Source organism: Marinobacter sp. bablab_jr008 (assembly GCF_016464145.1).
GTDB classification, from domain to species: Bacteria; Pseudomonadota; Gammaproteobacteria; order Pseudomonadales; family Oleiphilaceae; genus Marinobacter; species Marinobacter nauticus.
Genome location: NZ_JACDWW010000037.1, coordinates 114,744 through 172,414, shown reverse-complemented (window position 1 = coordinate 172,414; position 57,671 = coordinate 114,744). Strand labels below are relative to the sequence as shown.

Here is a 57,671-nt window from a genome sequence, read left to right as displayed (position 1 = left end):
TCGGTGGCCACGCCCTGATAGAGCTTGATCCACTCATCAGGGCTGATGCTGATGTCCACAATGATCTGCTGCATTGGCGCGCCTGGCTCAGTTGGCCAGTTCAAGCAGCAGTCGGTTCAGGCGGCTTACGTAGGCGCCCGGGTCTTTCAACTGCTCACCACTGGCCAATGTGGCCTGATCGAACAGAACGGCAGACAGCTCCTTGAAGCGCTCTTCGCCCTGTTCGGTTTCCAACCGCTGTACCAGCGGGTGATCCACATTGATCTCAAAGATCGGCTTGCTCTCCGGTACCTTCTGGCCCGCGGCTTCCATGATCTTCTTCATCTGGGCGCCCATATCGAACTGCCCCACCACCAGGCACGCCGGTGAATCGGTCAGGCGATTGGTTACCCGTACTTCCTGCACCTGGTCTTCCAGAGCGGTCTTGATGCGCTCCAGCAGGTCCTTGTGCTCTTTTGCAGCTTCTTCCTGGTGCTTCTTGTCTTCCTCGGTTTCCACTTCACCCAGGTCGAGATCACCACGGGCCACGTCCTGGAACTGCTTGCCGTCGTATTCGTTCAGGTAGCCCATCATCCACTCGTCGATGCGATCGGAGAGGATAAGCACTTCGATGCCTTTCTTGCGGAATACTTCCAGGTGCGGACTACTCTTGGCCGCAGCAAAATTGTCACCGGTGATGTAGTAGATCTTGTTCTGGCCTTCCTTCATCCGGCTGATGTAATCATCCAGAGACACGTTCTGAGTGGCTTCGCCGGTATGGGTGGTGGCAAAGCGCAACAGTCCCGCAATTTTTTCGCGGTTGCTGAAGTCCTCTGCCGGACCTTCTTTCAGCACGGTGCCAAACTCATCCCAGAAGCCCTGGTACTCATCGCCGTCTTTCTTGGCCAGCTTGGACAGCATGTCCAGCACCCGCTTGGTCATGGCGGTGCGGATGCTCTCGACGGTGCTGTCGTTCTGCAGGATTTCCCGCGATACGTTCAGGGACAGATCGTTGGAATCTATCACGCCCTTGGCGAACCGCAGGTACAGCGGCAGGAACTGCTCGGCGTCATCCATGATGAACACGCGCTGCACGTACAGTTTCAGGCCACGGGGCGCTTCCCGGTTGTACAGGTCGAACGGCGCGCGCTTGGGTATGTACAGCAGGCTGGTGTAGTCCAGCTTGCCTTCTACCTTATTGTGGGACCAGGTCAGCGGGTCTTCAAAATCGTGGGCGATGTGTTTGTAGAACTCCTTGTACTCTTCGTCTTTGATCTCAGTACGAGGCAATGTCCACAGGGCGGTGGCATCGTTTACCGTCTCTTCTTCGCCCTTCTTGTCCTCTTCTTCCGATTCGGACTTCATTACCACCGGGAATGAGATGTGGTCAGAGTACTTCTTCACCAGGCTGCGAAGCTTCCAGCCATCGGCAAACTCTTTATCCTCGGATTTCAGGTGCAGCACGATTTCGGTACCACGCTGCTCACGAGTCGCCGGCTCGATGGTGAACTCGCCATCGCCCTTGGATTCCCAGTGCACGCCGTTGTCGGCAGGCTCGCCCGCCTTGCGGGTGAATACTTCCACTTTGTCCGCCACGATGAACGCGGAGTAGAAACCAACACCGAACTGACCGATCAGCTTGCTGTCTTTTTTCTCGTCGCCAGACAGTTGTTTGAGGAACTCGGCGGTGCCGGACTTGGCGATGGTGCCCAGGTTGGCGATCACATCGTCACGGGTCATACCGATGCCGTTGTCGGCGATGGTGATGGTGCCGGCATCTTTATCGTAATCCAGGCGAATCTTGAGATCCGAATCGCCTTCAAACAGCTTGTCGTCTTTCAGGGCAGCGAAGCGCAGTTTGTCTTCGGCGTCTGAGGCGTTAGAGATAAGCTCACGAAGGAAGATCTCTTTGTTCGAGTACAGAGAGTGGATCATCAGGTGAAGCAGTTGCTTCACTTCAGTCTGGAATCCCAGGGTCTCTTTGTTGGCTTCTACCGTCATGGCTGGTTTGGTCTCCTGCTGTGTCACAAATAAAGAAACAGTTTTATGAGCAAGAGAGTGGGGGTTGGCCGGAGTATTTCAACCCCGGCGAGCACCCAAAATCAGTCTTCGAGCAGGAAGTGAGCGCGGGCGGTAGCGATGGGCTGGGAGCGAGACTTCTGCCAGGCGGAGATCATCACATTGGCCACGCGGTTACCCTGGCGGGTAAGCCGGCACTCGGCGTACGTTTCCCGGTTCAGGCCGGCCCGAAGATAGTCGAGGGAGAAATCGACAATTCGGGGCATACGGAAGGTGTCCTGGGACATAATCAGATAAATAGCCGCAGACATTTCCATAAAACCACCAATCACACCGCCATGAATGGCGGGCAGGATCGGATTGCCCAGGTTCTCTTCCTTTGCGGGCAGGCGGAAGATCAGGTCATCACCAAATCGGTCGCACTGCAGGCCAATCCAGCTGGCGTACGGGATACTCTCCATCATCCGCGAGAAGTCGCCGGTTTCCTGGGTGTAGCGCAGAATTTCCGGGTCGGTCATTCCTCACCTCCGGTGATCAGGTCGCGATAGGATTTCGGCGTGGCTTCTTTGCCAATGCGCATGAAGGTGCCCACGCAATTGGCGATGGTTTCACCCCCCTCCTGATAGGCCTCGCAGCGCGTAAAGATGATGTTACGGGTGATCTTGTAGGTCTCTGCCCTGGCGTACACCGGCTTCCGGGGCTCCGCCGGGCGCATGTAATCCACTCTGAGATCCAGGGTCGGACACAGCTCAAATTCATCCAGACCACAGATCATTACCGAACCGGAGGCGGTGTCCATCAGGGTCGTGATAGCGCCACCATGGATAACTCCAGTGTCCGGGTTGCCAATAATCTTGTCGCTGTAAGGCAGCTCCATAACCAGATAGCCTTCACCCGCCTCCGTTGCGTTCAGACCCAGTTCCCTTGCCTGGTTGAGCGTACTGATAAACCGGTTAACCCGGTTTATTCGGGTTTCATCATTCATTCAGGACTGTCCTGCAGATCAGTTCTTGGATTTTACGTCCGCATCGGCACGGGCGGGTATGGCTTCTTCGAAGACCTTGCCGTCGCGCAGGGCGGATAATGCATCTGAGTGGAATTCCCGGCGGTAGAGTACGTACACCACCAGGGTTGAGGCAGCCATAAAGGCCACCGGATGAATGAACCAGGCCACCACAGCCAGGGCATAGTAGTAAGAACGCAAGCCAAGGTTAAACGCGTCGCCGGCCAGGTTACAGATGTTGCCGGCGCTGCGGGCAAAGGCCTCTCGCGCTGCCGGACTGGTCTTGCTGTCGTCTGGTAGCGGCGCACTGCCAATCATGACGGCCACGAAATTGTACATTCTCATGGACCAGGTGAACTTGAAAAACGCGTAAATAAAGACCACCAGCAACACCACCAATCGCAATTCCCAGATTTCACGACTGGGCACAGCGGAAAATGGCATGGTGGCAAAAATTTCCATAGCCTCGCTGGTGTAGCCGAGGGCGGTGATAATACCGGCGAGAATCAGCAGACAGCTGGACGCAAAAAACGCTCCGTTGCGTTCCAGGTTACCGACAACCGAGGCGTCTGAAATACGGTTTTCACGCTTGAGCATGACCCGCATCCAGTCTTCGCGGTATAAATCCAGGGTGTTCGACAGACACGAGCGAGAGTTGGCGCGATTGCGCGAATACCAGGTGTACCCTCCCCAGCAGACAAAAAACCAGATCAGTGCCAGAAATTCCAGATAGTAGCTCATTGGGTGGTTAAAAAGCCTGGATTGGGGAGATAAATAGGGCGAAAACTTCCGTTATGATACGCCAAGGGGAGCGCGCCGACCACTGTCTGTCGGGCGGTGCCGACGTCGGAAACCGGTCTGTGCTATAAACTTACCCCAACGTTAAGGAGACATAAGTGAGACCCGGAATGTTGACCAGATATATCGCGATAGCGGCAATCGCCCTAACACTGACAGGGCTGGGTGGGTGTTCTGTGAACCCGGTAACCGGAGAGAAGCAGCTGTCTCTGATTTCAGAGAACCAGGAGCTGGCACTGGGAGCGGAACAGTACACACCCACACAACAGACCCAGGGCGGCCGCTTCTACATCGACCCGGAACTTTCCATTTATGTGCGTGATGTGGGCCAGAAGCTGGCGCGCGTGAGTGACCGGCCAGACCTTCCTTATGAATTTGTCGTGCTCAATAACAGCGTGCCCAATGCCTGGGCCCTGCCCGGCGGCAAGATCGCCATCAACCGCGGCCTGCTGGTGGAGCTGGAGGATGAAGCCCAGTTGGCATCGGTGCTGGGCCACGAGATTGTTCATGCAGCAGCCCGCCACAGCGTGCAGCGGATGCAGCAGGGCATGTTGATCAGCGCCGGGGTGGCCGGACTGGGCTTCGCCCTTTCCGATAATGAATGGGCCGGGTTGATCATGGGTGGTGCAGCTCTGGGTGCACAGCTGGCGCTGGCTCAGTACAGCCAGGGAGACGAACTGGAATCCGATGCCTACGGTATCCGATACATGAAAGAAGCCGGCTATGATCCACAAGCCGCCGTAGAGCTCCAACAGCTGTTTCTGAAGCTATCGGAAGGCCGTCAGAGCGGATGGCTGGATGGCCTGTTCGCCACTCACCCTCCCTCTGCCAAGCGGGTTCAGGAAAACCAGGAGCTGGTTCAGAAGATCGGTGCCGGCGGTTATCGCGGCCGGGACGTTTACCAGCGCCGTATCGCCAAGCTCAAGGAACTTCAGCCAGCCTACGATGCTCACGATGAAGCCATGAAGCTGGCCTCAGAAGGCAAGTATGAAGCGGCTCTCGATCAGGTAAACAAGGCCATCAAGCTGGAACCGCGAGAAGCCATGTTCTTTGCGCTGCGCGGCCGAATCTATCGGGGCATGGAACAACCGGAGAAGGCCAAAGCCGATTTCGACAAGGCCGTGTCACTCTATCCGGAGATGTTCCAGTATCAGCTGTACAGCGGTTTGAACGAACTGGAGCTGAACAACCTTGGCAAGGCAAAAAGCCATCTGGAGAAAGCCAATCAGGTGGTACCCACTTCCATTGCCTATCTCCGACTAGGTGATATCGCGCGGCAACAGGGCCAACGCAGGGAGGCAGCAGCCTATTACTCCACCGCCGCTGAGGCCGGTGGTGATGTGGGGGCTGAAGCTCAGCGCAAGCTGGCCGAACTCAACGAATAGCTGTTTGCAGTGTCAAAAAAAGCCGGGCGCCAATACGCCCGGTTTTTTTATGGTTGTCACATTTGCTGACCTGACACAAAAACCGCGTCAACGATTGCATTGACTTCTAGAGCAATAACTCTAAAAATCAGATTAACCAACAACAATCGGATGGCGACCATGATCGTAAAACGACTTCAGCCAATGATGTCCCACGCACGACGCAGCTATGTTGAGCTGATGTTCCAGGTGATGGGGCGCGCACTGCAGGCAATCAGCGAGGTGGATGAAGCCACCCGAAACGAAACCTGCGAACTGCCGGAGGGCTTCCTGTTCGAGATGCAGGTTATGCCCAACGGGCCAAAACTCATCGTTGAACACACCGGCAACGGTAAATTGCTCTTCCACGGGGATGAAGCTCCACGCCCCGTTGACCTCTCGATCCAGTTCAAGCATATCGCCCATGCCTTCCTGGTACTGTCGTTTCAGGAGAAGACCTCCGTTGCCTTTGCCAACGACCGCATGCTGGTGGATGGGGATGTGAGTTACGCGGTGCGGATGACCCGGGTTCTCAACCGACTGGAATCATTCATCCTGCCCCGACTAATTGCCGAAAGGGCGGTCAAAGAATATCCGGCAACCATCAAACTGCCTGAAAAACTCATCAGTGCCGCCCGCATTTATCTGAAAGTCGCCACCCAATTCGTCGAGACAGTGAGAGCATAATGACCAACAAATACTACGAGTTCTTCTGCCCGGTAAAAGTGATTGCCGGTAAAGCCGCGCTGGAACACATTCCCTATGAACTGACTGGCCTGGCAGCCAAACGGCCCATGATTGTGACCGATAAAGGGGTGCGCGCGGCCGGCTTGCTCGATCCGGTAATTGCCGCCTGCGAAGAAAGCGGGCTGGAGATTGTATCCATTTACGATGATGTGCCACCGGATTCCTCCACGTCGGTGGTGAAAGACATTGCCAGCGTTTACCGCAAGGAAAAATGCGACTCGATCATTGCGGTGGGCGGCGGCTCCGCCATTGATACCGGCAAGGCGGTCAATATTCTGGTATCCGAAGGCGGCGATAATATCGCCAAATACAGTGGCGCCGGTGTTCTCAAGCACCCGCTCAAGCCGTTCTTTGTTGTGCCCACCACGGCGGGTACCGGTTCCGAGGTAACCTCGGTGGCGGTCATCACCGATGAGAAAAAAGGCGTAAAACTTCCGTTTACCTCATCATTCCTGCTGCCTAACGCCGCCATCATCGACCCGCGCATGACCCTGACCCTGCCGCCCCACATTACGGCGGCCACCGCTATGGACGCGCTCACCCATGCTACGGAAGCGTTCACCTGCATGGCCAAAAACCCCCTGAGCGACGCGTACGCCACGGCAGCAGTCAAGAAGGTGAGCCAATCCCTGCTTTCAGTCATGGATAATCCGAAAGACAGTGATGGCCGACTGGAACTGGCTCAGGCGTCAACCATGGCGGGCATTGCCTTTTCCAACTCCATGGTGGGCCTGGTCCACTCTCTGGGACATGCTACCGGAGCCATCTGCCACCTGCCCCACGGACTGTGCATGAGCCTGTACCTGCCCTATGTGCTTGAGTTCAACCTTGAGAGCATTCGGGAGCCTTTGGGCGAGTTGCTGCTGTACCTGGAAGGTCCGGACGTCTACTCCGCCACCCCTGCGAGCCGACGTGCCGAGGCCAGTATTTCAGCCATTCGAAAACTGCGGGATGCCCTCTACAAGCGCTGCGAACTGCCCCGGACGTTGAAAGAAACCGGCAAAGTACTGGAGAATCAGCTGGAAAGCATTGCCAAGCTGGCCCTGGACGACGGCTCGATCATGTTCAACCCCCGGGAAGTGAGCCACGAAGATGCCATGGCGGTGCTTCGTCGCGCCTGGGCCTGATACCTCGGAGGCATATCTCGCCCCGGCCCTCTCTGGCCGGGGTTAGCCTAAAGTCAGATTCACAATGATTGAAATAAAATAGTAAGAAGGTAATATTTAGCGGGCATTCTGGCAGGGAGTTGGCCGGGTATCGATCTAACCAGCGTATGGGCCTGTCCTATCCAGAGTTCCGCCATGAAGAAACTCCTTTTCAAGCTCTCCTTTACCGCGATCCTGTTGAGCCTGCTAACCACTTTCAGTGGCAATGCCGCTGCCGAAGTGGACAATCAGGAGCGGGTGTTCCGCTTCAACATCTCTCCTAACGGGTACCCACCTTATCTGATCGTTGATGGCAGCAAGCCCTCCGGTATTATGTGGGACGTTGTAAACCTGATTGTCCCTCGCCTGGGCTACGACGTGGAACCGGTAAAAATCCCCAGAAAACGGGTAGACCCTATGCTTGCCGACGGCTACATTGACGGCACGCCAAGGGCCATAGAGCGGACGGAAGAGCCGGAGAAGTTCCTGTTTACCGACCCGGTCGTTCACGTGGAGGAAGTATTCTTCTTCCCGAAGAGCTCTGAGCTTGAATACAAACACCCCGCAGACCTCTACGGCAAGACGATTGTCACGCCACTGGGATACTACTATCCCTTTCTCGAGCCCTATTTCAAAGATCATCGCATTAAGCGATTTGACGTCTCCAGAGATCGGGAGATTTTCACCTTTGTGCTGCATGGCGAGCAGTTTCACGCAGCGCTTGCGGATCGGTTGGTCGGGCAATGGATTCTCAGGAACGAAGGACTGACCGAGCACTTTCGCTCTTCTGTGGAAGGAATCAGCCAGTTCGGCTTCCGGATCATGCTGCGTAAAGACTGGAAAGCGTTTGCCGAGGCCTTCAACCAGGAGCTGGCAAATATCCAGGAGAATGGCGAACTCGACGCCATTCTCTCAAACTATCGCTAAAACCCGATCACTCGAGGCGACGAAGCAGTAGCATCGGCGATACGCTAAGCACTGGTCGTAATTGCCAGCGGCCAAACAGCGCCAACAGAATGGCTGCAATCAGTGGTACTGGCAGCACCACCTGCCAGTGCCAGCGGAAAGTGCCCTCGAACATTCCGGCCTGGAGCGCATATACCGCCCCTTCCGCCGCAATCACACCGAGCGTACCGGCAAAGAACCCCAACAGTGCGAATTCCAGCATAGTACTGCGTGCCAACAACGACTGCTGGCCGCCCAGGGTTCGCAGCAACGCTCCTTCCCTCTGACGATCCCGCAGGGTGGCACTGACAACCGCTGCCATCACCACAAGAGCGGCCGCGAGAATCAGCGCCAGGATTGCCTCAATGGCCTGAGTTACCTGCTGCACAATCTGCTGGATGCGATCAATGATATGGTCTATCTCCAGCACCGAGACCGTCGGGAACTGGCGCGAGAAGTCGTTCAGAGCCAGTTTATTGTCCGGGTTCAGATAGAACGCGGTAATCCAGGTGGCGGGCATGTCAGTCAGACCGCCGTCGGGCGGGAAGGCCATGTAGAAATTGGGTTTCATGCTGTCCCACTGCACAGTACGAATACTCGTTACCGGCTCGGTCACCTTGCTGGAGCCGATGGTGAAGGTCAGCCGATCACCCAGCTGCAAACCGAGTTTCTCCGCCAGCTCAGCTTCTACCGAAACCCCCTCGGTTTCGCCCGGCCCGAACCACTGGCCATCCACAATCCGGTTGTCTTCCGGCAGCTCCGGCATCCAGGTCAGATTCAGCTCCCGGTTCAGCGCACCAACCCGCTCATCCTTGCTGACCGCTTCTTTCACCGGCTCGCCGTTGAGTTCGGTCAGGCGACCGCGAACCATCGGATAAAGCGTCTCCAGGGGCGCGCCGTGAGTGGCCCAGAATTCCTCAACATCATCCACCGCATCCGGGGCAATGTTGATCAGGAAATGGTTTGGCGCGTCGTCCGGCAGTTGGGCCTGCCAGTCGTCCAGCAGCGAGGAACGCACCAACACCAGCGTAGCCGCCAGCATCAGGGTCATGGCAAAGACCGCCATCTGCGCCATACTGGCACGACGGTGCCGATATAAGCCCACCAGGGCCAGGCGCCAGGAGTTGCCGCCACCCTTCACTCTGCGCAACAGGGCGACCATGCCCCACCCCAGCAGACCGAGCACACCCAGCAGCACTACCAGCCCGCCCAAAAGTGCGGCCACCAGCATCAGCTCGCCGGCGTACATCCATACCAACCCAAACACGGCGACCACCGCCAGCAGGATATCCGGAATGGCTTCCCGGCCGGTTTCGCCGGGCTGGGAGCGTAATACCCGCATGGCGGGAACATTACGCAGGCGGCGAATGGGCGGATAGGCAAACGCGAATAGAGAAACCAGTGCCGTCAGCAAGGCGGGCGTTAATGCCGCCGGATCCAGATAAAAATCCACCGGCCGTTCCAGCACGTCACTGAGCAAGCGCACCAGCAGCCAGAACAACGGCAACGCCACCGCCAGACCGCCCAACACACCGACGACACCCCACAGAGTAAGGCGCCGCAGGTAGAGCTCACCAATGCCCCGGCTGGATAATCCAAGGGTTTTCAGCAATGCCACCGTGTCCCTCTGAGACAGAGCGTATTGCCGGCTGGCTACGGCAACGGCTACCGCCGCCAGCAACACCGCAAGACTGCCGCCCAGCAGCAGAAAGCGTTCGGCCCGCTCCAGGGAGCGCGAGAAGGTTTCACCGTCTCTGACCCCTTCCCACTCGTGACTGGGCTCCAGCTGTGGTTCCAGCCACTGGTAGTAGTCATCAAGCACACCTTCGTCACCGGCAAACAGGTAGACGTATTCCACCCGGCTACCTTCCTGGACCACACCGGTGGCGGCAACATCATCCACATGCATCATCACCCGTGGCGCCAATGATGAGAGCCGGAAGCCCCCATCCGGCTCGCGGATCAGCAAGCGAGTAATTTCCAGCTTCAGATTGCCGACTTCCAGAGTATCGCCGATGTCCAGTTCGAGCAGACGCAGCAACCGTGGATTCACCCACACCTGGCCGGGGCCGGGGCCCTGACTGACAATCTGTCTCGGCTCTTCAGCACCGGGCTGGATCTCGATTTCGCCGCGCAACGGATATTCGTCACTCACCGCCTTGACCGAGACCAGCTGAAATCCGCTTTCTCCGAAGACCATGGTGGAGAACTCCACCATGCGCCCGGTTTCCAGGCCTCGGGACTGGGCATTCTCTAACCATTCCTGTGGGATCGGACGGCCGTTCTCGGCTTCCAGTTGCCGGTCTGCCGCCAGAAAAGAACTGGCAGACGATACCAGGGTTCGCTGCAGCTGACTGGCGAACAGCGCAATCGTGGCCACGGTGGCAACAGCAATAATCAGCGCAACCAGCACCACACGAACGTCGCGTTCGCGCCAGTCACGGCTCACAGACATGAGTTTTTTTGAGGCTCCCATCAGTGTGCCGGCTCCCCGGCCAGATCCGGCTCAGTCAGCATGCCCGCCTCGATGTGCAGCTGCCGGCCGCAACGTTCGGCAAGGTGTTCATCATGGGTAACCATCACCAGTGTGGTGCCCTGCTCCCGGTTCAGAACCATCAGCAGGTCAGACACCGCCTGCCCGGTCCGGTTATCCAGATTGCCCGTCGGCTCATCGGCAAACAGAATGGCGGGGTCGGATGCAAAGGCACGCGCAATCGCGACCCGCTGCTGCTCGCCACCGGACAACTGACGAGGGGTATGGTTCAGCCGTTCCCCCAAACCTACCCGATCAAGCAATTCTCTGGCCCGCTGCTCCGGTGCCTCCGTGCCGCCCAGTTCCAGCGGCAGCATCACATTTTCCAGCGCGGTCAACGCCGGCAGCAACTGGAACGACTGGAACACAAACCCGACCCGACGGGCCCGGAGCTTGGCACGCTCATCTTCACTCAGCTTGCTGATGACCGCACCATCCAGTTCAACGGTGCCTTCCGTGGGTGTATCCAGGCCCGCAAGCAAGCCAAGCAAAGTCGTTTTGCCGGAACCGGAGCGACCAACGATGGCTACGGACTCTCCCCGATTGATTTCCAGACTGACCCCCTGCAAGATCGTGAGCGTATCGGTTTCCAGGCTGACCCGATGGGTCAGATCAGTCACCCGCAACATAAGGTTGCTATCGGTATTACTGGGATCCATCATCTGGTTCACGGTAACTCCATTGTCTGTATCGTTGAATCTGTAAAGGGTATATGAATTTACTATGCATACGATATCGCTGTACGTCAGATCAATCGTACTCTCGGCTCTGCTCTTGCTCACCTTGCCTGCGCTGGCCAGCCAGAACACAGTGCTGGTGGTGGGTGACAGCCTGAGTGCCGCCTATGGCGTACCCTCGGAAACCGCGTGGGTAGAGCTGCTGCGGGATCGCATCGAGAGCCAGGATCTGGACTGGACCGTAGTAAACGCCAGCATCAGCGGTGAAACCACCGACGGTGGCCTGCGGCGCCTGCCAGGCCTGCTGGAAGCCCACGACCCAACCATTGTCGTCATTGAGCTGGGCGGCAATGATGGTTTGCGAGGCTTCCCTCCCAACGTAATCGAATCCAACCTGGCCAATATGATCGAACAGGTGCGTGATACCGGCGCCACCCCTTTGCTGGTGGGCATGCAGATCCCGCCTAACTACGGCCAGCGCTACACCACCATGTTCGCCGATATCTTTCCGACCCTGTCTGACCGCTACAATACGGTTTTGGTTCCCTTCTTCCTGGACGGTATCTACGATCAGGACGGGTTGATGCAAGGTGATGGCATTCACCCGACGGAAGAAGCGCAACCCCGGCTGCTGGATAATATCTGGCCCAAGCTGGAACCGCTGCTGAACAACCAGGCCAGCAGCTGATAACTCAGATTACCTGCCGGACAAACCCCAAAGCTCGGCGTTCAGACCAGTAGTAACCGTCCCGGGCATGTTGGACAAACCCCACATGCCCGCCCCACTTCGGGATTTCCATCTGGACGTAATGTCCCAATACCCGGCGACTGTCCGGAAAACAGCGGGCCGAAAGGAACGGGTCATCTGCTGCATTCACTACCAGAGCTGGCACCCGGATATCACTCAACCGAAACAGAGCAGAACACCGGGCCCAATAGTCGGCCGCGTCCTGGAATCCATGCAGTGGTGCCGTATAGCGATTATCGAATTCGTGAAAACTCCGGATATTTTCAAAACCGCTAACGTCTATCAGATCAGGGAACTTTTCAGCTTTTTCCCGCATCTTGACCTGCAGATCGGTTAAAAATCGCTGCATGTAGATACGCCGGCTGGGCAATGCGAGCACGTCCGCACTGCCCGCCAGGTCCAGAGGCACGGAGTAGGTCACCGCACCGCTGATACGGCTGTCCACACGCTCGCCCTGCTCGCCCAGGTACAGCAGCGTGAGGTTGCCGCCCATACTGAAACCTGACAGGAACAGGTTCTGATACCGCCGCCCCAGCGCATGACTGACAACGGCATGCAGATCCGAAGTGGCGCCACTGTGGTAGAAGCGCGGCTGGTGGTTCATCACCCCGCCGCAAGACCGAAAGTTCCATGCCAGCACGTCCCAGCCATCGGCCATCAATGCCCTGGCCAGGCCAAGCACGTATGGCCGGCGGCTGTGACCTTCCAGCCCATGGGAAATCACCGCCAGCCGGTTACTGCCCTGGCGATACCAGTCCAGATGCAGTTCGTCGTCATCGTCGGTGGCGAGTATGTCGGTTTCCGGTTCCGGCAGAGTCACTTTCCGGAACAGGGTCGGCCACACCGACTGGATGTGGCCATTACGCAACCACACCGGCGGACGATAGGGTTCGAGCTTAGCTTTGTGCAAATTTTGACCTTTCATTTCAGGGGGTTGACGAACCTGATCAAAGTACTTAATATGCGCGCCACATTGATGCTGTTCCCCGATAGCTCAGTTGGTAGAGCAACGGACTGTTAATCCGTTTGTCGCTGGTTCGAGCCCAGCTCGGGGAGCCACTTATTCCGAAAGGCCGCTGATCAAACATCAGCGGTCTTTTCTTTTGGGCCTCAGAAAACCTCGGCCCGCTGCATGAACTCCCGCAATACCTGGAACAGTGTATAGCCATCCCGTGTACCGATCATTTCACGAATCGAGTGCATGGCAAACTGAGGCACGCCGATATCCAGCGTGGTCACGCCCAGATTTCCCGCAGTCAACGGCCCGATCGTGCTGCCACACCCCATGTCACTGCGCACCACAAACGTCTGGTGCGGCAACCCCAATTCATCGCTGATGTGGCGATAAAGCGCGGCGGAACGGCTGTTGGTGGCGTAACGCTGATTGTGGTTTACCTTGATGACCGGCCCCTGATTGAGCAGCGGGCCATGATTCTCATCATGACGGTCCATGTAGTTTGGATGGATACCGTGGGCGTTATCCGCGGAAATCATCATGGAACGAGCAATGGCACGGCTTTTCCCGGCGCCACACCAGCGGTCCAGCACCGCCGTGAGAAACGGCCCCTGGGCACCTTCGGCGGACATACTGCCCACTTCCTCATGGTCATTGCAGACCAGTAGTGCCGGCTCGTCACCAGAGGTTTCCAGCAGGGCCTGCAGGCCGATATAACAACTGAGCAGATTATCGAGCCGTGCGGAGGCCAGGAACTCTTCACGCAGCCCCACCAGAGCTGCACCCTGTGCATCGTAAAAACTCAGTTCATAGCCCAGAATCTTGCTGGTCTGCAGCCCGGATTCTTTGGCAATCTGCTGTTTCAGCAACTCGGCAAAGGTGGTGGTATCGGTTTCCGGCACCTGCATAACCACCGGCGGAAGATCGGTCTGGGCATTAACGGTGCGACTGCTGTTCGCCTCCCGGTCCAGATGGATGGCCAGGCTCGGAATGATCGCCACCGGCTTGCGGAAATTCACCAGGGTGTCCCGTACTTTGCCGTTGTCGTCCAATACCGTCACACGGCCGGCCAAAGAAAGATCCCGGTCAAACCAGGGGTTCAGCAATACGCCCCCATACACTTCCACACCCAACTGGAAAAAGCCCTTGCGGCGAATCTCAGGGTTCGGTTTGACCTTCAGGCAGGGGCTGTCGGTATGGGCTCCCACCATCCGGATGCCGGAACTGACCACATCCTTGGTGCCGGTACGGAAGGCAACAATAGACGAGCCATTACGGGTTACGTAGTAGCCCTGCCCTGGCTGCAACGACCATTCTTCGCGCTCGTCCAGCGGTTGAAATCCCGCTGCTTCAAGACGCGTTTTCATGGTATTGACCGCATGCCACGGAGTCGGCGAGGCATTCAAAAACTCAATCAAGTCTTTATTGAATTCAGTGTGTTCCATGATCTTCCTGATTGCATGATAATGGCGGCTACAGTATGGCATGAAGCCGCGCCGGCTCCTACCGGGTACGCTGTGCACCGCCATAAGCACTCACCGAAGATTCCGGAGTTCACTGTGTCGCTACCCCGCTTTCTGGATATCGAATACTGCCAGACCGACGACGCCCTGTTTCCCACGGCCATCGCCTGGTCCCTTGCAGACGGCCAGATGAAAACCGTGGTAATTGCACCGGAGGATGCCTGGTTGCCCGAAGATGGCGACCTGGGCGATGTAGACCTGCTGTATCTGGAAGAACAGGGGGTCCCCCTGCTGGAACTGGCCAGGGAGCTGCACGAGGATCTGCCGGACCAGACCGTATACGTGGATGGACTGGATCCGGACGAAATCCTGATAGACCTGATCTTCAGTGCCGTTCGCCAGGAGGCCCCGTTTGAAATCGCCCCCATTTCCGAGCTGATTACCGGCCTGGACAGCGAAGCACTGGAAGACCGCCGCCGGCAGTTGCTCTTTGATGAAGGGCTTGAACCGCAGCTGCCGGAAAACGGCGTATATTCCCTGCTATTGCTGGCCCATGAGGAAGGCTACCTGGAGGAATGAGGTCCCGCCCCTGATCACGGGGAACTGTGACATGAGTCCGCGTAACATTGCGTTACACAAGGCAGAATCGGGCGTCAGTACCGTTACTGACAGGAAGCCTGATAATAATGAACAAGGTCACACCCCGTTTCCTCACATCCAGCCTGATCGCGCTTGGCCTGTTTTCTTCCGCCGCCTTTGGCCAGGAGACCCCACGCTCGGATAAACACTATGTCGGACTGTTGGCGACAGCCATTGAACACCGTTCCATCGGGCAATCCGACGAGGATGGCTGGGGCCAGGCAGCGACACTGGTGATTGGCGGCCACCTGAGCGACCTGATTCATGCAGAGGTGAGGCTGGGGGGCGGCTTGGCAGACGCCGAGATTTCCCGTGGCGATCTGAGCCTGGCCGTCGACTACTTCGGCAGTTGGTACATGGGCCTGCACTACCCTATTGGTGAGCTTGGCAATGTCTATGCCCAGGCTGGCTTTACCCATGTCAGCGGGGAGGCAACCCTCGACAACCGGGATGCCGATGGCAATGCCCAGTTTCGGGATACCGAGGGGGATTACCCGGGCAGCAGCTTCAGCTTCAGCTGGCTGGCCGGCCTGGACCTGGAACTGATGGATAACACCTACCTGGTTTTCGAGGGCGGCAAACTGTTTGAAGACACGGACACCAGCGCCAATGCCTTCCAGTTCTCCTCTGGTATCCGTTACGAATTCTGATGCCGGATATGCCAGCACCGGTGGATTTTCGAATTGCGCTGAAAATCCTTGTCCAGAGTGCTGGCACTCACCTCTTTCACTTCGAATTCTGACTCCAGCGCCTCATCCAGCCTGAACTTGCGGAAGTTATTGGAGAAAATCAGCAGGCCATCACTGGACAGCCGGGCCATGCACTGTCGTACCAGATCAGCGTGATCCCGCTGAATATCGAGAACGCCCGCCATCCGGGCTGAATTCGAGAAGGTGGGTGGATCCATGAAAATCAGATCAAAGGTCTGGTTAGCGGTTTTTCGGTCTGCCAGCCAGGCAAGGCAGTCTGCCTGTTCGACGACGTGCTTGTGCGGATCCGCCGAGTTGAGAGCCAGGTTATCCCGGGCCCAACTGACATAGGTTTTGGACATATCCAGACTCAGCGAACGGCTGGCTCCGCCAACCGCTGCGTGCACGGTCGCTGCGCCGGTATAACAGAACAGGTTCAGAAAACGCTTGCCCCTGGCATGTTGCTGGATCCAGTAACGTACCGGGCGATGATCCAGGAACAGGCCGGTATCCAGATAGTCTTTCAGGTTCACCTTCAGGGCGCAGCCGTGCTCGTGCACGTTAAAGTACTCGCCGGTCGCCGCCTGTTTTTCATATTGCCGGGTCCCGGTCTGGCGCTGACGTTGCTTGCACACCAGATCCTCCGGCGCGACCTCAAGCACCTCGGGGATCACCGCCATGGCTTCGGCAAGGCGCTCTCTGGCTGCCTTTTCGTCAACGGATTTCGGGGCCAGGTATTCCTGAACATGTACCCGCCCCTCGTAGATATCGATCGCCAGGGCATATTCCGGCATATCGGCATCGTACAGGCGGTAACAGCCAATGTTCTGCTTCCTGGCCCACTGGCCAATCGTTTTCAGATTCTTCTTGAGACGGTTACGCAGCATGTCTGCCCGTTCGGCGTTGGCGATGCGGGGCATAATCTGCCCCGGCGCGGCCGGATCACAGGGCGTGCGGGCATTCTCCGGCTGTACTTCAAACAGCAACAGCTGCGCCGGCAGTTTGCCATTGAACAACTTGTACTGCTTGAAACTTCGCAAACCAAGAGACTTCCCGAACTCCGGCGCACCGGTGAACACGCCCAGGCGCCATCCGGTGAGCTCACGGGCCACAACCTCTCCAAGGCTCTGGTACAGGGCCGCCAGTTCCTTGCGCTCACTCAACCGCTCACCGTAGGGCGGGTTGGTCAGCACCAGGCCAGTATCGCTCCAGTCATTCTCGCGAGTGAATTCGGAGATCGGCCTGGCGTCTACGCGAACGATACCTTCCAGGCCAGCTCGCAGGATGTTCTTCTCCGCGGTTGAAATCACGCGGCCATCCTGATCAAAGCCAGAAAAAATGGGAATGCGCCCCTGCTTGCCCTCATGGGCCCGACGCTCCGCTTCCTGGCGCAGCGACAGCCAAAGCTCGGGCTGGTGTCCTGGCCACTTTTCGAACCCGAACCGCTCCTGCTTCCGCCCCGGCGCAATGTCCAGCGCCATCAACGCAGCTTCAACCACCAGCGTACCGGAACCGCACATCAGGTCCACAAAGTCACCACCGTTAGCGGCAATCTCTGGCCACCCTGCCCGCAGCAGCAAAGCCGCTGCAAGGTTTTCTTTCAAGGGCGCGATACCCTTTTCGGTTCGGTAGCCCCGCATATGAAGGCTGTGACCACTCAGATCAATCCCCAACGACAAGCGGCCCCGGTTCAACCGCGCCGATACCGTGACATCCGGGTCTTTCGGCGCAACCGAGGGCCTGGGTGCACCGGCACCCCGAATGCTGTCAACAATGCCATCTTTCACTTTCTGGGCGCCAAACTGAGTGTTCCGGATGGCTTCGTTCTGGCCAAGAAACGTTACCCGGAAGCTCCCCCCCGCGGGTATATGGGCCTGCCAGTCAAGATCCACGACACCGGCATAAAGTTCGTCGGCGCTCCGGGCATCCACATCCGCCACATTCAGAATCACCCGGTTCGCCAGACGGGACCACAGGCAGGCCCGATAGCCACTCTCCAGCTCGCCCTCAACCCAGACACCAGCGGGTGCATTCCGCACAAGGTTCAGGCCGAATTCTTTCAATTCATCGGCCAGGAGGTACTCGACGCCTTTGGGGCAGGTTACGAAAAAGACATGCTTGGACAAGATCAACTCCTGGTTTTCTGAATAGGGCCGGTAAGTTTCCGGAATGGCAGTAAAAGCCTTTTAGCGACTGTCATCGTTATTTCACAAAAATATAAAAGAAGCGCCATATAGATGAAATAAATAGTGTACACCGGCGCGAGGTTCGTCTTACCTTGTAGTTGACGCGTCGTTCCGGAGGCCGAATAAAAGTCTCCGTTAACAGGATCCTGACTGCTCTGACCGGAGCTGGCAATAGTGGGTTGTCCCGGAGAGGCTCCCGACTGCCAAGGTCACTGCAGATGTGTACACGCTTGTTCTGTTAATCCATCAGTGAGGAACGGCATGAAAAGACAGAAGAGAGACATGTACGCTCGTGCATTCAAGCGGGGTTATCTCGCTGGCGTGTCCGGCAAATCCAAAGACAGCTGCCCGTTAGAACAACCGGAAGTCCGCCAGGAATGGCTGAACGGGTGGCGAGAAGGCCGCACAGATAACTGGGAGGGCATGACCGGCGTCTCCGGCATCCATAAACTGGCCAACGTAACCGCAACATAATGGCCAACCCCGTTTAACCCTGATCTGTTTTTTTCAATTTTTACACACAAATCACAATCAGAGCAGTAACCAGAGCAACCCAAACGGGGCCTCCCGCCCCGTACCATGCGAAGAAGCGCTACGGGGTTTATTCCCCGCAAGGGCCCGCTCAGCGGGCCCACCTTCTTTCTGCCTCAGCTGATTTCTTTCCGGATCGCTTCCACTGCTTCGTTGATCAGTGACGGGCCACGATAAATAAACCCGGTATAGATCTGCACCAGCTTTGCGCCTGCGCGAATCTTCTCTGCCGCACTGTCGCCATCCGTGATGCCGCCCACGCCAATAATCGGCAGCCGATCGCCCAGCTCAGCATACAGCCCCTGAATCACTTTCACAGACGCTTCCCGTACCGGTGCACCGCTGAGACCGCCCGCCTCCTGCTCGTGAGCGTGCCCCTTCACCGCCTCCCGGCTGATCGTGGTGTTGGTGGCAATCACACCATCCAGGCCAGCTTCGAGCAATGCTGCAGCCACAAAGCGAATGCCCTGCTCGTCCATATCCGGGGCGATCTTTACAGCCACCGGCACATAGCGGCCATGCTTTTGCTCACACGCTGCCTGCTCTTCCTTTATGGCGTGCAAAAGCTGCTTGAGCGAATCGCCAAACTGCAGATCCCGGAGGCCCGGCGTATTGGGAGAAGATACATTAACGGTGATGTAGTCGGCATAGGGGTAAACAGCCGCTATTCCTTTACGGTAGTCCTGTTCAGACTGCTCATTCGGGGTGTCTTTGTTCTTGCCGACATTAATGCCCAGTACGCCCCGGTAACGACGGTGGCGGACATTGGTAATGAGGTGTTCCAGGCCTTCATTATTGAACCCCATGCGGTTAATGATGGCCTGGTGCTCCGGCAACCGGAACATTCGGGGTTTTGGATTGCCGGGCTGTGCCAGAGGCGTAACAGTGCCCACTTCGATAAACCCGAAACCAAGAGCACCAAGAGCATCAATGTGGTCGGCGTTTTTGTCCAACCCAGCAGCCAATCCAACCGGATTCGGGAATTCCAGGCCCATCACGTTTACCGGGCAAGGCTCCGGCTGTCGGGTAAATGTATTCAGGATGCCCAGTTTTTGAGCAACATCCAGGCTGCCAAGGGCAACATTATGGGCCCGCTCCGGTGGCAATCGGAACAGCAGGTTTCTCAGAAGGCCGTACATCGTCAAACTCCTTTCTCCGGGTGGCAGGAGTATACCGAAAGTTTTCCACACCATCTTGTGTAAACCCCAATTACTCCCGAAAACCCCGCCCTGTATAGCCTCCCGACGCTTTTCCACGGAATCTGTGGATAACCCTGTTGAAAATTGCCGAGCAAGCGCCCCGACCCCTTGATAACTGCGCCAGCCTACAAATTGATCATTTTTTGATCAGTTATTTTCCCTTTATTTATCAATAGCTTAAATAGATAAAATTAACATTTGACGGCTTTGGTAACAAAATGCTAACGGGTAACCAATTCGTCATGATGTGCATAAATCGATCACAGCCAGGCCATTAATTCCACCCATTTCTACGGTTATTCCCGTTATACTGCCCTCATCGCGAAAAGCCCGGAGTGAATCCAATGGAACAGCCTGATCAACCCAGCCAGCAGCGCCAGAATAATCTCGAATCCGAGAAGCATGCGGCGACCCGGGTCACGATCATTGGCATGATTCTCGATGCCGTTCTGGGCATCATAAAAGTCATTGGCGGCACTCTTTTTAATTCCCAGGCGCTACTGGTGGATGGTATCCATTCATTTACCGATGTGGCATCGGATTGGGTGGTTCTGGCGGTCATGCGTCTGTCCCGTAAGGAGCCAGATGCGGACCATCCATACGGACACCAGCGAATCGAAACCCTCGGCACTCTGGTACTGGGCAGCATTCTTATTGCCGTGGGCGCGGCCCTGGCCTGGGAGAACATTCTCAGGCTCCTGTCCGGTGAAGCGCAGCTGGTTCCGGGCTGGCCAGTGCTGGTAGCGGCCGCAGCCTCGGTAGCAGGCAAGGAATGGATCTACCGTTATACTCGCCATGTTGGCATGAAAATCCGCTCAGACCTGATCATTGCCAACGCCTGGCACAGCCGTACCGATGCATTTTCGTCAGTGGTCGTTCTGGTATCTACCATCGGTGCCATGCTGGGTTTCGTCTGGCTCGACGTGGTAGCCGCCGTCCTCATTGCAGCCATCATTGTGCACATCGGCTGGAAATTCACCTGGGACAGCGTGAAAGAACTGGTCGACACAGGTCTGTCCGAAGATGATACCCGGATGTTGAAAACCATTGCCCTGGAAACGGATGGCGTGCGAAATGTTCATGAACTGCGCAGCCGGCGGATGGGGCACGATATTCTGCTGGACGTACACCTGGTGGTTCGCCCGGAAATCAGCGTTTCCGAAGGGCATCAGATTGGTATGAAGGTGGTCACGGGCATGCGGGATGCCCTGGAGAACATTCGGGACATCAACTTCCATATCGACGCCGAGAACGATGAAAAAGTGCCCCACGCCACCGACCCGGGGCTACCCGATCGCGAAGCACTTCGTCGCCTGCTGACAGAGAAGCTGGGAGAGCTACCACCACAAAGCCGGCTCCGGCTTCATTACCTCAAGAATCGCATCCACCTTGAAATCTTCCTGGATGAAAACCATTCCGGGCCACACCTGACCACGGAACAGGTTCGAGCGGTTCTGGCAGACTACCCCTGGTTTGGCAGCGTCCGGGTCTGGGTCGCTGCCAACTGACGCGCCGGTTTACCGGCGCCGGTTCTCCTCCATGCGCGACAGGAATTCCTGCATCACCAGGGTATACAGCTCTCCGCCCAGGAACTTGTCTTCCACACCCGAGTCGATACTCGGGTTGTCATTCACTTCAATCACCGCCACCCGATTCCCGGCTTGTTTGATGTCGACACCGTAAAGCCCATTACCGATCAACCGGGTCGAATTCAATGCCGCCTGGATGACATTGCGAGGCACCTCGTAGGTGGGCATGGTTTCAAAACCGCCACTTTCCACTGTGGCACCACCGTGCTGGTAAATCTGCCAGTGACCTTTCACCATCAGATATTTACAGGCATAAATGGCCCGACCGCCAAGCACACCAATGCGCCAATCGTAATCCGTGTAGAAGTACTCCTGAGCCAATACCAACGCAGACTGTTTGAACAGGTCTTTCAGCCCTGCCCGAAGTTCCTTTTCGTCCTTGGCTTTGATCACACCACGGGAAAAGGCGCCATCCGGAATTTTGATGACCACAGGAAAGCCCAGTTCATTACTCACCTGCTGTACCGCATCCTTCTGATCCTTTGAAAGGATCAGCGTTTTCGGTGTTGGCACCTTGTTGTTTTTAAGCAGGTCCGCCAGAAACACCTTGTTTGTACAACGCAGAATCGACACCGGGTCGTCAATTACCACCATCCCCTCGGCCTCTGCCTTGCGAGCAAACCGATAAGTGTGGTGATCAATAGCGGTGGTTTCACGAATAAACAGACCATCATATTCCGGCAGGCGCATGTAATCCCGGCGGGTAATGCGCTCCACGTTAATTCCCAGCTTTCTGCCAGCACGCTCAAAACGCTTCAGGGCCATCTCATCGCTCGGAGGCAACTCTTCCTCCGGGTTCACCAGCATAGCCAGATCAAAACGGTAGCGGCGACGGGTGCGGGGTTTGCGCCAGATCATGCTGCTGAAGCGATCCAGGGCGGCCGCGAACAAATCCTGCTCGCGCTCGTCAAGATCCGCCGGTGCCGCCGGCTTCATGGTTTCGATCTGCCATTGTTTGCGGTGACGGAACACCACTTCCAGAATCGGGCACGGAAACCGCTCGAACAGGGCACGGGCCACGGGCTTCAGGTCCGGATGTTCGGCCTGGCCAAAATAGGTTCGGATTCGTACTTCATGGGTAGCGTCCCGGTCATCGGTGGCGGGATCGATTTCGGAGGCTGATTTTTCCAGCCACTGGATGACACTGCTGTCCAGCTCTTCGAGTTCAAGCGAAAACAGTCCCTTCCGGCTCAGGTCGTTGAGCGTCATAACCGATGGCACCACGTGGTGCCCGCGCGCTTCCGCAAGCAACGAACAGTAGTAGCCCCGGCTCAGATACCTGGCACTCTGACACAGGTTTATCACCCGCACGCGGCTGTTAACCGGGGCGGTAAACTGAAGGTATTGATCGAAAGTAAGCACGTCTTCGCTGGGGTAGTACGGTGCCCAGTCTTTGGCGCGATCTACAACGATGAGCAATCGGGACATAAAGCGGCATTCCTCCCTGAAGGTAGAGCCTGATAATTCCGGCAACAATACGCCCCATCCCCTTGCCAGACAATCGCCTGAAGATGCGTGCTTTTACGCATGATCAGCCGCTATGACGGGATGGCATCTGTCTACCATAATAGCGGCAATGAGAGTGCCCGCCAGGCGCTACCTTTTTTTGTTTAACCGGGTTCACCAGACCATGACCGATGTAATGCTCCGCCAAGCCCATGCCAGTGATCTGGATGCCCTCGTTCAGCTGGAGAACCGCTGTTTTACCGAGGACAGGATATCCCGGCGCAGCTTCCGCCGCTTTCTGGAGATGCCCAGGGACCGACTGGTTATCGCCGAATTGAACGGCGAACTGGTGGGCTACTGCCTGGTGCTGATGAATGCAGCCACCCGGCTGGCTCGGATTTACTCGATTGCAGTCTCACCCGTTGCCCGCGGCCGCGGTGTGGGTGAAAGACTGGTCCGTGAGGCGGAGAAGGAAGCGGTTGAGGCTGATCGCATCATCATGCGGCTGGAAGTGCGTGAAGACAACACCGGGGCCATTTCCCTGTATCGTCGGCTGGGATATCGGCAGTTTGGCACCTACCGGGACTACTACGAAGATCACGGCGATGCCTTGCGGTTCGAGCGACGGATTCTCTACTACGAGCCCTCTCGCGAATTTCTTCCGGTGCCCTATTACCCCCAGACCACCGAGTTCACCTGCGGTCCGTCTGCATTAATCATGGCGATGGCGGCCCTTGACGAACAGCAACCAGTAAGCACGCTGGAGGAGCTGAAAATCTGGCGTGAAGCCACCACCATCTTCATGCTGGCCGGGCATGGCGGTTGTGGCCCCCATGGGCTTGCGCTATCTGCCTGGCACCGGGGCTTCGAGGCCAGTGCCTGGATCAGCCAGGAAGGCGCGCTGTTCAAAGATACGGTCCGCAACGAAGATAAAAAGCGGGTACTGGAACTGGTGCACGAGGGGTTCCTGCACGATATCGGGCAGACTGAAATCCAGCTGCATCACGACCCGCTAACCCTGGAGGCAATGGAGAAGGCCCTGCATGACGGGCGCATCCCTGTCATCCTGATCAGCACCTGGCAACTGAACCGGAGCCGGGTGCCGCACTGGGTAACCGTATGTGCCATCGACGAGGATTTCGTGTACCTGCATGACCCGGAAATCGATACCGAGGAAGGGGAAACCGTGGCCGACAAGCAATACCTGCCCATCGACCGACGGGTATTCGACAAGATGTCGCGCTATGGCCGCAACCAGCCCCTGCAGGCGGCAGTGATTGTCGGCCCCAAACGCCACTGATCAGCCGGTCCGCAGGGCCGCTTCCTTCAGTTCCGAAATCTGATCCCGCAGGCGCGCCGCGGTCTCGAAATCCAGATCCGCGGCGGCTTTGTACATCTCGTCTTCCAGTTTCGCCACTTCCTTGAGGACATCTTCCGGCGAGCGATTGCCTACCTTTACGCGATAATCCTCGGCTTCTTCAGCAGCCTTCTGCCCGGGACGCTCCGCTTTGCGCCGGCCACGACCACCGCCGCCCGCGGCACCCTCCATAATATCCGCGATCTTCTTGTTAAGACCGGTGGGGGTAATACCATGCTCCTCGTTGTGTGCCATCTGCTTGGCACGACGACGCTCGGTCTCATCAATGGCCCGCTGCATGGAACCGGTGATCCTGTCGCCATACAGAATGGCCTTGCCGTTCACGTTACGGGCGGCCCGACCAATGGTCTGTATGAGCGAACGCTCTGAGCGCAGGAAGCCTTCTTTATCCGCATCCAGTATTGCCACCAGTGACACTTCCGGCATATCCAGCCCCTCCCGGAGCAGGTTGATGCCCACCAGCACGTCAAACTCGCCCCGCCGCAGATCCCGAATAATCTCAACGCGCTCCACGGTATCGATATCTGAATGCAGATAACGCACTCGGATGTCGTGCTCCATCAGGAAGTCGGTCAGATCCTCTGCCATACGCTTGGTAAGCGTTGTGACCAGCACCCGCTCATTCACCCCGACGCGCTGGTGAATCTCAGACAGCAGATCATCCACCTGGGTAGACGCGGGCCGAACCTCAATCTCCGGGTCCAGCAGCCCGGTCGGTCGCACCACCTGCTCCACCACCTGGCCAGCATGCTCGGCCTCATAATTCCCCGGGGTGGCCGAGACAAAGATCATCTGCGGCGCGATTCGCTCCCACTCCTCAAACCGCATGGGGCGGTTGTCCAGCGCTGATGGCAGACGGAAGCCGTACTCCACCAGGGTTTCCTTACGAGACCGGTCCCCTTTGTACATGGCGCCAATCTGCGGAATGGTCACGTGGGACTCGTCCACTACCAGCAAAGCGTTGGGTGGCAGGTAGTCAAACAGCGTGGGTGGCGCTTCACCGGGGTTACGCCCGGAGAGATAGCGGGAGTAGTTCTCGATACCATTGCAGTAACCGAGCTCCAGCATCATCTCGATGTCGTAGCGGGTACGCTCCTCCAGCCGCTGAGCTTCCACCAGCCGGTTGTTATCCCGCAACTGCTGCAGGCGCACATCCAACTCCTGCTTGATGTGCTCGACCGCATCCAGCACGGTCTGCCGGGGCGTGACATAGTGGGACTTCGGGTAAATGGTCACGCGCGGCACCCGCCTGAGCACCTCTCCGGTAAGCGGGTCAAAATAGCTCAGGTTCTCCACTTCATCATCGAACAGTTCGATGCGAATGGCTTCCTTCTCGGATTCTGCCGGGAAGACATCAATGACATCGCCCCGCACCCGATAATTGGCGCGGTGGAACTCGATGTCATTGCGGGTGTACTGCAGTTCGGCCAGCCGGCGCAGGATATACCGTTGATCCATCTGGTCACCCCGGTCCAGGTGCAACATCATTTTCAGATAGGACTGCGGATCACCCAGACCGTAGATGGAAGAAACCGTCGCGACAATGATGGCATCCGGCCGCTCCAGCAAAGCCTTGGTGGCCGACAGCCGCATCTGCTCAATGTGCTCATTGATGGAGGCGTCTTTTTCGATAAAGGTATCGGAAGACGGTACGTAGGCCTCTGGCTGGTAGTAATCGTAGTAGGAGACAAAGTACTCCACCGCGTTATCGGGGAAGAACTCCTTGAACTCGCCATAGAGCTGTGCCGCCAGGGTCTTGTTGTGGGCCATGATGATGGTTGGCCGCTGGACCTGCTGAACCACATTGGCAATCGTGAAAGTCTTGCCAGAACCGGTTACCCCGAGCAGGGTTTGATGGGCAAGCCCGGATTCAATGCCGTCAACCAGTCCCGCAATCGCTTTGGGCTGGTCACCAGCAGGTTGGTAGGGCGAATCAACGCGAAAGGCCCCTTCCCTTGCACTGGATGCTTTGTTGGCCATATCTGGCGTTTTAACCTCCGGACACCGGAAACGACGGAATATTTGCGTCGCATCCTCAAGAAATTTAGCGTTCTGGCAGCTTCATGATACCATCTGTGCGATCGACGGCTGGGTGAAAAATCAGCCAGTAACTTTGGCTCCAGTTGCCCGGCCGATCGCAGCCCAATAAGACGCAGCTTTAAGGAGCTCAAGTTTGGACCTTCAACTTTCCAGCCGAGTACAGGCGATCAAGCCTTCCCCAACCCTCGCAGTTACCAATAAAGCCGCTGAACTCCGTGCGGCCGGCCAGGACATTATTGGCCTCGGTGCTGGCGAGCCTGACTTCGACACCCCCGATCACATCAAACAGGCGGCTATCGACGCCATCAACAACGGCCAGACCAAGTACACTGCCGTGGATGGTACGCCCGCACTGAAGAAAGCGATTATTGCGAAGTTCAAACGGGACAACGGCCTGGAATACGAAGCCAACCAGATACTGGTAAGCAGTGGTGGCAAACAGAGCTTTTTCAACCTCGCCCTGGCAACATTGAATGAAGGCGACGAGGCCATCATTCCCGCACCCTACTGGGTTTCTTATCCGGACATGGTGCTGGTGGCCGAAGGCAAGCCGGTGATCATCGAGACCACCGCAGAGACTCGCTTCAAGATCACGCCGGAACAGCTGGAAAACGCCATTACTGAGCGCACCCGCCTGTTCGTGATCAACAGCCCGTCCAACCCCAGTGGCATGGCTTACACCATGGAAGAGCTGCAGGCCATCGGTGAGGTGCTTAAAAAGCACCCGAACATCATGGTCGCCACCGATGATATGTACGAGCCGATCCTGTGGACTGGCAAGCCGTTCTGCAACATCCTGAACGCCTGCCCGGAGCTTTATGATCGCACCTTCGTATTGAACGGTGTCTCCAAGGCCTACTCCATGACTGGCTGGCGCATCGGCTATGCCGCTGGCCCGGCAAAAATCATCGGTGCCATGAAGAAGATCCAGTCCCAGAGCACCTCCAACCCCTGCTCTATCTCCCAGGCCGCCGCAACAGCCGCACTGGACGGCGATCAGGCGTGCGTGGGCGAGATGGTCAAGGCTTTCAGGGAACGTCACGACTGGCTGGTAGCGGCCCTGAACAAGCTGCCTGGTGTGGACTGCCTGAACGGTGACGGCACGTTTTATGTCTTCCCGAGCTTCCAGGGTGCCATCGATGCCACTGACGGCGTGAGCACCGATGTCGAATTCGCCGAGAAGCTGCTGACCGAAGCCGGCGTGGCTCTGGTTCCGGGCTCTGCGTTTGGCTGCCCGGGGCACATGCGGCTGAGCTTTGCCACCAGCATGGATAACCTGCAGAAGGCGGTCGAGCGTTTGCAGAAGGCTCTTGGCTAAAATTTTAAGCTGAGGGGTTGACGGGGCGGTATGGCCAACATAATATACGCGCCTCGTCACACGACGACGTTCCCCGATAGCTCAGTTGGTAGAGCAACGGACTGTTAATCCGTTTGTCGCTGGTTCGAGCCCAGCTCGGGGAGCCACTATTTCGAAAGCCCGCTAGTTCTCTGAATTAGCGGGCTTTTTTCGTTAGACCTCGTATTCGTATAATCGCCTGCCGGGCACGGACGGGTGTCGCTCCCGAAAATGTCGGAGGCCATGGATGGCCGGAGAGAAGCGCACATGGATGTGCTTGTAGCGGTTTTCGGGAGCGACACCCGTCCGTGCCCTACCCGCCAAACCGGAAAGCTAGGGACAGGACCCGAAACGGGGGAGAAACTTAGACCGCTACGACCTCAGCGTGAATGGATTCCAATGCAGCCAAGGGATCCGGCGCCTGGGTAATCGGGCGACCAATCACCAGGTAGTCAGATCCAGCCTTAAGGGCATCGGTCGGGGTCATAATGCGTTGCTGGTCGCCTTTGTCGGCGGTTAGTGGCCGGATTCCCGGCGTGATCAGTTGGAAGTCACTGCCCTGCTCCGCTTTCAGACGCGGGGCTTCCTGAGCCGAGCAAACCACGCCGTCCAGGCCGCTGTTTTTGGTCAGGGTTGCCAGACGGGAAACATGGGCTTCTGCCGAACTTGCTATACCGATACCAGCAAGGTCCTCGTCAGACATGCTGGTCAACACGGTAACCGCGATCAGGAGCGGGCGATCATTGCCGAACGATTCCAGGCGCTCTCGGCAGGCTACCATCATCTTCTCGCCCCCTGAGGCATGCACATTCACCATCCACACGCCCAGCTCTGCAGCGGCAGCCACAGCAGCCGAGGTGGTATTGGGAATATCGTGAAACTTCAGATCCAGGAAGATATCAAACCCGCGACTCTGGAGCGCTTTTACCAGATCCGGGCCTGAGCGCGTAAACAGTTCCTTGCCCACTTTCAGGCGGCATTTTGCCGGATCAAGCTGATCTGCCAGGGCCAAGGCGGGATTCTGGGAAGGAAAGTCGAGCGCGACGATGATTTTCGGGTCGTTCAGGTTTTGCACGTTCAGGTTCCTGGGTAGAAAGGTAATCGGGATGGGTCAAAGCGAGGTTATTCCGCCTCTACGCCCTGAATGGGACGCACGGTTTCCCACTGTTTGCAGCTTGGGCACAGCCAGTGTAACTGTTGGCCGGAGAATCCGCAGCTTACGCAACGATAGACCGGGCGGTTGGCGAGAATCAGGTGCCCTATTCTGCTGACAAGGCGCCCTTCATCAGTGGTCATGCCTTTTTCATAGCCCGCCATCTCCACCAACCGCAAAAGCCCTCGCACGGAGGGCCTGGTCTCCAGCTCCATGCGCAGTAGATCAATGGCCGCCGGCCGGCCGGAGGAACGCTCAACTGACTCCACCAGGGCCAGCAGCAGGCTGGTACTGGGATACTGCTCATAGAGCTTGCGAAGCTTTTTATAAAGGCGTGAAACATCACCATGCTCACGCTCCAGCTTCATCAATCGGTCTATCGCTTCCGGACCGAACTCCGGATTCTGATCGAAAATTTTCAGGGACTGGTTTGCCGCCTCCCGAAAATTGCCCTGCCGAATCTGGAGCTTCATCAGCAGCAGGGTTGCCCGCACACAGGAGCGGTCGTAATCCAGCGCTTCTTTCGCCAGCTTCTGCGCTGTCCAGCGGTCGTCGTTACGGCTCAGGGCGCCATCAGACAATTCGCAGGTAATGTAGGCCAGCGCCTTGAAGGTAGCAGGATCCGCATCACCACGAGTGAGGGTTTTTGCGACCTGGGCCGCTTTCTCCCACTCTCTCTCCTGCTGATAGAGCTCGATCAACGCAATGGCTGAGCGGCGCCCGTACTCACGATCGCCCATCAGCTGGTGAAACAGTGCTTCGGCCCGGTCGAGCAATCCGGCATTCAGATAGTCCATTGCCAGTTCCTGGGTAACCTGGGGCGAATAACGGGCCGGCAGCTCAGGCCTGGCAAGAAGATTCTGGTGAATCAGAATGGCGCGGTCTGTCTCTCCCTTGTTCCGGAAATGGCTGCCAATGGAGAGATGCAAGCTGACGGTGTCTTTGTTGACGGCAAGGGATTGAACGAAGTTATCGACGGCCTGATCAGAGTAGTTGGTAAAGAGAAACTGCAGACGGTCCCGAACGGAATCCTCGTCCATAATGGCTCGGGAGGCGCGGCCAGAGCGGTTTCCGTATCGACCTACAGCCCAGCCAGCGGCAACGGCCGCCGTCAGAAGCAGCCACTGAAACAGCATGTCCATCAAAGTGCCCGGTCGTTTTGTGCCCTGGATTTTTCGAGTGCGTGCTCTGTCCGCTCAAGACGCTTCTGCAGATGACGGCGCGATACAGACGTCCGGACGGTAGCCATGGTAGTCACAAGCACCCCAACCAGCGCACCAATCACAAACGCCATGATGATCCAGACAGCAACGCCATGGGGCTGGGTTTCGAACAACAGGAAGTTGAGCGAGACCGCCATCTGATTATTCAGGGAAAACACCAGCGCCAGAAGAATCAGAACCAGAACCAGCAAGGTAATTAGGATCTTCCGCAGTCCTGCCATGTCTTAAGCGCTCCCAACGGGTCAGATGCCCGGTATGTGAGGTTTCGTGTGTTAATTGCCTTCTCGGGGCCTCAGAAACCTTTTTTCATGCTGTCGTTGACCTGCTCTCGCAGCTCTTTGCCGGGCTTGAAGTGCGGCACAAACTTGGCTGGCAGTTGCACGGCGTCTCCGGTTTTCGGGTTACGTCCGGTGCGGGCAGCCCGATGATGCAGGGAAAAACTGCCAAATCCACGGATCTCAATTCGCTGGCCGTCGGCAAGGGACTGAGACATATGCTCGATGATGCTTTTCACCGCGAGCTCAACATCCTTTACGGAGAGCTGAGTCTGCTTCGAAGCGATCAGTTCAACCAGTTCGGACTTCGTCATGAGGCTTTTCCCTCTGTCGTTATTATTCCGCAGCAAATTACCGGGTTCCAATGCCTCTAGTTTAGCCAAACCAGAAAAAAACACAAAAAAAACGGGCTCTTAGAGCCCGTTTTTTTGACACCAACCGGAAACTTAGTCCTTGTTAGCGTTCTGTTGCTGCATCTGCTCCTTGATCAGGTCACCAATGGTGGTGGCACCTGAGGATTCTGCAGCCTTACTGCGTACGTTTTCCAGGGCCTGCTTGTCGTCCTCAACGTCTTTGGACTTGACAGACAGGTTGATCACGCGGTTTTTGCGATCGATGCTGATGATCTTCGCTTCAACTTCTTCGCCTTCCTTCAGAACGTTACGCGCGTCTTCTACGCGGTCACGGCTGATTTCAGAGGCTTTCAGTACCGCTTCAACTTCTTCGTTCAGGGCAATGGTGGCGCCTTTGGCGTCAACCGCAGATACGGTGCCCTTAACGATGGAGCCCTTGTCGTTCAGCTGAACGAACTCGGCAAACGGATCGCTTTCCAGCTGTTTGATGCCCAGGGAGATGCGCTCACGCTCTGGATCAACAGACAGGATAACGGTTTCAACTTCGTCGCCCTTCTTGTATTCGCGAACGGCTTCTTCGCCAGTCTCGTTCCAGCTGATGTCAGACAGGTGAACCAGACCATCGATGCCACCGTCCAGGCCGATGAAGATACCGAAGTCCGTGATGGACTTGATCTTGCCGGAGATACGGTCGCCCTTGTTGAAGTTGCTGGAGAAATCTTCCCACGGGTTGGCAACGCACTGCTTGATGCCCAGAGAGATACGACGACGCTCTTCGTCAATATCCAGGATCATCACTTCTACTTCGTCACCTACCTGAACAACCTTGGACGGATGGATGTTCTTGTTGGTCCAATCCATTTCGGATACGTGGACCAGACCTTCAACACCCTCTTCCAGCTCGGCAAAGCAGCCGTAGTCGGTCAGGTTGGTTACGCGAGCAGTAACCTTGGAACCTTCCGGGTAACGACCTTTGATGTCGACCCAGGGATCTTCGCCCAGCTGCTTCAGACCCAGAGACACACGGTTGCGCTCACGGTCAAACTTCAGGACTTTAACATTGATTTCGTCGCCCACATTCACGATTTCGCTCGGATGCTTGATGCGCTTCCAGGCCATATCAGTGATGTGCAGCAGGCCGTCAACACCGCCCAGGTCTACGAATGCACCGTAGTCGGTCAGGTTCTTGACGATACCCTTGATTTCCAGACCTTCGGTCAGGGTTTCCAGCAGAGCTTCACGCTGCTCGCTGTTTTCAGCTTCCAGAACGGCGCGGCGGGAAACAACCACGTTGTTACGCTTCTGGTCCAGCTTGATAACCTTGAATTCAAGCTCTTTGTTCTCCAGGTGCGCAGTGTCGCGAACCGGACGAACGTCTACCAGGGAACCCGGCAGGAAGGCACGGATGCCGGCCAGATCAACAGTGAAACCACCTTTGACCTTGCCATTGATAATACCCTTGACCACTTCTTCAGCTTCGAAGGACTTCTCGAGAACCTTCCACGCTTCAGCGCGCTTGGCCTTTTCACGGGACAGACGGGTTTCACCGAAACCGTCTTCAACTGCATCGAGAGCCACATCGACAACATCGCCGACAGCTACTTCCAACTCGCCTTTTTCGTTCAGGAACTGGGAGGCGGGGATAACGCCTTCGGACTTCAGTCCGGCGTTAACGGTGACCCAGTCGTTGTCGACGTCAACTACGGTTCCCTGGACGATGGAACCCGGTTGCATGTCAATTTCTTTTAGACTTTCTTCAAAAAGATCCGCAAAGCTCTCGCTCATTATGTGCCCTATATGATCAACGCAAGTGTGCTCCGTGTCACCAGCAACACGGTCTGTTAACGATGTCCGGAATCAGCCAGCGGCTGGCAGAGTACGCTGTTCCGGCATTTCAACGACAAAAAGGTGTAGTCAGGCCTGACCTGCTGCGGCCATACACCTGTCTAACACCTCTTCGATACTCAAACCCGTAGAATCAATGACTTGCGCATCATCTGCAGGCTTGAGGGGGGCCGCAGAACGGTTCATATCCCGCTCGTCACGTACCCGTATCTCCTCTAAAAGGGCGTCAATGTTAACATCGACACCTGCTTCCTTCAACTGATTGTAGCGCCTGCGGGCCCGCTCCTCGGCACTGGCGGTCAGGAAGATTTTGACCGGTGCATCCGGAAAGACCACCGTACCCATATCGCGGCCATCGGCCACCAGCCCGGGCGCCACCCGGAAATCCCGCTGGCGCTGCAATAAGGCATCGCGCACCGGTTGCATGACGGCGACTTTTGACGCGTTATCACCGCAGGTCTCGGTGCGGATTTCGGAGGTAACATCTTCCCCGGCCAACAGAACCTTCGCAGGCTCACCCGGAGGCGTCGGCATGAACGCAACATCGAGCCCTGCGGCAACCCGAACCAGTGCCGGCTCGTCGTCCAGCGCAACCCCCTGGCGGGCAGCCGCCAGGGCCGTCAGCCGATACAAGGCACCACTGTCGAGCAGATGCCAGCCCAGTTTGCGGGCCAACATCTGGGTAACGGTACCCTTGCCAGAACCGCCAGGGCCGTCAACCGTAATTACCGGTGCCTTGCTATCACTCATCAATCACTACCTTCTGCGTTAATTCGAATACCTGTCTGCAATGCCAGATCAACAAAACCCGGGAACGATGTGGCGACGTTGGCGCAATCGTTGATCCGGATAGGTCCGGTTGCGCGTAATGATGCCACCGCAAACGACATGGAAATGCGATGATCACCATGGCTTTCCACGGTACCGCCGCCTATTTCCTGGCCGCCATCTATAATGATGCCGTCGGGTGTCACGGTGGTCTCCACACCCAGAGCCGCGAGACCGTCCGCCATCACCTGGATACGGTCGCTCTCTTTCACCCGAAGTTCCTCGGCGCCGCGCAATACCGTGCGCCCTTCCGCACAGGCAGCGGCGATAAACAGTACCGGGAACTCGTCAATGGCCAGCGGCACCTGCTCTTCCGGAATGTCGATGCCCTTCAAGCGGGCTGACTGTACTCGAAGATCGGCTACCGGCTCTCCACCGATGACCTTCTCATTGAACACTTCAATGTTGGCACCCATCTGTTTCAGGATATTGATTACACCTACACGGGTGGGGTTCATGCCAACGTGGCGAAGCGTCAGGTCAGAATCTTCGGCAATACTGGCCGCCACCAGGAAAAACGCGGCCGAGGAAATATCAGCCGGCACATCAATGGCGCAAGCAGACAGTTTGCCTCCACCGGTGACACTGGCAGTCGCACCATCGCGGTGAACGTGGTAACCGAAACCCTCCAGCATGCGCTCGGTATGATCCCGGGTTGGCGCCGGCTCGGTCACCGAGGTAACACCCTCAGCGTAGAGTCCCGCCAGCAGCAGGCAGGATTTCACCTGGGCACTGGCCACCGGCATTTCGTAATGAATGCCCGTGAGTGCATGTCCACCCCGAATCTTCAACGGCGGCCGACCACCCTCACCGGTGTCGATGACCGCTCCCATGGCACGCAGTGGATCTGCCACGCGCCCCATAGGCCGCTTCGACAAACTGGCATCGCCCGTGAGCTCAGAATCGAAGGGCTGAGCGGCCAGCAATCCGGCAAACAGGCGCATGGCCGTACCCGAGTTACCCAGATACAACGGGCCACGGGGCGCCTGCAGGCCTTTCATACCGACGCCGTGAATGCGCACGAAGCCGTCATCCGGACCTTCGATGGTGACGCCCATATCCCGGAACGCCTGCAGGGTGGCAAGACTGTCCTCCCCCTCCAGGAAGCCCTTCACTTCGGTTGTCCCCTCAGCCAGGGCACCGAGCATGATGGAACGGTGAGACATGGACTTGTCGCCCGGAACCCGGATGTCACCTCTCACGGTGCCGCCCGGCTGCATTTGGAAAGTCACCTGTTTATCGCTGTTGTTAGTCACGTACGCCTGTCCTGAAAGCATTTTGGAAAAATGTTCCCGCGCCGCCTTGGCACGGCTGAAAACCCTGAGCAACGTGGCACCATCGCCACAGGCAATGGCAGCGCGGAGTTGATCCAGATCTTCGGTAAAATGGTCTATGACCCGGAGCACAGCATCCCGATTGGAGAGAAAAATGTCGTGCCACATCACCGGATCGCTTGCGGCAATCCGGGTAAAATCACGGAACCCACCTGCGGCATAGCGGAAGATATCCATATTCTCATCTTCGCCCGCCAGAGTGTCTACCAGCGAAAAAGCGATCAGGTGGGGTAAATGGCTGGTGGCCGCCAGCACCTCATCGTGATACCCCACCGACATGGTAAGCACGGTCGCACCGGCACCTTCCCAGACGGTCCGCAAACGATTCAGGCCATCTTGGTCGGCATTTTGCGACGGCGTCAGGATCACCTTGTGATTGGCAAAGAGATCGGGCCGGGCCGCACGAATACCGCTCTTCTCGGAACCGGCGATGGGATGGCCCGGTATCACCCAGGGTGGCAGTTCTCCGAATACCGCCTCCACATCGGCAACAAAACTGGACTTGGTACTGCCCACATCAGAGAGAATGGCGCCCTCTTCGATGACGGGCCGAATTTGTTCCAGCACCGCACGGGTGGCCCGCACCGGAACGGCCAACACCACCAGATCACTGCCCTTTACGGCCTGCTCGATGGAATCCGCAGCCTCGTCTATTACACCCAGTTCAACGCCGAGAGCCAGTTCATCCTGACGGGTATCAAAACCGGTCACCATTCCCGCAAGCTGTTGCGTGCGTATGGCGCTGGCCAGAGAACCGCCAATCAGCCCCAGGCCGATAACCGCAACCCGACGAAAAGGCGCACTGGGAACTGTCACTTCATGCCCCCAGCCCTGCTGACGCCAATGCCTCAGCCAGCGCATCAAGAAAACGTTCATTTTCTTGCGGAAGGCCGACCGATACACGCAGGTGCCGGGGCATGCCATAACCAGCGACGGGCCGAACAATCACGCCATGGGCCAACAAGGCCTGATAGATACCGGCGGCTGGCTCCCCCACTTCCACGGCAATGAAGTTGCCTGCCGAAGGGATGTAGGAAAGCCCCATGCGATCGAAGCCTTCCGCCAGTTGTTGCAGGCCGGCCTCGTTCACCTCCCGGGATTTCTGCAGATAGGCCTCATCCTCGAGAACTGCTGTGGCCGCCGCCAGGGCAACGGTATCGACATTGAATGGCTGGCGAACCCGGTTCAGGATGTCAGCAATGGCCGGAGAACTGATGCTGTAGCCCACTCGCAACGCTGCAAGCCCCCACGCCTTGGAAAAGGTGCGGCAGACAATCAGGTTCGGGTATTTGTCCAGCAGTCGAATACCATCCGGGTACTCGTCACCAACAAGGTATTCGCAGTAGGCCTCATCCAGAACAACCAAAACCTGTTCAGGGATACGATCCAGAAACGCTTCAATCGCATCGGCGGTGTGCACGGTACCGGTGGGATTATTCGGATTAGCAACAAACACCAGCTTGGTGCGCTCGGTCACCGCGTCGGCCATGGCATCCAGATCATGCCCCCAGTCTTTTGCAGGCACCGCCACACCTCGGGCGCCAATCGCCTGGGTTACCAGCGGGTATACTGCGAAGGCATACTGGGAAAACACCACTTCGCTATCAGAGTCGACGAAACACCGGGCAATGACTTCCAGCACATCGTTGGAACCATTACCGAGGGTGATCTGGCTCATTTCCACGCCAAAGCGACGGGCCAGAGCCTGCTTCAGATCAAAGCCATTGCCGTCCGGGTACAGGCACATTTCATCGAGGGCATTTCGGGCGGCCGATAACGCTTTGTCACTCGGCCCAAGCGGGTTCTCATTGCTGGCCAGCTTGATGATCTCCGACGGATTCAATCCCAGCTCCCGGGCCAGTTCTTCAATCGGCTTGCCGGGCTGGTACGGAGACAGAGCCTGAACACCTTTTACCGCAAGACTCTGGTAATCCACTGACATTGAACTCTCCTCAGGATCGACATTCGAAATCAAAGTACGCCGATGGGATAGGACCCCAGGCGCTTCAGCTCCACGGCTTCTTCATCAATTTCAGCCAGTACCTTGCTGATCCTGTCATCCTGCATGTGACCTTCGAAATCAATGTAGAAAACATAAGCCCAGGTACCACTGGGCGAAGGCCGCGTTTCAATCCGTGTCAGGCTGATGCCGTGACGATGGAACGGCTCAAGCAGCTGGTACAAAGCGCCCGGCTTGTTGCGCATGGAGACCAGAATCGAGGACTTGTCCTGGCCACTGGCCGGCACCTCTTCCCGCCCAATGATCAGGAAGCGGGTGGTATTGTCCGGGCGATCCTCAATGCTGTTAGCCAGCTTTTCCAGACCGTACAGCTCCGCCGCCATATCTCCGGCAATCGCCGCCGCACCCGGCTCTTCAGCCGCACGGCGCGCCGCCTCGGCATTGCTGGAAACGGTAATACGCTCAATACCGTAGCGATGTGTATCCAGCCACTGCCGGCACTGGGCGAACGACTGTTGATGGGAATAGATGCGGGTAATTTCCTCATCCTTGTGCTTCGGCGATACCAGCAGATGATGATGAATGCGAAGCTGCACCTCACCGCAGATTTTCAACGGCGAAGACATGAACATATCCAGGGTGTGATTGATCATACCCTCAGTGGAATTCTCCACCGGCACCACACCGTAATGCGCCGCACCGGACTCCACCTCGCGGAATACCGCATCAATCGCAGGCAGCGGCACGCTGACGACAGAGTGGCCGAAGTGTTTGAGCGCCGCCGCCTGGGTGAAGGTGCCAACCGGGCCCAGGAAGGCAATATGCATGGGCTTTTCCAGCGCCAGGCAAGCCGACATGATCTCACGGAACAGCCGCGCCATTTCTTCAGCGGGCAAAGGCCCCGGGTTCTTTTCCTTGATCCGGCGCAGCACCTGAGCTTCCCGCTCAGGCCGGTAAAAGAACACATCTTCACCGGGATTGGCCGCCATTTTGACATGGGCCACTTCCTGCGCACATTTCGCCCGCGCACTGATCAGCTCCATGATCTGCTGATCGAGGGCGTCGATCTCTTCCCTTAGCTCCCCCAGGCGGGTCTTCTCATCCGTCATGATCAGCCGCGCTCCTTCGCAAATTCCGCCATGTAGTCGATCAGTGCGTCGACACCTTCTTCCGGCATGGCGTTGTAGATGCTGGCACGCATACCACCGACCGAACGGTGGCCCTGCAGGTTGAGCAGATGCCGGGCTTCAGCGCCTTTCAGAAATTCAGCATTAAGCGCATCATCGGCCAGAGTGAACGGTACGTTCATCCAGGAGCGGAAGCGTGGTTCAATGGGGTTGGCGTAGAAATCGTTGCCATCAATGAAACCATACAGCTTCTTTGCTTTCCGGGCGTTCATCTCGCCCATGGCTTGAACACCGCCCTGCTCTTTCAGCCACTTGAACACCAGCCCGGACAGGTACCAGGAATAGGTCGCCGGGGTGTTGTACATGGAGCCGTTATCGGAGATGACCTGATAGTTCATCATGGTCGGCGTCTCTTTCCGGGCCTTACCCAGGAGATCCTTACGGATAATTACCACCACCAGGCCCGAGGGGCCGATGTTCTTCTGGGCGCCGGCATAGATCAGACCGAATTTGCTGATATCCAGCGGCCGGGATAGCATGGTGGAAGACATATCCGCCACCAGCGGCACATTGCCACTGTCCGGAATAAAATCGTATTCCAGACCACCGATGGTTTCGTTCGGCGTGTAATGCAGGTAAGCGGCATCGGCGCTGGTGTTCCAGGCGGACTGATCCGGAATGGTGGTAAACCCGCTATCTTCAGAGCTCGCAACCACATTCACATTACCGTAGCGCTTGGCTTCGGCAATGGCCTTTTTCGACCAGATACCGGTGTTCACATAATCGGCCGAGGTCTTGTCACCAAGCAGATTCAGCGGGATGGTCGAGAACTGGCTGGAAGCTCCACCCTGCATGAAGAGTACGGCGTAATCATCTGAAATACCGGCCAATTCACGGAGATCCTTCTCAGCCGCTTCTGCGATGGCAACAAACTCATCGCTGCGATGGCTCATCTCCATCACTGACATGCCAGTGCCACGCCAATCGAGCATTTCGCTCTGGGCCTGCTTCAGCACAGCTTCCGGCAAGGTGGCCGGACCAGCACAGAAATTGAACGCCCTGCTCATTCTTCTGTTTCCTCGCCTTCCACTTCTTCTTCATCATCGGATTCTGCAATCCGCTCCACACCCACCAGGCGCTCATCTTCCTGGGCCAGACGGATCAGACGCACGCCCTGAGTGTTCCGGCTCAGCACCGACACCTCATCAGTGCGGGTTCGCACCAGGGTGCCCTTGTCGGAGATCAGCATCATCTGATCGCCTTCAAACAGTTGCAGTGCGGTCACCAGATTACCGTTACGCTCGGAGCACTGCATGGCGATAACGCCCTGGCTACCACGGCTGTAGGCCGGGAATTCATCAATGGCCGTGCGCTTGCCGTAACCATGCTCACTGGCGGTCAGAATCACACCGCCTTCCTGCGGAATGATCAGGGACACGACATGGTGGCCTTCCGGCATTTTGATACCGCGGACACCACGAGCCGTCCGGCTCATCGGGCGAACCTGCTCTTCCTGGAAGCGCACCGCTTTACCGGCACTGGAAAACAGCATCACTTCGGCAGAACCATCGGTAATGGCGGCACCAATCAGGGTGTCACCCTCATCGAGATTCAGGGCAATCAGGCCACTGCTGCGCGGGCGCGAGAAGTTCGGCAGCGGTGTCTTCTTGACCACACCGGCCGAGGTGGCCATCAGCACAAACTGGTCTTCCGGGTAGTCACGTACCGGCAGGAAGGTAGTAATGCGCTCTCCTTCGTCCAGCGGCAGGATGTTGACCATGGGCCGGCCACGGGAGCCGCGGCTGCCACGGGGAATCTCGAACACCCGCAGCCAGTACACCTTACCCTTGTTGGAGAAGCACAGAATGGTGTCGTGGGAATTCGCCACCAGCAGCTTCTCGATAAAGTCTTCGTCCTTCATCGACGTTGCCGCTTTACCCCGGCCACCACGGCGCTGGGCCTGGTAATCCTCAACGGCCTGGGTCTTGGCATAGCCACTGTGGGAAATAGTCACCACCAGATCTTCTTCGTCGATCAGGTCTGCAATGGTCAGGTCGCGACGAGAGCTGGTGATCTCAGTGCGGCGCTCATCGCCATACTGGCTGACAATCTCTGCCAGTTCGTCACGAATCACCTGCATCAGACGCTCGGGATCACCCAGGATATCCAGCAGATCGGCAATCTTCTCCAGGATTTCCTTGTACTCGTTCTGGAGCTTTTCGGTTTCCAGACCGGTCAGGCGGTGCAGTCGCAGATCCAGAATCGCCTGGGCCTGCTCCGGCGACAGGTGGTACAGGCCGTCTCGCAGGCCATAGATCTCGGGCAGGTCGTCCGGACGACAAGCATCCTCACCGGCACGCTCCAGCATGGCCAGTACGTCACCAGGTGCCCAGCCCTTGTCCATCAGCTTTTCTTTCGCTTCTGCGGCGGAGGGCGACTGTTTGATCAACTCGATGATTTCATCAATGTTGGCCAGGGCAACGGTGAGACCTTCCAGAATATGGCCCCGCTCACGAGCCTTGCGCAGCTCATAAATGGTGCGGCGGGTGACCACCTCCCGACGATGACGCACAAACGCATCGAGCATTTCTTTCAGGTTCAGGGTCTTGGGCTCGCCGTTGATCAGCGCCACCATGTTAATACCGAACACGGTTTCCAGCTGAGTCTGGGCGAACAGATTGTTGATGATCACATCCGGGTTCTCGCCCCGGCGCAATTCGATCACAACCCGGATACCTTCCTTGTTCGATTCATCACGCAGCTCGGAGATACCCTCCAGGCGCTTTTCCTTCACCAGTTCCGCGATCTTCTCGATCAGACGGGCCTTGTTCAGCTGGTAAGGCAGCTCGGTGATGATGATGGATTCGCGGCCGGTCTTCTTGTCCTGCTCAATCTCGTGGCGGGCACGGATATAAATGCGGCCACGTCCTGTGCGGTATGCTTCCACGATACCGGCACGGCCATTGATGATGCCCTGGGTGGGGAAGTCCGGGCCCGGGATGAATTCCATCAGCTCATCGACCGTGAGATCCGGGTTATCGATCAGTGCCAGGCAGCCGTTCACCACTTCCGTCAGGTTGTGGGGCGGAATATTGGTGGCCATACCCACGGCAATACCGGAGGAACCGTTTACCAGCAAATTGGGCACACGGGTCGGCAGAACTTCCGGGATACGCTCGGTGCCGTCGTAGTTATCAACGTAATCGACGGTTTCCTTGTCGAGATCCGCCAGCAGCGAATGGGCGATCTTCTCCATGCGGATTTCGGTGTAACGCATGGCGGCGGCATTGTCGCCGTCGATGGAACCGAAGTTACCCTGGCCGTCTACCAGCGGATAGCGCAGGGAGAATGGCTGGGCCATTCGAACGATGGTGTCGTATACCGCAGAGTCACCGTGGGGGTGATATTTACCGATAACGTCACCCACCACACGGGCAGACTTCTTGTAGGCCTTGTTCCAGTCGTTACCCAACTCGGACATGGCGAACAGCACCCGGCGGTGTACCGGCTTCAGGCCGTCCCGGACATCGGGTAATGCCCGGCCAACGATAACGCTCATGGCGTAATCGAGGTAGGACTGTTTCAACTCGTCTTCAATATTGACCGGCAGGATCTCTTTGGCTAACTCACCCATCGAGAAAGGTTCCTTTGCGTTATCTGGAAGTCGTTCCGGGGCCGTTTCCGGGCCCCGTCTTTATTCTTCAACAAGCCGCCAAGCATACCACAGACCGCCCCCACCGGGGGCAACTGTGGTAAAGCCTTAATCAAACACCACGGTCTTGTTTTCGTAGGTAATCACGCGGTCTTCAATGTGGGACCGCAGGCCCCGGGCCAGAACATTTTTCTCCACATCCTTACCCAGGCGAACCATGTCTTCGATGGAGTCACTGTGACTGATCCGGATGACGTCCTGCTCGATGATCGGGCCCTCGTCCAGATCCTGGGTGACATAGTGGCAGGTGGCACCAATCAGCTTCACACCCCGGCTGTAGGCCTGATGGTATGGGCGGGCACCCGCAAACGACGGCAGGAAGCTGTGGTGAATATTGATCACCTTGCCGGAGTACTTTCCGCACAGCTCGGCAGGCAGAATCTGCATGTAACGGGCCAGCACCACCACGTCGGTTTCGTATTGCTGGAACAGCTCGTCGATATGGGCGAAGGCCTCAGCCTTGTTCTCTTTGCTCACCGGCACATGGTGGTAAGGAATCTCGTGCCACTCCACCATGCGGCGCAGATCATCGTGGTTGGAAATCACCGCAACGATCTCGCAGTTGAGCTCTTTGCTGTGCCAGCGGTGCAACAGATCGGCGAGGCAGTGTGATTCCTTGCTGCACATCAGGATAACCCGCTTGGGGCGCGCGGAATCAGCAATGTGCCAGTTCATGTTGAACTCGCGGGCAATCGGCTCAAAGGCGGCACGGAACTGATCCAGCCCGAACGGTATCGATTCGGCCTTGATTTCATGCCGCATGAAAAACCAGCCGGCCTGGGTATCGGAGTGGTGGCTCGCCTCGGTAATCCAGCCGTTATAGGTGGACAGAAAATTACTCACCTTGGCAACAATCCCGACCCTGTCCGGGCAGGAAATAACAAGACGATAGGTATGCTCCATGAAGCCTTTCCTTAACTTGAATCCGGGGAAAGCGGGCGCGATAGGAAACCACAAACCGGACATTCACGGCGATGGTCGGTACGCACCGGTAAAAATGACCGGCTATGATAGCCTATCTGACAGCCAGAAACGAGGAATCCAACCATGGACAGAGTGATCTACAGCCCCGCTTCGAAAATCAGCCACAGACCGCTCTGGAGAGCGACAACCGCGCTGATGCTTTTCCTGTTTGCCTTCAACACAAGCGCCAACGAACAGGCCATTCTGGAAGGGGAACGTTTCCATCCGGTACAGGGCTCCCAGGGAATGGTTGCCACCAGCCACACCCTGGCCACAGAGGTTGCCCTGAAGGTATTGCAAAACGGGGGCAACGCCATTGATGCCGCTGTTACCGCCGGCTTCGCCCTGGCCGTCACCCAACCCCGTTCCGGCAATATTGGCGGTGGCGGCTTTCTGGTCTACTCGCCCGGTAACGGCGATGCCCCGGAAGCCATTGATTATCGCGAAACCGCACCGGCTGCAGCCACCGAAACCATGTTTCAGGACCAGGACGGCAATGTCGTGAGCGAACGCAGCCGGTTCAGCCATAAGGCCGCCGGGGTACCCGGCACCGTAGCCGGGCTGGCACTGGCGCTGGAGCGGCACGGCACCCTGAGCCTGAGCCAAGCCCTGGCCCCGGCGATTCGACTGGCCCGGGAGGGCTTTGTGGTGCCCCACCGATTCACCGAAGGCCTGGAGCAGGCCCGGGACCGCCTTGAACGCTGGCCAGCCACCCGCGCTACCTTCTATATAAAAGATGGATCGGCCCCACAACCTGGCGAAGTGTTTCGCCAGCCGGAACTGGCCGACACCCTCCAGCGCATTGCCGAGCAGGGCGTAAAAGGCTTCTATGAAGGTGAAACCGCACAGTTGATTGTGGCGGAAATGCAACGGGGCGAGGGTCTGATTACTCTGGAAGACCTGCGCAACTACGAACCGGCCGTTCGCCAGCCGGTCCACGGCACCTATCGGGGATTTGATATCTACTCCATGTCGCCGCCCTCATCTGGCGGCACTCACATCGTGCAGATCCTCAACATTCTGGAGGACTACCCCATCGGCGAATGGGGGCACAACTCCGCAAACACCATTCACCACATGGCCGAGGCCATGAAACTGGCATACGCAGCTCGCTCGGAATACCTGGGTGATACAGACTTCGTAGCTGTGCCGCTGGAAGGGCTGACCAGCAAGGGCTACGCCGACCAACTTCGCACATCCATCAAGGCAGACAAGGCCCGGCCCGCCAGCGAGATCGCGCCTGGAAAACCTGGGCCCTGGGAAAGCCCGGAGACCACACACTTCTCGGTGGTGGACCGCTGGGGCAACGCGGTATCAAACACCTACACCATCAATTTCAGCTATGGCTCGGGCATTACCGTGGCCGGTGCCGGCTTTCTGCTCAATAACGAGATGGACGATTTCAGCGCCAAGCCGGGGGTTCCCAATGCTTATGGCCTGATCGGCGGCGAAGCCAACAAGGTGGAGCCAGGTAAACGCATGCTCAGCTCCATGTCGCCGACCATCGTACGAAAGGACGACCGCAATTTCCTCGTAACCGGCAGCCCCGGCGGCTCCCGAATCATCACCACCACCTTGCAGGTGATCATGAATGTGATCGACCATAATATGAACATACAGACAGCCGTCAGTGCGCCGCGCATCCACCACCAGTGGTTACCGGACGAGATTCGGGTGGAACAGGGTATCAGCCCGGACACTCTGGATCTGCTCCGGGCGCGAGGGCACACCATCAACACCGGCTCGGCCATGGGCGCCATCCAGAGCATCCTGATTGGCGAAGACGGCACGCTTTACGGCGGAGCCGATCCCCGGCGCAGCACCTCGTCTGCCATGGGATTCTGAGCCATTCAATATTGACCGGGCGCATCCCGGACAGGAGGTAACTGATGTATCTTTCCGTACAACTGAGCTGCTATCCGCTCAAGGACGACTACAAACAACCGATCTGGGATCTGATTGCACGCCTGGAACAGACCAGCCTTGAGGTCCACCCTGGTCGCATGAGTACCGAGATCTTCGGCGAGTATGACGAAGTGATGAAGGTGCTCTCAGACACCATGAAATGGTCTTTCGAGACCTACGGCAAATCGGTGTTTGTAGCAAAAATCATGGAGGGTGACCGGAGGCCGAGATGACACCCAGCAACGAACCCGGAAAGCAGGACCAGACACCGCAGCCGCAACCGACGATACCCAACCAGTACTCGTTTCTGTGGTTGAGCGCGGCCATTTTCCTGATGTTCTTGTGGCTACAGGGGAACAACCAACAGCAACAACAGGAACTGGCCTATTCCGAGTTCAAACAGGCCGTCATAAGCGGCCAGGTTGCCGAAGTTACCCTGCGCACCGAAGAGATCAGCGGACGCTTTACGGATTCCGGTGCCAGCCGGTTTGCCAACGACAGCCGGCCACCGTCGAGCAGTTTCATAACGCTCAGGCCACAGGTGGAAGACCCGGAGCTACTACCACTACTGGAAAGACAGCAAGTCCTGGTTCGGGGCTCCCGCTCCGGCCGCCCCTGGTGGCAGGAGCTGATCCTGGGCTTCCTGCCCTGGATCCTGTTACTGGCGCTGATGTTCTGGTTCTGGGGTGCCGCCCAGAAACGCATGACTCAGGGCGGCGGCCCCTTTGACTATGGCAAGTCCAGGGCCCGCCGCGCCCGCAGGGAAACCTCCACCACGACACTGGACGACGTGGCGGGCATCGAGTCCGCAAAACGGGACATTTCGGAAATTATCGACTTCCTGAAGTCGCCGGATAAGTATCGTCGCCTGGGCGCCGTGATGCCTAAAGGGGTTCTCCTGGTCGGCCCGCCGGGCACCGGCAAGACCCTGTTGGCGCGGGCCATTGCCGGCGAGGCGGAAGTCCCCTTCTTCAGCATCAGCGCCTCCGAGTTCATCGAAATGTTCGTGGGCGTTGGCGCGGCACGGGTTCGGGACATGTTCCAGACGGCTCGCAAAGAAGCACCGGCACTGATCTTTATCGATGAGCTGGACGCCGTCGGACGCTCACGGGGAGCTGGCCTGGGGGGCGGCCACGACGAGCGCGAACAGACCCTGAACCAGATTCTCACGGAAATGGACGGTTTCGAGGCCCATGAGAACGTTCTTGTGCTGGCCGCCACCAACCGCCCGGATGTATTGGACACCGCTCTGCTGCGCCCGGGCCGGTTTGACCGGAAAATCACCCTGGACCGCCCTCACCGGGAGGCCCGGGAAGCTATTCTGAAGGTACATGTGCGCAAGGTGCCGCTGGCTGCGGATGTGGACCTGACGCAGGTGGCCGCACGCACGACCGGCTTCTCCGGCGCCGACCTGAAAAACCTGGTGAACGAAGCGGCCCTTACAGCCGCCCGCGACAACCTCGTTGAGGTAAACAACCACTGTTTTGAAGCGGCCCACGATCGCCTGATTCTGGGAGAGGAACGGGACGCCCAGTTAACACCGGAAGAGCGTGAAGCCGTGGCCTACCACGAATGCGGGCATGCCATTATGGCCTATTACATGCCCAAGGCAGATCCTCTCACCAAGATCACCATTATTCCCCACGGCATGGCCATGGGAGTGACCGAACAGACCCCGAAAGAAGACAAATACAATTACACCGAAAGTTACCTGGAGGACCGCATCAAGGTGATGCTGGGCGGGCGTTCTGCCGAAAAAATCATCTACGGGGAAGTCAGTACCGGTGCCCAGAATGACCTGAAAGAAGCCACCAAACTATTGAGACGAATGGTCGGCCAGTGGGGCATGAGCGAAAAGATCGGCCCGCTGGGCCTGGGCATCGGCGAAGAACATGTGTTCCTTGGCCGGGAAATGGGCGCGCCCCGGGAGTACAGCGAAAAACTCGCGGAAATGATCGACTCGGAAATCCAGTCGCAATTACTGGCCTTTGAAGCCTTTACCGTGAACTTCCTGACCGAACACCGGCAGGAACTGGATGCCCTTGCCAGAGCCGTCATGAAAAGGGAAACCCTGTCAGCCGGGGAAATAACCGAGGTGCTGGAGGAAGCTCGCAGCCGGGAGACCGCCTGAACAACTGCCGGCACAACAGCGGTTTGCTCAGGGCGTGATGGTGACCGGTAGATTCAGCTGGCAAAGCAGGGACTCCGCGCCCTGCTGCTCAAACAGGCTGCACTGACGGCTGATCACCAGCTGTGCGGCTCCCTCCTCCCGCACGGCCCTCGCCATGGCAGCAGCACCGGCTTTGGGCAAACGCCTGACCCGGGCAGAAATGCCCCCGGCTTCAAGCATGGCTGCAAGCTCCTCAAGAAATTCGCGATCATCAGCGGCGTCTGAGCGCACCAGAACCGTCAGCGCCCGCTGCCCACGCCTGGCCAGCTCCACGCCTACCCGCACAGCCCGATGATTCGCGCCCTGATCGTGGTTCAACAACACCACCACCCTGCCCGGTGGTAATGAACGAGATTCCGGCCACAACAGCACATCTCCCGGCGCCTGCCGTAACAGGCTCCGCGCGGTTGAGCCCAGCCTGAAAGATGAAATACCGGACCAGCCAGCCCCGCCGAGCACCAACAAATCATCAGGCTGTACCAGCCCCAATACCTGCTCTACCACTTCACCCCGGCATAATCTCAGTGCCTGGGCCACACCCCAGGGCGCCAGGGTTCGCTCGAGAGTACGGCGAAGCTTCTCTGCAGTTGCCTGCATACGGACTTCCAGAGCGTCGACATCCATGGGCCTCGCCACGCCGGAACTCCGGCCCACTTCCCGGGCAAAACCGTAACCGGCACTACGCAGCAGGCTTACTTCCTCCACAAAGATACCCAGAACTTCGGCTTGCTGCGCACGAGCAATGTCTGCCGCAGCCTCCAGGGCTGCCAGACTCCGCCTGGAACCATCCAGCAACACCAATATCCGCCGGGCTACGGCGGGGTCTGGCTCCGGAGTTTTATGACTGACCGTTGTGTCCGCCATTGCCATTATCCTGACCCGTGTCTTTGTCCTTGCTTTTGCCAACTTCGGCAAATGCGGCCAGCCTGTCTGCCACGCGCCGGTTAAAGCTGCCCTCAGGGAACACGCCATCAGCATCCGGTTGCCCCGGTTCCAGGCCCGTCAACAACTCAATGGCCTGGTCGATATGAGTCACCGGATAGATTGAGAAGGCGCCGTTACGGACGGCTTCCCGCACCGATTCGTTCAACATCAGATGCTCCACATTGCTGGCCGGCAACAAGGCACCCTGGCTGTTTACGCCGCCGTCCTGCCGGCAGACATTGAAGAAGCCTTCAATCTTTTCGTTGACGCCACCCACCGCCTGCACCTCACCATGCTGGTTCATGGAGCCGGTAACCGCCAGGGACTGCTTGAGCGGAACGCCGGCGATGGCGGACAACAACACACAGGTTTCCGCCACCGAGGCAGAATCCCCTTCCACGCCACCGTAGGATTGTTCAAAGGCCAGACTGGTCGACAGTGACAGCTCATTCATCGGCGCATAACGATTGGCCAGGAACCGGGACAGAATCATCACCGCCTTGCTGTGGATCGGCCCACCAAGCTTGGCTTCCCGCTCGATATCCACCACCTGGCCCTTGCCAGGGCGCGCCGTGGCGGTAATTCGGGTGGGCTGACCAAAGCGGGTGGCGCCTAACTGCAGTACCGACAGACCATTCACCTGCCCCACCTGCTCGCCCTGAGTGGCAATCATCACCACACCCCGGCGAATCTGCTCCAGACTGCGCTCACGGACCCGGCTCGCCCGGTAGTCCCGCTCGTCAATGGCCTGCTGAACATGGCTGGCGCACACCTGCGGGCTGTTGGCCACACCAGCCCAGTGGTCCGACTCGGTGAGCAGATCTTTCAGTACTCGATCATGGGCCGTCAGCTTGTTCTGATCGCTGGCCAGACGGCTCGCGTGTTCAATCAACCTGGCAACCGCCTCCCTGTTCAGGGCTCTTACGCCAGCCAACCGGGCCATGGTGGCAATCATCCGGGCGTAGAGTAAGTAGCTGGCCTCATCCCGCTCCATGTCGTCTTCAAAATCCGCTTCCACCTTGAACAGGTCCAGAAAGTCCGGATCGTAGTGGGACAGCAGGTAATACAACATCCGGTCGCCAAGCAGCACCACCTTTACCGAAAGCGGAATCGGCTCCGGTTGCTGGCTTACCGTGGTGGCGAGGCCATACAAGCGCTCCAGGGATTCGATGCGGATCTCGCCGGAAAAGAGTATGCGTTTGAGGCTTTCCCAGGCCATGGGCTGCGACAGTACCCGCCGAGCGTCGAGGATCAGGTAGCCACCGTTGGCCCGATGCAGAGCCCCGGCCCGAATCAGGGTGAAATCCGTGTACAGGTTACCCTGGTGGGCCCGGTGTTCGATCTGGCCCGCCAGGTGCTGGTGGTTGGGAAGATCTTCATAGATGACGGGGGCCCCACGGGTCTCGGCATTATCCACCAGCAGATTCACCCGGTAACGGTTCAACAACCCTGCCGGTGCGCCGTTTTCGGTATCCTGAAAGGCCTCGGCATGCTCCACCACATCCTCTCGAACCGCGTCCAGGTGCGCGACCACGGCCGGCACATGCGCCCACTTCTCGCGCAGCTCACCCATGGGCCCGCCCAGGGTAAGCTGGACCATTTCCTCATTCAGGGCATGGACCCGCTCCCGAACTTCCTTGCGCAGCCGGGGCACCTGCTGTATGGCCTGCTGCAGCTTTTTCTGGAGGTCTTCCACCTTGGATTCCACCAGTTCCTTTTCTTCATCGGAGAAGGTCTTGTATTCCTCAGGCTCGATCACCTCGCCGTTGCGCATGGGCGCAAAGGTGAAACCGGCCGGGGTGGTGAGCATGGCAATATTATTGGCGTTTGCCTCTTCCTGAATCGCAGACAGGCCTTGCTGCTGGCGCCGGGTAACCTCTTCCTGCAGTTCCTGAATACGGGCCTGGTACTCCTCGCTTTCAAAAGTGGCCGGTATGGTGGACTTCAGTTCGTTGGCCAGTTCGCTCATATCGGCCTTGAATATGCGACCTTCCCCCGGCGGCAGCTCGATGGCCCCGGGTTTGTCCGATTGCTGAAAATTGAACACATGACACCAGTCCGACGGCACCGGTTTTTCCGCGGCATGGCTGGCCAATACCCGCCGTACCAGCTCATGCTTGCCGGCACCGGAGGGCCCCAATACGAACAGGTTAAAACCCTGGGCCTTCATGCTAGCCCCGAATTCCAGGGCACGCAGTGCCCGATCCTGACCGAATGGCAGAGCCAGATCTTCCAGGCTTTCCGTGGTTTCAAAATCCAGTTTGTCCAGCGGGCACCGATGGTAGATCCGGTCTTCGGTAAGTGCGTCGGGCAGAGCCATCCGTCCTCCTTATGGCTTAGGCGTTGCCTTCCAGTTTGTCCTGGGTGCGCAAATCAAAATCGCTGGCATCGTGCCGCTCGTGCAGTTGGGAGGCAAGATCGCCCCAGGCCTTGTTCACCATACGGCCACGCTTAACTGCCGGGCGCTTGGCCACCTCGTCGGTCCAGCGAACCACGTTGGTATAGGTGTGGGCTTCCAGGAATTCGGCCGCCTCGTACACCATGTTTTTCACCAGGGCTCCGTACCAGGGCCAGATGGCCATGTCGGCGATGGTGTATTCATCACCGGCAATGTACTGGTTATCCGCCAGCTGACGATCGAGCACGTCCAACTGGCGCTTCACTTCCATAGTGTAGCGGTTGATGGGGTACTCGTACTTTTCTGGCGCGTAGGCATAAAAGTGACCAAAGCCGCCTCCCAGGAAAGGCGCACTGCCCATCTGCCAGAACAGCCAGTTCATGGTTTCGGTGCGTTTGGCCGGGTCCCTGGGCAGAAACGCATCAAACTTTTCCGCCAGGTAGAACAGAATGGAACCAGACTCAAAAACCCGGATGGCCGGGTCCACACTGCGATCCAGCATGGCAGGGATCTTGGAGTTGGGATTCACCTTCACGAACCCGCTGCTGAACTGATCCCCTTCGGTGATTCGAATCAGCCAGGCATCGTATTCCGCCTCCTTTATGCCTTTTTCCAGCAGCTCCTCAAGCATGACCGTTGCTTTCACACCGTTGGGCGTTGCCAGGGAATAAAGCTGGAACGGATGCTCCCCCACCGGCAGCTCTTTTTCATGGGTAGGGCCGGCGATGGGGCGGTTGATGTTAGAGAACTTGCCGCCGTTGTTCGGATCCCATTTCCAGACTTTCGGAGGTGTGTAAGTTGGGTCACTCATTCCGTTTTCTCCCATTGGCTTTACAGGGTTAGTGGCATGACTGTAACCGAATCCGGCACGGGTACGCACGTGGAATACGTCTGCGCGGGATCAATAATCGGTCATCGGTATTGGGCTATACTCGGCTCTGGATCAACTGGACTGCAATGGAACCTGCCATGGCGTGTCACGCCGACCGGACCGCTCCTGTCTTTCAAACGAAAGGCCTGACCAAAACCTACCGTCAGGGCGATGTGGAAGTACATGCCCTGCGGGGGGTCGATATCAGCCTTTATCCTGGGGAGCTGGTAGTGATGCTTGGCGCCTCAGGCTCAGGCAAATCCACGCTTTTGAACATTCTGGGCGGACTGGATGTGCCCACCACCGGCGAAGTTCGTTATCAGGACATCGACCTGGCCGGCGCCTCAGACCGGGAGCTTACCCGCTATCGCAGGGATTATGTCGGGTTCGTGTTTCAGTTCTACAACCTCATCCCCAGCCTGACCGCCCGCGAAAACGTCATCGCCGTGACCGAGATTGCCCGTGACCCCATGGCGCCGGAAGAAGCCCTGGACATGGTGGGCCTGGCCAGTCGCCTGGACCATTTCCCGGCTCAGCTTTCCGGTGGCGAGCAACAAAGAGTGGCCATTGCCAGAGCCATATCCAAGCGACCCCGGGTGCTGCTGTGCGATGAGCCTACCGGAGCACTGGACTCGGCCACCGGTATACTGGTCCTCGCGGCATTGGAACGGGCAAACCGGGAAACCGGCACGACCACGATAATCATCACCCACAATGCTTCAATCGCGAACATGGCGGACAGAGTGATCACCCTTTCAGATGGCGTGATCAGCGGTGAGCACCGCAACTCAGAACGCCAGGACCCGAACACCCTGAGCTGGTGATGCCATGATTTTCGGGCCGAGCGTACTGCACACCAAACTGAGACGGGAAATCTGGCAGATGCGCGGCCAGCTGCTGGCGATCGCGCTGGTGATTGCGGGCGGGATCGCGGTTTGCCTGATGTCTCTGGTCAATTACTCCTCCCTGACAGCCACCCGGGATCAGTACTATCAGGAGCACCAGTTTGCTGATGTTTTCGTTTCGGTAAAACGGGCCCCCCGCCATGTGCTGCAAACGGTTTCCGAGCTACCGGGTGTGACCCGCCTGAGCGGCCGGGTGGAAGGCGCCGCAAAGCTCAATCTCCCCGATTACGATGAACCTGTGTCGGCCCACTTGGTGTCTGTTCCTCCGGCCGGCCAACCCGAGGTAAACCAGCTGTATGTCCGGCAAGGTCGACTGCCAAGCGCCACCCACGCCAATGAAGTCGCAATCATTGGCAGCTTCGCGGATGCGCACCAGCTCACTCTGGACGACAGTTTCAACGCCATCATCAATGGCCGACAACAAACCCTGAAAATCGTGGGCATTGTCGAGTCGCCGGAATTCATCTACGTGATACCTCCGGGGGGCATGCTTCCGGATTATCAGCGCTTTGGCGTGCTCTGGCTGAATCAGGAAGCACTGGCCGCCGCCATGGACATGCGGGGTGCCTTCAACAGTCTGGTGCTGCAGATCGACCCGCGGCATCCTGTGGAAGATGTGATCGACCCACTGGACCGGTTGCTGGCGCGCTACGGCAGTACCGGTGCGTTCGCCCGGGCTGACCAGTTCTCACACCGTTTTCTCAGTGACGAGCTCGAGCAGCTGAAGGCCATGGCGATTATCTTTCCGTCCATTTTTATGGGCGTCGCCATGTTTCTGCTCAATGTGGTGGTGACACGCCTGATCAGTACCCAGAGGGAAATCGTCGCCATTCTCAAAGCCTTCGGCTACAGCAATGGCCAGATCGGCTGGCACTATAGCCAACTGGTGCTGGCCATTGCGTTTACCGGGCTTGCCATCGGCTGCGCCAGTGGCCTCTGGCTGGGGCATCGGTTGGGAGAGCTGTATATGGATTACTACCGCTTCCCTTCGCTACTGTTCCGAATCAATCCCTGGTGGCTGGCGTTACTGGCCCTGATCAGCATGGCAGTTGCACTGCTCGGCGGCTGGCGCTCCATCCGCGCTGCGGCCGCCCTGCCCCCGGCGGAAGCCATGCAGCCCGAGAGCCCCGCCCGATACCGGATTACCATTACCGAACGGCTGCTGGGCTGGGTGCGCTTTCATCAGCCTTCACGCATGATCGTCAGGCAGCTCGCCCGCAAGCCAGGCCGAACCGCCCTCTCGGTATTTGGCATTGCCATGGCCACGGCCATCGTGGTGGTGGGCAATTTTCAGTTCAGCTCTGTTTCGCTGATGGTGCACACCCAATTCGCCCGGGTGCAGAAGCAGGACCTGACCGCCACACTCACCGACCCGGTCAACCCGACCGCACTTTACGGAATGGCGCGCCAATCCGGTGTGCGTTACGTCGAAGGACGCCGGGCCGTTACCGTAGAGCTGGTTAACGAACACCGCAGATGGCGCACGGTGCTCACCGGCTTGCCCCGGGACGCCAAACTGCAATTTGTGGTTAACCAGGATCTGGAGAACGTGGCCATTCCTTCTGCCGGCCTGTTGGTAACCGACTTTCTGGCCAAGGCCCTGAATGTTGAGACCGGAGACACAGTTCGGGTGCGAGTGCTGGAAGGCCGACGCCCGGAACTGGACCTCACGGTGGCTGGCGTTACCAGCGAGTTCCTCGGTGTGGGCGCCTACATGAATCTGACCGCCATGAACAAGGCGCTGCGTGAAGGCCCGAGAGTGAACCAGATGCTGATGAATCTGGCGCCGGAGCAAACCAACACCGTCTACCAGGAACTCCGGGATACGCCGGGAGTGATGGCCACCAATCTGCGACAGGCAATGCTCGACAGCTTCTTCGAGACTCTCGCGCGCACCTTCCTGACCTACACCTTCATCATCAGCCTGCTCGGCGGCATTATCGCTTTTGGTGTGATCTACAATACCGCGCGGATTTCCCTGGCCGAACGAGGGCGAGACCTGGCGAGCTTGAGAGTACTGGGGTACAGCCACAACGAAGTCGCCCACATTCTGCTCGGAGAACTGGCCATACTGCTGTTACTGGGAATTCCTCTGGGTTGGGCGGTTGGTTTTGGATTGGCAAGTTTTGTGGTTACCGCGATGCAGACCGAACTCTATCGCGTTCCCCTGGTCCTGACCGGCCAAACCCTGGCATTGGCGGCCAACGTGGTCATTTTGTCGGCATTGATTTCCGGCTTCATCACCTGGTGGCGACTTCGTAAACTGGACCTTGTCGCGGTTCTGAAAACCCGGGAATAATGCACACACACTCACATGGGACCCAACATGGCGACACAACGCATCTCAAAAGGAAAATGGGCCTTCTGGCTTTTGATGGCCTCAGTAGCCGCCATCGTCTTCGCGCTTATCCTGCGGCCAGAGCCCGTTTGGGTTGACCTTGCCCCCGTCGAGCGCGGCCCCATGGAAGTGACCATTCTTGAAGAGGGCAAAACCCGGGTCAAAGATCGCTATCTGATTTCCTCCCCTGTGGCCGGCTATATTCACCGGGTTCAGCTGGACGTAGGCGACGCGGTGATTCCCGGGGAGCTACTGACGTTTGTGGACCCGACGCCCGCCAGCATCCTGGACGCCCGGACCCGCGCCGAAGCCGAGGCTCGGGCAGCCGCCGCCCAGGCAGCACTTCAATCCATCCAGCAAAAGGTTCAGGCGGCGGAGGCTGATGCTGAGTTCGCTCAGAATGAATACCAGCGCCTGCTCGCTCTGGAAGAATCCCGCTTTGTCTCCACCGAACAGTTACAACAGGCGAAATCCACGGCAGCCCGGGCACAGGCAATCCTGCGTTCCGCCCGCTTTGATGAAGAGGTGGCCGCCCATGAACTGGCCGCCGCTCAAACCCGGCTGCAGATTTCAACCGCGTCCTCCAATGGTCAGAAACCTGCCGAGCGGGTCGCCGTGCGCTCTCCGGTTAACGGCGCGGTTCTGGCTCTGGTTCGCCAGAGCGAGGGCGTCATCCAGGCCGGCGAGCCGATACTGGAGGTCGGAGACCCTGGCGCTCTGGAAGTGGTGGTCGAGGTCTTGAGTTTTGATGCCGTCAAACTGGAACCCGGCCTTGGCGTGCGACTGAGTGGCTGGGGCGGGCCGGTACTGGAAGCAACGGTTCGTCGTATCGAGCCTATCGGGTTTGAGGATGTATCCGCTCTGGGCGTGGAAGAACAACGGGTTCAGGTTATTGCCGATATGGTCAGCCCACGGGAGCAGTGGCGACAGCTGGGAGACGGCTACCGGGTGGACGCTGACTTTATCCTGTGGCAAAGCGAAGACACCTTGCAGGTACCCACCTCAGCTATCTTCGAATACAACGGCGCTTCTGCGGTTTTCATGGTTGAGAGCGAAACGGCTAGACACCAGACAGTCACGACAGGACCATCCAACGGTTTAATGACCCAGGTAACGCAGGGACTGCAGGAGGGCGTTCGGGTGGTCCGGCACCCCGGCCGTGGCCTGGAAGACGGCGATCAGGTCCGGGTGCGTTAACGCAACCCCCTGAATGGAACGAAGCCGGCACATAGTGTGCCGGCGTCCGTCTTCAATGGGATCAGGCTTTCGTTCTGCGCGAGAAGCCCAGCCCAGCCAGACCAAGGCCGAGCAAAAGAAGGCTGGCTGGCTCAGGCACTTTCGCGGCGGACGAGAAGGAGGCTGAAAACGCCAGGTCGCCGTAGTTCGACCCGGAACTCCAGCTCTGGGTATCCCAGGTACCGGCACTATTGCCGTTGTTCTGCCAGAAAAAGCCACCGTCCAGATAGGCAGACTCGTCACGCAGGGAGCCTGCATAGGCGGTACCAGTCTGGCCATCGAACAAGCCGGTCGAACTGATAAACGCGATGTAGTCGTTACCCCCGACAAGATTCAACCCGCCGGTGTTGAAGGTAAACTCTTCCATACCATCAAGACCACCGTTGTTGGTTGAGGACACAGCGGCACTCTGGAAAAGCACGGAGCCGGTCGCGCGGGTGGTGGCAGCATCCCAGTCCATTACATAGAAAGCAAAGTCCACGTAATCGGGGTTCACTCTGTCGTTCAGGAAGAACGTCCAGCTATCCAGCTGGGTTTCAGAACCGCCCACCTTGAAGGTTTGTCCGTACGTAGCACTGTTAGATTCACCGAAGGCGGCTATTTCGCTGGAGCCATTCCAGCCAGATACGGTTTCAATAACACCCGCGTTGGCAACGCTAGCGAGCCCGGACACTACAACAACAGAAAGCGCTTTGCCCAACTTGTTCATCTGTACTTCCTTATTTGGTTCTTCCAGAGATAATGACGTTGCCAGCAAGGAAGCACATAGCGTGCCTATTTATATCTTATTGATATAAAACACCTTTATTAGAACAGAAAGCCAGTTATGTAAATTATTCCGACGCTATTATCGCGCAATCTTACTCGACAGCGTCGATCCATTTGCCATACCCCGCGGCTTCCATTTGCTCCAGCGGGATGAACTTCATGGCTGCGGAATTCATACAATAGCGCAATCCCGTCGGCGCCGGACCATCGTCAAAGACATGGCCCAGATGAGAATCAGCATGGGCACTGCGAATCTCCGTCCGGGTCATGAAAAACGACTTGTCCTCACGTTCTACCACTGCCTCTGGCGTAATCGGGCGAGTGAAGCTCGGCCAGCCGGTGCCGGACTTGTACTTATCCCGTGAGGAGAACAGCGGCTCACCGGAAACGACATCCACATAAAGCCCCGCCCTGGTGTTGTCCCAGTAGGTATTGTTGAAGGCGGGTTCAGTACCATCCTCCTGCGTGACCTCATACTGCATTTCCGTCAAACGCTGCCGAAGAGTCTTGTCATCCGGTTTCTGAAAACGTTCGGGGTTAAAACCCCCACTTGCCGCCGCTTCTGTCGGATCGGCCTCCGCAGGCATCGAGTCATTGACTCCGTTATTGGGCTGATAGCGCGAGAAGTCCAGCTCATAATCCTCGCCATAGACCTCTTCAATAAACTGATAACGCCCCGAATTGAAGGTATAGAACTTGTAGCGGACCGGATTCTTCTTGTAGTAGTCCTGGTGGTATTCCTCCGCCGGATAGAATCTCTTGAGCGGCTCAATGGGGATCACCACCGGCTTGTCATAGACGCCGGAAGCCTCCAGTGCCTGCTTTGCCGCCTCTGCGAAGCGCTTCTGCTCCTCGTTGTGGTAAAAAATGGTGGGCCGGTACTGCCGACCACGGTCAACGAACTGGCCCTCCAGGTCGGTCGGATTCATCATTCGCCAGAGGCCGGCCAGCAAGCCCTCATAGGTTATTTTGTCCGGGTCGTAATATACCTGGACGGCTTCAGTGTGGCCTGTACGCCCGGAAGAGACCTGTTTATAGGTCGGACTTTTTTCTTCTCCACCAGCGTAGCCAGACACTGCCTCGACAACACCAGGAATCTTTTCGTAGCCGGCTTCCACGCACCAGAAACAGCCGCCAGCAAAGGTCGCCACGGCCAGATCCGGATCATCCGGTGCATAGGCATTACCTGCACTATCCACTCGCTCTGCTGCCACCTGTGCCGCAAAAAGACCGGCGGCGGAAACCAGCGCCAGGGCGGAAAACAGGCCTATAACTTTTCGTTTCATGACACTTCTCCTCGCTTGAATCCATAATCACAGCCTAGCGATCTGAATTCACAAAAACGTTCAGCAACTATCACAAATCTATAACGCAGCGGAAAGCTAGCTGGAGGAAGCTAACGGTAGCCAGAGGGTAAAGACAGCACCGTTCGCATTGTGCGCTGAGAGCCTGCCTTGCTGCAGGACGACCAAGCGCTGGGCGATCGCAAGTCCCAGGCCTGCATGGCCGGTGCGTTCGGCTCCGGCGGCCTGGTAGAAGGGGTCAAACACCTGGCCAAGGTCTTCTTTGCGGATGCCAGGCCCACCATCAGCAACAGTGATCTCTGCTCCACCATCCCGTACTGACATCGTGAGTATGACTCTTGTATTCCGCGGAGAATGGTCGATGGCATTGCTGATGAGATTGTCCAGAACCCGCTCTGTCATCGCGATATCCGCCAGCACGCTCTCGGTCTCTGTCGCCGAAATGGTGAGCTCAACACCAGCTCGTTCTGCCGCAGGCCTATGCTTCTGAACGACGTCGTAGAGCAACTCAGCCATGACAAACGGCTCGATATCCGGCTGTTTTTCACGGGCATCCAGGGCGGCCAGTTCGAACAACTCCTCAACCTGCCTGCCCAACCGGTGTGTTTCTGACAGGGCCACCGCCAGGAAC

The 57,671-nt window shown here is 57.6% G+C and carries 48 protein-coding genes and 2 tRNA genes (2 of these 50 cut by a window edge); 19 read left to right on the top strand and 31 right to left on the bottom strand.

Features of this window, described 5'->3' with window-relative positions; genetic code table 11:
* The 5 genes from JIF53_RS02880 to JIF53_RS02860 all read right to left on the bottom strand — a co-directional run.
* Positions 1-74: the start of a DUF2835 domain-containing protein gene (locus JIF53_RS02880; protein WP_011784565.1), read on the bottom strand. It extends 145 nt beyond the left edge of the window; only the first 74 of its 219 coding nucleotides appear in the window; it begins with the start codon at positions 72-74; its stop codon lies off the left edge, out of view.
* Between the two features lie 13 nt (positions 75-87).
* Positions 88-1,980 (bottom strand): molecular chaperone HtpG, encoded by a 1,893-nt coding sequence (gene htpG, locus JIF53_RS02875; protein WP_199451799.1) that lies wholly within the window; start codon positions 1,978-1,980, stop codon positions 88-90.
* 101 nt (positions 1,981-2,081) lie between these two features.
* Positions 2,082-2,516, bottom strand: a complete 435-nt coding sequence (locus JIF53_RS02870) for a PaaI family thioesterase (protein WP_011784563.1) — start codon at positions 2,514-2,516, stop codon at positions 2,082-2,084.
* Positions 2,513-2,983, bottom strand: coding sequence for a PaaI family thioesterase (locus tag JIF53_RS02865; protein WP_014421797.1), 471 nt, complete (start codon positions 2,981-2,983; stop codon positions 2,513-2,515). Before JIF53_RS02865 ends, JIF53_RS02870 begins: the two co-directional genes overlap by 4 nt.
* A gap of 18 nt (positions 2,984-3,001) precedes the next feature.
* A complete protein-coding gene (locus JIF53_RS02860; protein ID WP_014421798.1) occupies positions 3,002-3,742 on the bottom strand; it encodes a DUF599 domain-containing protein in 741 nt (246 codons plus the stop codon).
* A gap of 167 nt (positions 3,743-3,909) precedes the next feature.
* On the opposite strand from JIF53_RS02860, the gene JIF53_RS02855 reads away from it, so the two are divergent.
* From JIF53_RS02855 to JIF53_RS02840, 4 genes are all read left to right on the top strand, one after another.
* A complete protein-coding gene (locus tag JIF53_RS02855; RefSeq protein ID WP_041654787.1) occupies positions 3,910-5,184 on the top strand; it encodes a M48 family metalloprotease in 1,275 nt (424 codons plus the stop codon).
* A gap of 159 nt (positions 5,185-5,343) precedes the next feature.
* Positions 5,344-5,889, top strand: coding sequence for a hypothetical protein (locus JIF53_RS02850; RefSeq protein WP_014421800.1), 546 nt, complete (start codon positions 5,344-5,346; stop codon positions 5,887-5,889).
* Positions 5,889-7,076 (top strand): iron-containing alcohol dehydrogenase, encoded by a 1,188-nt coding sequence (locus JIF53_RS02845; RefSeq protein WP_199451798.1) that lies wholly within the window; start codon positions 5,889-5,891, stop codon positions 7,074-7,076. Before JIF53_RS02850 ends, JIF53_RS02845 begins: the two co-directional genes overlap by 1 nt.
* Before the next feature lie 174 nt (positions 7,077-7,250).
* Entirely contained in the window at positions 7,251-8,021 is a 771-nt protein-coding gene (locus JIF53_RS02840) for a substrate-binding periplasmic protein (protein ID WP_199451797.1), read from the top strand.
* A gap of 7 nt (positions 8,022-8,028) precedes the next feature.
* Here the strand turns inward: JIF53_RS02840 and JIF53_RS02835 are convergent, their stop codons facing one another.
* Together JIF53_RS02835 and JIF53_RS02830 are read right to left on the bottom strand one after the other, a co-directional pair.
* The gene (locus JIF53_RS02835) at positions 8,029-10,515 is read right to left on the bottom strand and encodes an ABC transporter permease (protein WP_141067634.1); all 2,487 of its coding nucleotides are present in this window, start codon (positions 10,513-10,515) and stop codon (positions 8,029-8,031) included.
* Positions 10,515-11,234 (bottom strand): ABC transporter ATP-binding protein, encoded by a 720-nt coding sequence (locus tag JIF53_RS02830; RefSeq protein ID WP_199451826.1) that lies wholly within the window; start codon positions 11,232-11,234, stop codon positions 10,515-10,517. Before JIF53_RS02830 ends, JIF53_RS02835 begins: the two co-directional genes overlap by 1 nt.
* A 61-nt stretch (positions 11,235-11,295) precedes the next feature.
* Between JIF53_RS02830 and JIF53_RS02825 the strand changes: the two genes are divergently transcribed.
* On the top strand, positions 11,296-11,937 hold the full coding sequence (locus JIF53_RS02825; protein WP_014421804.1) for an arylesterase: 642 nt from the start codon (positions 11,296-11,298) through the stop codon (positions 11,935-11,937).
* A 4-nt stretch (positions 11,938-11,941) separates the two neighbouring features.
* On the opposite strand, the gene JIF53_RS02820 is transcribed toward JIF53_RS02825, so the two are convergent.
* Positions 11,942-12,907 (bottom strand): YheT family hydrolase, encoded by a 966-nt coding sequence (locus tag JIF53_RS02820; RefSeq protein ID WP_223268834.1) that lies wholly within the window; start codon positions 12,905-12,907, stop codon positions 11,942-11,944.
* A 73-nt stretch (positions 12,908-12,980) separates the two neighbouring features.
* On the opposite strand from JIF53_RS02820, the gene JIF53_RS02815 reads away from it, so the two are divergent.
* Positions 12,981-13,056: transfer RNA gene (locus JIF53_RS02815), tRNA-Asn, on the top strand.
* Between the two features lie 51 nt (positions 13,057-13,107).
* Here JIF53_RS02815 and JIF53_RS02810 read toward each other — a convergent pair.
* A complete protein-coding gene (locus JIF53_RS02810; RefSeq protein WP_014421806.1) occupies positions 13,108-14,397 on the bottom strand; it encodes a M18 family aminopeptidase in 1,290 nt (429 codons plus the stop codon).
* A gap of 114 nt (positions 14,398-14,511) precedes the next feature.
* Here JIF53_RS02810 and JIF53_RS02805 point away from each other — a divergent pair, with 114 nt between their 5' ends.
* A complete protein-coding gene (locus JIF53_RS02805; RefSeq protein ID WP_199451796.1) occupies positions 14,512-14,994 on the top strand; it encodes a hypothetical protein in 483 nt (160 codons plus the stop codon).
* A gap of 107 nt (positions 14,995-15,101) precedes the next feature.
* Positions 15,102-15,704, top strand: a complete 603-nt coding sequence (locus tag JIF53_RS02800) for an outer membrane beta-barrel protein (RefSeq protein ID WP_199451795.1) — start codon at positions 15,102-15,104, stop codon at positions 15,702-15,704.
* Here the strand turns inward: JIF53_RS02800 and rlmKL are convergent.
* Positions 15,692-17,869 (bottom strand): bifunctional 23S rRNA (guanine(2069)-N(7))-methyltransferase RlmK/23S rRNA (guanine(2445)-N(2))-methyltransferase RlmL, encoded by a 2,178-nt coding sequence (rlmKL, locus tag JIF53_RS02795; RefSeq protein ID WP_199451794.1) that lies wholly within the window; start codon positions 17,867-17,869, stop codon positions 15,692-15,694. The genes JIF53_RS02800 and rlmKL overlap by 13 nt on opposite strands.
* Before the next feature lie 321 nt (positions 17,870-18,190).
* On the opposite strand from rlmKL, the gene rmf reads away from it, so the two are divergent.
* Complete coding sequence (rmf, locus tag JIF53_RS02790; protein ID WP_011784548.1) at positions 18,191-18,403, top strand: ribosome modulation factor; 213 nt, start codon at positions 18,191-18,193, stop codon at positions 18,401-18,403.
* 173 nt (positions 18,404-18,576) lie between these two features.
* On the opposite strand, the gene JIF53_RS02785 is transcribed toward rmf, so the two are convergent.
* On the bottom strand, positions 18,577-19,599 hold the full coding sequence (locus tag JIF53_RS02785; RefSeq protein ID WP_014421811.1) for a quinone-dependent dihydroorotate dehydrogenase: 1,023 nt from the start codon (positions 19,597-19,599) through the stop codon (positions 18,577-18,579).
* Between the two features lie 404 nt (positions 19,600-20,003).
* On the opposite strand from JIF53_RS02785, the gene JIF53_RS02780 reads away from it, so the two are divergent.
* Positions 20,004-21,167 carry a cation diffusion facilitator family transporter gene (locus tag JIF53_RS02780; RefSeq protein ID WP_014421812.1) on the top strand — a complete coding sequence of 388 codons (1,164 nt, stop codon included), beginning with the start codon at positions 20,004-20,006 and terminating at the stop codon, positions 21,165-21,167.
* Between the two features lie 9 nt (positions 21,168-21,176).
* Here the strand turns inward: JIF53_RS02780 and JIF53_RS02775 are convergent, their stop codons facing one another.
* On the bottom strand, positions 21,177-22,676 hold the full coding sequence (locus JIF53_RS02775) for a RimK family protein (protein WP_014421813.1): 1,500 nt from the start codon (positions 22,674-22,676) through the stop codon (positions 21,177-21,179).
* A 202-nt stretch (positions 22,677-22,878) separates the two neighbouring features.
* Here JIF53_RS02775 and rimI point away from each other — a divergent pair, with 202 nt between their 5' ends.
* Positions 22,879-23,994 carry a ribosomal protein S18-alanine N-acetyltransferase gene (rimI, locus tag JIF53_RS02770; protein WP_031211292.1) on the top strand — a complete coding sequence of 372 codons (1,116 nt, stop codon included), beginning with the start codon at positions 22,879-22,881 and terminating at the stop codon, positions 23,992-23,994.
* Here rimI and uvrB read toward each other — a convergent pair whose 3' ends face one another.
* The gene (uvrB, locus tag JIF53_RS02765; RefSeq protein WP_022992554.1) at positions 23,995-26,052 is read right to left on the bottom strand and encodes an excinuclease ABC subunit UvrB; all 2,058 of its coding nucleotides are present in this window, start codon (positions 26,050-26,052) and stop codon (positions 23,995-23,997) included.
* 193 nt (positions 26,053-26,245) lie between these two features.
* On the opposite strand from uvrB, the gene JIF53_RS02760 reads away from it, so the two are divergent.
* Both JIF53_RS02760 and JIF53_RS02755 read left to right on the top strand, forming a co-directional pair.
* Positions 26,246-27,430 carry a pyridoxal phosphate-dependent aminotransferase gene (locus tag JIF53_RS02760; RefSeq protein ID WP_199451793.1) on the top strand — a complete coding sequence of 395 codons (1,185 nt, stop codon included), beginning with the start codon at positions 26,246-26,248 and terminating at the stop codon, positions 27,428-27,430.
* Between the two features lie 70 nt (positions 27,431-27,500).
* Positions 27,501-27,576: transfer RNA gene (locus JIF53_RS02755), tRNA-Asn, on the top strand.
* Between the two features lie 236 nt (positions 27,577-27,812).
* Here the strand turns inward: JIF53_RS02755 and pyrF are convergent.
* The 12 genes from pyrF to purU form a co-directional block, all read right to left on the bottom strand.
* Positions 27,813-28,523, bottom strand: a complete 711-nt coding sequence (gene pyrF / locus JIF53_RS02750) for an orotidine-5'-phosphate decarboxylase (protein ID WP_011784541.1) — start codon at positions 28,521-28,523, stop codon at positions 27,813-27,815.
* Positions 28,524-28,570: 47 nt separating this feature from the next.
* On the bottom strand, positions 28,571-29,743 hold the full coding sequence (lapB, locus tag JIF53_RS02745; protein ID WP_199451792.1) for a lipopolysaccharide assembly protein LapB: 1,173 nt from the start codon (positions 29,741-29,743) through the stop codon (positions 28,571-28,573).
* Positions 29,743-30,045, bottom strand: a complete 303-nt coding sequence (locus tag JIF53_RS02740) for a LapA family protein (RefSeq protein ID WP_011784539.1) — start codon at positions 30,043-30,045, stop codon at positions 29,743-29,745. The genes lapB and JIF53_RS02740 overlap by 1 nt, the downstream gene beginning before the upstream one ends.
* A 71-nt stretch (positions 30,046-30,116) precedes the next feature.
* Complete coding sequence (locus tag JIF53_RS02735; RefSeq protein WP_011784538.1) at positions 30,117-30,413, bottom strand: integration host factor subunit beta; 297 nt, start codon at positions 30,411-30,413, stop codon at positions 30,117-30,119.
* A 132-nt stretch (positions 30,414-30,545) separates the two neighbouring features.
* Positions 30,546-32,237, bottom strand: a complete 1,692-nt coding sequence (rpsA, locus tag JIF53_RS02730; protein WP_011784537.1) for a 30S ribosomal protein S1 — start codon at positions 32,235-32,237, stop codon at positions 30,546-30,548.
* 129 nt (positions 32,238-32,366) lie between these two features.
* Positions 32,367-33,047, bottom strand: a complete 681-nt coding sequence (gene cmk, locus JIF53_RS02725; protein WP_023011099.1) for a (d)CMP kinase — start codon at positions 33,045-33,047, stop codon at positions 32,367-32,369.
* The gene (locus JIF53_RS02720) at positions 33,047-35,275 is read right to left on the bottom strand and encodes a bifunctional prephenate dehydrogenase/3-phosphoshikimate 1-carboxyvinyltransferase (RefSeq protein ID WP_113879800.1); all 2,229 of its coding nucleotides are present in this window, start codon (positions 35,273-35,275) and stop codon (positions 33,047-33,049) included. Before JIF53_RS02720 ends, cmk begins: the two co-directional genes overlap by 1 nt.
* 1 nt (position 35,276) lies before the next feature.
* The gene (hisC, locus tag JIF53_RS02715; RefSeq protein WP_011784534.1) at positions 35,277-36,401 is read right to left on the bottom strand and encodes a histidinol-phosphate transaminase; all 1,125 of its coding nucleotides are present in this window, start codon (positions 36,399-36,401) and stop codon (positions 35,277-35,279) included.
* 29 nt (positions 36,402-36,430) lie between these two features.
* Positions 36,431-37,528: a prephenate dehydratase gene (pheA, locus tag JIF53_RS02710; RefSeq protein WP_011784533.1), complete on the bottom strand. Its 1,098-nt coding sequence runs from the start codon at positions 37,526-37,528 to the stop codon at positions 36,431-36,433.
* Between the two features lie 2 nt (positions 37,529-37,530).
* On the bottom strand, positions 37,531-38,613 hold the full coding sequence (serC, locus tag JIF53_RS02705; protein WP_199451791.1) for a 3-phosphoserine/phosphohydroxythreonine transaminase: 1,083 nt from the start codon (positions 38,611-38,613) through the stop codon (positions 37,531-37,533).
* Entirely contained in the window at positions 38,610-41,180 is a 2,571-nt protein-coding gene (gyrA, locus tag JIF53_RS02700) for a DNA gyrase subunit A (protein ID WP_199451790.1), read from the bottom strand. The genes serC and gyrA overlap by 4 nt, the downstream gene beginning before the upstream one ends.
* A gap of 126 nt (positions 41,181-41,306) precedes the next feature.
* Positions 41,307-42,161, bottom strand: coding sequence for a formyltetrahydrofolate deformylase (gene purU / locus JIF53_RS02695; RefSeq protein ID WP_011784530.1), 855 nt, complete (start codon positions 42,159-42,161; stop codon positions 41,307-41,309).
* 144 nt (positions 42,162-42,305) lie between these two features.
* Here purU and ggt point away from each other — a divergent pair, with 144 nt between their 5' ends.
* Genes ggt through ftsH form a run of 3 tightly spaced genes read left to right on the top strand, consistent with a single transcriptional unit; the run spans position 42,306 to position 46,257 of the window.
* Positions 42,306-44,066 (top strand): gamma-glutamyltransferase, encoded by a 1,761-nt coding sequence (gene ggt / locus JIF53_RS02690; protein WP_199451789.1) that lies wholly within the window; start codon positions 42,306-42,308, stop codon positions 44,064-44,066.
* A 44-nt stretch (positions 44,067-44,110) separates the two neighbouring features.
* Entirely contained in the window at positions 44,111-44,359 is a 249-nt protein-coding gene (locus JIF53_RS02685; protein ID WP_023008138.1) for a YkoF family thiamine/hydroxymethylpyrimidine-binding protein, read from the top strand.
* Complete coding sequence (gene ftsH, locus JIF53_RS02680) at positions 44,356-46,257, top strand: ATP-dependent zinc metalloprotease FtsH (protein ID WP_199451788.1); 1,902 nt, start codon at positions 44,356-44,358, stop codon at positions 46,255-46,257. Before JIF53_RS02685 ends, ftsH begins: the two co-directional genes overlap by 4 nt.
* Before the next feature lie 27 nt (positions 46,258-46,284).
* Here the strand turns inward: ftsH and JIF53_RS02675 are convergent, their stop codons facing one another.
* From JIF53_RS02675 to yghU, 3 genes are read right to left on the bottom strand one after another with little or no spacing between them, the layout of a single operon-like run.
* The gene (locus JIF53_RS02675) at positions 46,285-47,160 is read right to left on the bottom strand and encodes a universal stress protein (protein WP_228285442.1); all 876 of its coding nucleotides are present in this window, start codon (positions 47,158-47,160) and stop codon (positions 46,285-46,287) included.
* Positions 47,135-49,540, bottom strand: coding sequence for a Lon protease family protein (locus JIF53_RS02670; RefSeq protein WP_199451786.1), 2,406 nt, complete (start codon positions 49,538-49,540; stop codon positions 47,135-47,137). The genes JIF53_RS02675 and JIF53_RS02670 overlap by 26 nt, the downstream gene beginning before the upstream one ends.
* Positions 49,541-49,556: 16 nt before the next feature.
* Positions 49,557-50,429 carry a glutathione-dependent disulfide-bond oxidoreductase gene (yghU, locus tag JIF53_RS02665; RefSeq protein WP_121206301.1) on the bottom strand — a complete coding sequence of 291 codons (873 nt, stop codon included), beginning with the start codon at positions 50,427-50,429 and terminating at the stop codon, positions 49,557-49,559.
* Between the two features lie 146 nt (positions 50,430-50,575).
* Here yghU and JIF53_RS02660 point away from each other — a divergent pair, with 146 nt between their 5' ends.
* The 3 genes from JIF53_RS02660 to JIF53_RS02650 are packed head-to-tail and all read left to right on the top strand — an operon-like array spanning position 50,576 to position 54,929.
* Positions 50,576-51,313 (top strand): ABC transporter ATP-binding protein, encoded by a 738-nt coding sequence (locus tag JIF53_RS02660; protein ID WP_023008133.1) that lies wholly within the window; start codon positions 50,576-50,578, stop codon positions 51,311-51,313.
* Between the two features lie 4 nt (positions 51,314-51,317).
* A complete protein-coding gene (locus JIF53_RS02655) occupies positions 51,318-53,693 on the top strand; it encodes an ABC transporter permease (protein ID WP_011784523.1) in 2,376 nt (791 codons plus the stop codon).
* A gap of 27 nt (positions 53,694-53,720) precedes the next feature.
* Positions 53,721-54,929 (top strand): efflux RND transporter periplasmic adaptor subunit, encoded by a 1,209-nt coding sequence (locus JIF53_RS02650; protein WP_011784522.1) that lies wholly within the window; start codon positions 53,721-53,723, stop codon positions 54,927-54,929.
* Positions 54,930-54,990: 61 nt separating this feature from the next.
* Here the strand turns inward: JIF53_RS02650 and JIF53_RS02645 are convergent, their stop codons facing one another.
* From JIF53_RS02645 to JIF53_RS02635, 3 genes are all read right to left on the bottom strand, one after another.
* Entirely contained in the window at positions 54,991-55,677 is a 687-nt protein-coding gene (locus tag JIF53_RS02645; protein WP_011784521.1) for a PEP-CTERM sorting domain-containing protein, read from the bottom strand.
* 151 nt (positions 55,678-55,828) lie between these two features.
* Positions 55,829-57,022, bottom strand: coding sequence for a peptide-methionine (R)-S-oxide reductase MsrB (msrB, locus tag JIF53_RS02640; protein WP_011784520.1), 1,194 nt, complete (start codon positions 57,020-57,022; stop codon positions 55,829-55,831).
* Positions 57,023-57,118: 96 nt separating this feature from the next.
* Positions 57,119-57,671, bottom strand: partial view of a sensor histidine kinase gene (locus tag JIF53_RS02635; RefSeq protein WP_011784519.1) — the final stretch only. It continues 914 nt past the right edge of the window; 553 of the gene's 1,467 nt are visible here — the last part of the coding sequence; its start codon lies off the right edge, out of view — the gene reads right to left on this strand; its stop codon occupies positions 57,119-57,121.

Coding starts and splice junctions, on each gene's coding strand:
- htpG (WP_199451799.1), bottom strand. CDS start 1,980: ATGACGGTAGAAGCCAACAAAGAGACCCTGGGATTCCAGACTGAAGTG.
- JIF53_RS02870 (WP_011784563.1), bottom strand. CDS start 2,516: ATGACCGACCCGGAAATTCTGCGCTACACCCAGGAAACCGGCGACTTC.
- JIF53_RS02865 (WP_014421797.1), bottom strand. CDS start 2,983: ATGAATGATGAAACCCGAATAAACCGGGTTAACCGGTTTATCAGTACG.
- JIF53_RS02860 (WP_014421798.1), bottom strand. CDS start 3,742: ATGAGCTACTATCTGGAATTTCTGGCACTGATCTGGTTTTTTGTCTGC.
- JIF53_RS02855 (WP_041654787.1), top strand. CDS start 3,910: ATGTTGACCAGATATATCGCGATAGCGGCAATCGCCCTAACACTGACA.
- JIF53_RS02850 (WP_014421800.1), top strand. CDS start 5,344: ATGATCGTAAAACGACTTCAGCCAATGATGTCCCACGCACGACGCAGC.
- JIF53_RS02845 (WP_199451798.1), top strand. CDS start 5,889: ATGACCAACAAATACTACGAGTTCTTCTGCCCGGTAAAAGTGATTGCC.
- JIF53_RS02840 (WP_199451797.1), top strand. CDS start 7,251: ATGAAGAAACTCCTTTTCAAGCTCTCCTTTACCGCGATCCTGTTGAGC.
- JIF53_RS02835 (WP_141067634.1), bottom strand. CDS start 10,515: ATGGGAGCCTCAAAAAAACTCATGTCTGTGAGCCGTGACTGGCGCGAA.
- JIF53_RS02830 (WP_199451826.1), bottom strand. CDS start 11,234: ATGATGGATCCCAGTAATACCGATAGCAACCTTATGTTGCGGGTGACT.
- JIF53_RS02825 (WP_014421804.1), top strand. CDS start 11,296: ATGCATACGATATCGCTGTACGTCAGATCAATCGTACTCTCGGCTCTG.
- JIF53_RS02810 (WP_014421806.1), bottom strand. CDS start 14,397: ATGGAACACACTGAATTCAATAAAGACTTGATTGAGTTTTTGAATGCC.
- JIF53_RS02800 (WP_199451795.1), top strand. CDS start 15,102: ATGAACAAGGTCACACCCCGTTTCCTCACATCCAGCCTGATCGCGCTT.
- rmf (WP_011784548.1), top strand. CDS start 18,191: ATGAAAAGACAGAAGAGAGACATGTACGCTCGTGCATTCAAGCGGGGT.
- JIF53_RS02785 (WP_014421811.1), bottom strand. CDS start 19,599: ATGTACGGCCTTCTGAGAAACCTGCTGTTCCGATTGCCACCGGAGCGG.
- JIF53_RS02780 (WP_014421812.1), top strand. CDS start 20,004: ATGGAACAGCCTGATCAACCCAGCCAGCAGCGCCAGAATAATCTCGAA.
- JIF53_RS02775 (WP_014421813.1), bottom strand. CDS start 22,676: ATGTCCCGATTGCTCATCGTTGTAGATCGCGCCAAAGACTGGGCACCG.
- rimI (WP_031211292.1), top strand. CDS start 22,879: ATGACCGATGTAATGCTCCGCCAAGCCCATGCCAGTGATCTGGATGCC.
- uvrB (WP_022992554.1), bottom strand. CDS start 26,052: ATGGCCAACAAAGCATCCAGTGCAAGGGAAGGGGCCTTTCGCGTTGAT.
- lapB (WP_199451792.1), bottom strand. CDS start 29,743: ATGGACATGCTGTTTCAGTGGCTGCTTCTGACGGCGGCCGTTGCCGCT.
- JIF53_RS02740 (WP_011784539.1), bottom strand. CDS start 30,045: ATGGCAGGACTGCGGAAGATCCTAATTACCTTGCTGGTTCTGGTTCTG.
- JIF53_RS02735 (WP_011784538.1), bottom strand. CDS start 30,413: ATGACGAAGTCCGAACTGGTTGAACTGATCGCTTCGAAGCAGACTCAG.
- rpsA (WP_011784537.1), bottom strand. CDS start 32,237: ATGAGCGAGAGCTTTGCGGATCTTTTTGAAGAAAGTCTAAAAGAAATT.
- cmk (WP_023011099.1), bottom strand. CDS start 33,047: ATGAGTGATAGCAAGGCACCGGTAATTACGGTTGACGGCCCTGGCGGT.
- hisC (WP_011784534.1), bottom strand. CDS start 36,401: ATGTCAGTGGATTACCAGAGTCTTGCGGTAAAAGGTGTTCAGGCTCTG.
- pheA (WP_011784533.1), bottom strand. CDS start 37,528: ATGACGGATGAGAAGACCCGCCTGGGGGAGCTAAGGGAAGAGATCGAC.
- serC (WP_199451791.1), bottom strand. CDS start 38,613: ATGAGCAGGGCGTTCAATTTCTGTGCTGGTCCGGCCACCTTGCCGGAA.
- gyrA (WP_199451790.1), bottom strand. CDS start 41,180: ATGGGTGAGTTAGCCAAAGAGATCCTGCCGGTCAATATTGAAGACGAG.
- purU (WP_011784530.1), bottom strand. CDS start 42,161: ATGGAGCATACCTATCGTCTTGTTATTTCCTGCCCGGACAGGGTCGGG.
- ggt (WP_199451789.1), top strand. CDS start 42,306: ATGGACAGAGTGATCTACAGCCCCGCTTCGAAAATCAGCCACAGACCG.
- JIF53_RS02685 (WP_023008138.1), top strand. CDS start 44,111: ATGTATCTTTCCGTACAACTGAGCTGCTATCCGCTCAAGGACGACTAC.
- ftsH (WP_199451788.1), top strand. CDS start 44,356: ATGACACCCAGCAACGAACCCGGAAAGCAGGACCAGACACCGCAGCCG.
- JIF53_RS02675 (WP_228285442.1), bottom strand. CDS start 47,160: ATGGCGGACACAACGGTCAGTCATAAAACTCCGGAGCCAGACCCCGCC.
- JIF53_RS02670 (WP_199451786.1), bottom strand. CDS start 49,540: ATGGCTCTGCCCGACGCACTTACCGAAGACCGGATCTACCATCGGTGC.
- yghU (WP_121206301.1), bottom strand. CDS start 50,429: ATGAGTGACCCAACTTACACACCTCCGAAAGTCTGGAAATGGGATCCG.
- JIF53_RS02660 (WP_023008133.1), top strand. CDS start 50,576: ATGGAACCTGCCATGGCGTGTCACGCCGACCGGACCGCTCCTGTCTTT.
- JIF53_RS02655 (WP_011784523.1), top strand. CDS start 51,318: ATGATTTTCGGGCCGAGCGTACTGCACACCAAACTGAGACGGGAAATC.
- JIF53_RS02650 (WP_011784522.1), top strand. CDS start 53,721: ATGGCGACACAACGCATCTCAAAAGGAAAATGGGCCTTCTGGCTTTTG.
- JIF53_RS02645 (WP_011784521.1), bottom strand. CDS start 55,677: ATGAACAAGTTGGGCAAAGCGCTTTCTGTTGTTGTAGTGTCCGGGCTC.
- msrB (WP_011784520.1), bottom strand. CDS start 57,022: ATGAAACGAAAAGTTATAGGCCTGTTTTCCGCCCTGGCGCTGGTTTCC.